Consider the following 56592-nt stretch of genomic DNA (forward strand, 5'->3'; position numbering starts at 1 on the left):
CCGGCCGCAACCGCAGCGACGTGCAATCGGCCCATTCGGTGCCGCTGACGCGTGGCGCGGCGGCCCGCCAGGGCGGCGACTTCCAGTTCGGCGCGCGGCGCTCCCGCATCGGCGTCGAGACCCGCACGGAGACCGCGCATGGCGTGGCGCGCAGCGTGCTGGAGATGGATTTCGCCGGATCGCAGAGCACCGCCAGCACCAGCAGCCAGGGCAACTGGATCCCGCGCCTGCGGCATGCCTATGTCGAGCTCGCCGGCTTCACCCTGGGCCAGACCACCTCGCTGTTCGGCGACACCGCCAATCCCGAGTTCCTCGATTCCTATACCTATCTGGGCCTGACCGGCTTCCGCCAGGCGCAGCTGCGCTACACCGCGGGCCTGGGCGGGGGCGCCAGCCTGTCGGTGGCGCTGGAGAATCCGGTCAGCGACTTCACCGCCGATGGCGGTTCCCGCGTGCCGGATTCCGAGAGCAGCAGCCCGGCGGTCGCCATCAACCGCATGCCCGACCTGACGCTGCGGCTGATGCAGACCGGCTCCTGGGGCAATGTCGCGCTGCAGGGCCTGGTCCGCCGCATCGACTACACCAACAAGGCGCCGCTCGATCCGGCGCAGCGCTTCGATGGCGAGCAGTGGGGCTATGGCCTGGCGCTCGGCGGCTCGGTGGCCACCTTCGGCAAGAGCCGCGCCTTCGGCCGCGTCGCCTATGGCGAGGGCATCGGCCGCTACCTCGAGGTGATCGGCTCGGGCGCCACCAGCAATGCCGGCCTGGCCGGGGTGACGGCGCGGAATGCCTCGCTCGACCTGGTGAAGACCTCGACGGTCGTGCTCGGCTACCAGCAGTGGTGGACCGACACCGTGCGCAGCACCGTCGCCGGCGCCCTCGCCCGCAACAGCTACTCGTCCTATGCGCGGGATTTCTCGGCCGCCACCCAGAACCAGCTGAACCGCACCACCGGGCAGTTCGTCGCCAACCTGGTCTGGTCGCCGATCCCCGACCTCGATGTCGGCGTCGAATACGACTATGCCGAGCGCGGGCTGCTGTCCCGCTCGACCGAAGGCGCCCGGCGCGGTGTCGGCCAGCGGCTGCTGACCACGGCGACCTACCGCTTCTGATCGCGGCGGCGGGCGACGGCATCGCTGCCCGCCCGCCGCCGGCGCCGGCTTCAGCCGACCGGCAGGCCGAGCTCGGACAGCACCGTCATCAGATGCTGCTGGGTATAGGGCTTGGCGACGAAGCGCAGCCTGGCGTCCTGCGCGAGGCGCGCCTGGACGACGTCGCTGACATAGCCGCTGGCGACGATGATGGGGAGCCGGGCATCCTGGTTGCGCCATTCCCGCGCCAGGACATCGCCCTTCTCGTCCGGCAGCCCGATATCGACGATCACCGCGTCGATCGGCTGCGCCGCCTCGCGGAAGGCGGTCCGCGCCGACCGGGCCGAGCCCGCCTCGACCACCTCGTAGCCGGCGGCGCTCAGCCCCATGGCGGACACCATGCGCACCAGCGGATCGTCCTCGACGACCAGGATCCGCGGCGTGCGGGCAGCCGCCTTGACGCCGCCGCCCAGCACGGCCCGCAGCCGGCGGCCGAGCACGGCGAAGGTATAGGGCTTGTTCAGCAGCTCCACGCCCGGCTCCAGCACGCCGTCGCGCAGCACCGCATCGGTGGCATAGGCGGTGGCATAGACCACCTTGAGATCGGGCCGGCGGCGCAGCGCCTCCTCGGCCAGCTGGCGGCCGTTCATGCCGTTCGGCAGGCCGAGATCGGTGAACAGCAGCTCGATGCCCGGCTCCTGCTCGAGGACGCGCAGCGCCTCGGGGCCGTCGCCCGCCTGCAGCGTGCGGTAGCCGAGCTCGGCCAGCAGGCCGAGGGCGTAGCGGCGGACATCCGGATTGTCCTCCACCACCAGCACCAGCTCGCCATTGCGGCTGACGAAATCCTCCGGCGCCGTGTCGTCGTCGCGGTGCCGGGCCGGCTCGGCCTCGGCGCGCGGCAGCAGCAGGACGACCGAGGTTCCCGCGCCGGGCCGCGAGCTGATGCGGACATGGCCGCGGCTCTGACGGCAGAAGCCATAGACCTGGCTCAGGCCGAGCCCGGTGCCATGCCCCTCGCCCTTGGTGGTGAAGAACGGCTCGAAGGCGCGCGACAGGGTCGCCTCGTCCATGCCGCTGCCGCTGTCGGAGACGCTGATCTCGATGAAGCGGCCGGGCGCCAGATCGCCCGCCTCGCGGCCGCCGGCTGCGTCCAGCGCGGCCTCGTCCAGCGTGACCTCGCGCGTGCGGATCGCCAGGCTGCCGCCCGCCGCCATGGCGTCGCGCGCATTGACCGCCAGGTTGAGGACCGCGCTCTCCAGCTGGTTGCGGTCGGTCAGGGCCAGGCAGGCCTTGGGCGCGCAGTCGACGCTGATGGCGATGCCCTCGCCGAGCGTGCGCTGCAGCAGGTCGGACAGGCCGAGCACCAGCTCGCCGACATCGACCGGCCGGAACTCGAGCGGCTGGCGGCGGGAATAGGCCAGCAGGCTCCGGGTCAGCCCGGCGGCGCGCTCGGCGCTGCGCAGGGCGCCGTCGAGCAGCTCGCGCTCCTCCTGCGGCCTGGCGCCGTCCTGGCGGCGCTGCAGCGTGTCGAGCGCGCCGATGATGACGGTCAGCAGGTTGTTGAAGTCATGCGCCACGCCGCCGGTGATCTGGCCGATCGATTCCATCTTCTGCACCTGGCGCAGCCGCTGTTCCAGCAGCTCGCGCTCAGTGAGGTCGCGCCCGGTGGCGTGGAACAGGCCCTCGGCCGTCGGCACCCAGGTCCAGAGGTAGAGGCGGTAGCCGCCCTCCCGGTGGCGCAGCCGGGCGGCGAAGTCGCGCACCACCTGGCCGCGCGCGATGGCGCCCAGGTGCTGATGCGCCGGCGCGACATCCTCGGGATGCAGGAAGGCATCCAGGCGCTGGCCCGGCAGCGCCTCGGGATCGTGCCCCAGAGCCTCCCGCCAGGCCGGGTTGGCATGCTGGCAGACACCGTCCGCGCCGCAGATCAGCAGCAGGTCATGGCTGATGGTCCAGACCAGGTCACGCTCCCGCGTGCGGGTCTCCACCATGCCTTCGAGGCGGGCGTTCAGCTCGCGCAGCCGCGCCTCCGCCTGGTGGCGGCCGCGCCGCTCCGCCGCCTCGCCGAAGGCCCGCTTGACGGCGCCGGGCAGCCGCTCCTTCATGACGAAGTCGGTGGCGCCGCGCTTCATCACCTCGACGGCGCGTTCCTCGCCCAGCGTCGCGGAGACGATGATCACCGGCAGCTCCGGCCGCCGCGCCATCACCAGGTCCAGCGCGCTCAGGCCATCGAATTCCGGCAGCTTGTAGTCGGCCAGGACGATATCGAAGGGCTGCGCCGCCAGGAGGGCCTCGAAATCCGCCCGGGTCCAGACCCGCTCCGCCACATGGGCCATGCCGCCGCGGTCCAGCGCCTCGCTGATCAGCTCGGCGTCGAGGGCGCTGTCTTCCAGGATCAGGACGCGCGCCGGATGTCCAGGCAGGGTCAAACCTCGGTCACCTTCATCGGCTGGGTCTGGCGGCGCGGCGGATGCGGCTCGTTCAGGATCGCCCAGAACATGCCGACGTCGCGGATGGCGGAGAAGAATTCCTTGAAATCCACCGGCTTGACGACGAAGGCATTGACGCCGAGGCGGTAGCTCTGGACCAGGTCGCTCTCCTCGCGCGAGCCGGTCAGCATGACCACCGGCACGTGCCGCAGCTCGTCGCTACGCTTGATCCGCTCCAGCACCTGCAGCCCGTCGACCTTCGGCAGCTTCAGGTCCAGCAGCACCACCGCCGGATCGCCGGAATCCCGGTTCTCGTGCTTGCCCTGGCAGAGCAGCCAGTCGAGCGCCTCCGCCCCGTCGCGCGCCGTCACCACCTCATTGGCCAGCTGGCTGCGCTCGAGGGCGGTCAGGGTCAGCTCGAGGTCCTTCGGATTGTCCTCGACCAGCAGGATCGGCTTCAGCGCGGCCATGGCTCAGTCCTCCATCCGGCGGGGGATCGCGACGGAGAAGGTCGCGCCCTGCCCGACGGCGCCCTCCGCCCAGGCGCGGCCGCCATGCCGCTCGGCGATGCGGCGCACATTGGCCAGCCCGATGCCCGAGCCCTCATAGTCCTCGACGCGATGCAGCCGCTGGAACACGCCGAAAAGCTTGCCCACATACTTCATGTCGAAGCCGACACCATTGTCCCGCACGAAATAGATCGTCTCCTGGCTGGTCTGTTCGCTGCCGACATGGATGCGCGCCGGCGAGCGGTCCCGGCTATACTTGATGGCGTTGGACAGCAAATTCTCAACCACCTGCCGCAGCATTCTCTGGTCGCCCCAGACCGGCGGCAGGCGCTCGACCTGCCATTCGACCTCCCGCCCGGCCAGGTCCAGGGTGAGCGAGCGGCGGACCTCCTCCACCACCCGGTTCATGTCGACCTTGCGCAGCGTCAGCGCCGAGCGGCCCATCTGCGAGAAGCCCAGCAGCTCATCCACCAGCTTCCCGGCCGAGGTGGCGGATTCGATGATCGTCTCGATGTAGCGCCGGCTGCGCGCGTCCAGGATCCCCTCGTTGCGGTCCTTCAGCAGCTCGGCATAGCCGACGATATGCCGGAACGGCGCGCGCAGGTCGTGGCTGATGGAATAGGAGAAGGCCTCCAGCTCCTTGTTGCTGCGCTTCAGCTCGCTGGTCAGCAGCGCCATCTCCTCGGCCTGGCGCATGACGATGGTGACGATGGCCCGGCGCAGCCCGACCACCGCGTCGATCTCGGCCGCCGACCAGGGGGTGGCGGTCTGGCGCACCGTCTGCTGCCAGGCGGCGAAGGATTTGCGCGGATGCAGCCGCTCGTCCTGCAGGCTCTTGCGCGGGTCGCCGCCCCAGCGGACGGTCCGCACCAGTTCGGCGCGGAACCACAGCACGTAGCTCGCATGCACCTGCGAGATCGAGATGGCCAGCAGCCCGCTCGCCCGCTCGGCGAGGCCCTCCGCCCCCGGCATGGCGGCGGCGAGGCATTCCGTGTGGAAGACCCCCTCCTGGACGATCGCCGTCGAGGGCAGCCAGGCCGCGATCGCCCTGGCCGCCGCCTCGCCCGGCGTCGCGGCGACCAGCCGCACCTCCTCGCCGACGATCACCGCCGCGCCATCGGCCTGGGCCAGCGCCAGCAGCTCCTCGGGGTGGTGCACCATGGCCTGGACGAAATTGTCCTCGCCCGCCATCAGCGCCAGCAGCCGGGTCTGGATGGCCTGCCGCGCCTCCCGCTGCCTGGCCTCCGAGGCGCGGGCCAGCGCGAAGATCTGCATGGCCAGCACCTGCCCCAGCAGGTCGCAGGCGGTGCGGACATGCACCGGGACGCGGCGGGGTGTCGCGTTGTGGCAGGAGATCAGGCCCCAGAGCTGGCCGTCCTCGACGATCGAGATCGACAGCGAGGCGGGGGTGCCCATGTTGCGCATGTATTCGACATGCACCGGCGAGACGCTGCGCAGCACGCAATGGGTGAGGTCGAGCGGCGGATGCCCGTCCTCCGCCGCCAGGATCGGCACCGGGCGATAGGCGGAATCGGGAATGATGCGGAGCCGGTTCAGCCGGTACAGCTCGCGCGCCTGGGCCGGGATGTCGGAGGCGGGGAAGCGCAGGTTCAGATAGGAGGGCAGCGCCTCGTTGCGGTCCTCGGCGACGACCATGCCGTTCCAGGCCGCGTCAAAGCGGTAGAGCAGCGTGCGGTCGAAGCCGGTGACCCGGCGGATCATGCCGGTGGCCGCGGCGATCAGCGTCGCCACATCGGGCAGCGCCTGCAGCTCGTCGATAAAGGCGCGCAGCTGGGGGTAGAGCGCATCGAGCGAGCCCTGCTCGCCGGGCCTGGCCTCCTCGAGCTCCAGCAGGATCGCGCCCTCGTGCCGGTGGGCGATCGCGTTATAGGCCTGCCCTGCCAGGGTGAGGGTGCGCAGATGCGCGATGCCCTGTTCCGGCACCCGCGTGAGCAGATCACCCGGCAGCGCCTCGCCGCCCGCGGCGAGCACCTCGGCCAGCGGCCGCCCCAGCGCGGCCGGCAGCGCGTCGCGCAGCACCGCCGCCGCATTGGCGCTGGCATGGCTGAGCTGCAGCTCGGGCCCCTGCAGGCGGAGGAACACCCCATGCGGCTGGATGCTGCCCGGGGTCCGGATCGGCTCCTGGGCGCACAGCGCGAATTCGGTGATCTGCAGGTCCGGCGCGTGCGGCTCCATGTCGGTGCATCCCCCTGGGGCAGGCGCGCAAGCCCCAATCCATCGGCCGGGCTGGAGCAGGCCAGGCGACAGCCTGGGCGCAAGCCCCTCCTCCGCGCGGCGAAACTCCCGTCAACCCCATGCCCTGTCAACTGGCGGGCCCTTCGCCGCACCGCGCGGGCTGAGCAATTTCCCTGGAGCCGTGCGGGTCGCTTGCTCCGGCGGCGCCGCACCGAGGGCTGCCCGCGAAGTCGTGTGATTAATCGCAGCGATGTGCAGCGCCGCGGGGCTGCCCATCGGCGCGGCTTCGGTCCAGATCTGCGGCCTCCCCATGATCCAGGAAGATGCGATGCTCAAAACGCTGATGGCCGCCACCGCGCTCCTCACCCTGCCGGCCCTGCTGGCGCCGGCTGCGGCGCAGACCGCGCCCAGCCTGCGGCCGACCCGCGACGTTGCCGTCACCTACAAGATGGTCGGCGGCCCGGCGGTGCCCGGCGCCCCGGCGGGCCAGGAAATTCGCATGGCCTGGAGCGCCGCCACCGGCAAGCAGCGCGTCGATCCGCCGGGCGGCATGGGCTGGATGCTGATCGACCGCCAGGCGAACACCGCGGTCATGGTGATGGAGCAGCAGCGCTCGATCATGACCATGCCGCCCGCGACCGTGGCGCAGATGACGCAGGAGATGCCGGCCGATGCCCGCTTCACCCGCAAGGGCAGCGCCACGGTCGCCGGCACCGCCTGCACCGAATGGGACGTGGTCACGTCGCAGGTGAACACCACGCTCTGCGTCACCGATGACGGGGTGATGCTGCGCGCCGTCGGCCAGGCGCCGAATGGCGGCGGGCCGCGCGGCATGGAGGCGACCGAGGTGCGCTACGCCCCGCAGGAGGCGGCGCGTTTCACCGTGCCGGCCGACTACAAGCCGCTGCAGCTCGGCCAGATGCCGGGCGCGACGCCTGCTCCCGGCGCTGCCCCGGCGCGCTGAGGCAAGGCGCGAGGCCGTGGCCTGAAGCCTCTGCCCGCGGCAGGCGGAATTCCGCTTGCCGCGGGCGCGGGCTTGCGCCGCAATCCTCCCAAGGGCCGGGCAAACGGCCCGGATGGGAGGAAGACCATGACCTGCAAGGACGCCCCCTTCGGCCGGCGCCTGCCGCGCCGCAGCCTGCTCGCCGGACTGGCCGCGCTGGCCGCGCCGCCGGTTCTCGCGGCCCCCGGCGAATGGCCGGCCCGGCCGGTGCGGCTGATCTGCCCCTTCCCGGCCGGCGGCACCACCGACCTCTGCGCCCGCATCGCCGCCGAGATCCTGGCCGGCGCCCTGGGCCAGCCCTTCGTGGTCGACAACCGCTCGGGCGCCGGCGGCAATATCGGCGCGGCCCAGGCGGGCCGGGCCGAGCCGGACGGCTACACCCTGCTGCTGAGCTCGCCGGGGCCGCTGTCGATCAATGCGCATCTCTACCGGGAGATGGGCTTCGACGGGCTGCGCGACTTCGCGCCCATCAGCCAGGTGGCCGAGCTGCCCAACCTGATCGCCGCGCATCCAAGCCTCGGCGTCCGCGATGCCGCCGGGCTGATCGCCCTGGCGAAGACCCGGCGCCTGACCTATGGCGAGACCAGCATCGGCGGCAGCACCCACCTGGCCGCCGAGCTGTTCCGCCTGCAGGCCGGCATCGAGGCCGAGCATATCTCCTAACGGGGCTCGGCGGACATGATGCCGGATCTGCTGGCCGGGCGGATCGACTATGGCGCCGACAACCTGCCCTCCATGATGCCGCATGTGCGTTCGGGCGCGCTGGTCGGCATCGGCGCCACCAGCGCCACCCGCTGGAGCGGCGCACCCGGCCTCCCCGCCATCGCCGAGACCCTGCCGGGCTACGAGGTCACCGCCTGGTTCGGCGTGGTCGCGCCGCGCGCCACGCCACCGGCGATCCTGCAGAAGGCGCAGGCCGCGCTGGCCGCCGGGCTGCGCCAGCCCGCGGTGGTCAGCCGGCTGACTGAGCTCGGCGCCATCCCGCTCGGCGACAGCGCGGAGAACTTCGCCGCGCGGATCCGCTCGGAACACGAGAAATGGGGCGGGGTGATCCGCCAGGCCGGCATCCGGCTGCAGTGATCATTCTGCCGCCCTGGCCCGGGCATAGGCGCCCGGCGGCAGGCCGACATGGCGGGCGAAGGCGGTGCTGAAGGTGCTGGCCGAGCTGTAGCCGACCTGCCCCGCCACCTCGGCGAGGCCGGCGACGCCGCGCCGCAGCAGGTCCTTGGCCAGCGCCATCCGCCAGTGCAGCAGGTAGTCCATCGGCGTGACGCCGACGACGCGGCGGAAGCGGTCGAAGAAGGCCGAGCGCGACAACGCCGCGGCACGGGCCAGCTGCGCCACCGTCCAGGGCGCTGTCGGGCTGTCATGCATCCGCCTGAGCGCCACGGCGACCCGGTCGTCGGCCAGGCCGCGCAGCAGGCCGGAGGGGGCAGCGGGCCCGGCGGTCGCGCGCAGCGCCTCGATCAGCAGCACCTCCAGCAGGCGCTGCAGCACCACCTCGCGCCCCGGCCGCGCGGCGCGCGATTCGTCGTCGACCAGCTGCACCAGGGTCAGCAGGCGGCCCTGGCCGCGGACATGCAGCAATCGGGGCAGCAGCGACAGCAGCAGCGCCGCGTCAGGCGAGGCGAAGCGGCAATAGCCGACCATGCTGCGGCTGCTGGGGGGGCCGTCGGGATCGCCCAGGCGATAGACCCCCGGACGCAGCACGGTGGGCAGGCTGTCCGGCAGGCTTGGCCCGGCGGAAAGGCTGGCCATGGAAAAATCATGCGCCGCGGGGACGAGGACGAAGTCGCCGGCCTGCAGCAGCACCGGCGCCTCCATGCCGAGGGTCAGGCGGGCGCTGCCCTCCAGCACCGCGCAATAGAAGGGCCGCCCTGCCTCGGCGCGGCTGACGCGCCAGGCGCCGGCGCCCTCGACCAGCTTGGAGAAGCCGGCGCTGGGCTGCAGCAGCCCCACGACCTGGGTCAGGGGGTCGGCCATATCCGGACTCCTGCGAATGTTTCCCGGATTATCGATTGTAGGACGTCTGGCGCGTCCCGCCTATCTGTGGCCTCGCTGACAGAAGGAAAGCTCCATGCCCAGCATCCTGATCACCGGCTGCTCCTCCGGCTTCGGCCTGGAGACAGCGCGCCTCTTTCTCGACCGCGGCTGGCAGGTCACCGCCACCATGCGTTCGCCGCGCGACGATCTCCTCCCGGCCTCCGACCGGCTGCGGATCGTGGCGCTGGACGTCACCGATGCCGCCAGCATCAAAGCCGCCATCGAAGCAGCCAATGGCGCCTTCGGCCCGATCGACGTGGTGGTGAACAATGCCGGCCTCGGCCAGCTCAATGCGCTGGAGGGCGTCTCCCTCGCCGCCATCCGCGAGATCTTCGAGACCAACACCTTCGGCACCATGGCGGTGACCCAGGCGGTGCTGCCGCAGTTCCGGGCGCGCGGGTCGGGCGTGGTGGTCAATGTCACCTCCACCGTGACCCTGCGGCCGCTGCACCTGCTGTCGGTCTATACGGCCAGCAAGGCGGCGGTGAATGCCTTCACCGAATCCCTGGCCCTCGAGCTGGCGCCCTTCGGCATCCGCGCCCGCCTGGTGCTGCCGGGCCGGGCGCCGGCCACCCGCTTCAGCGACAATGCCCGCGCCCGCATGGCCGACGCCATTCCCGAAGCCTATGGCCCGCTGGCGCAGCAGGTCTTCTCGGCCTGGCAGCAGGAGGATGGGCCGGTGACGACCGCCCGGGACGTGGCCGAGGCGGTCTGGCGCGCGGCCACCGACCCGGCCTGCCCGATGAAGCTGCCGGCCGGCGCCGATGCGATGATCCTGGCGGCCGAGGCGGCGGCGGCGGGCTGAAGGCGGGCTGCCAGCCCTCGCCGCAGGCGGCGAGGGTCAGGCGCAGCGCGGCAGCAGCATGACTGCCGCGCCGTCTCAGCCCCGGTCGTTCAGGAAGGGGTTGCTGCGGCGTTCCTCACCGAAGCTGGAGCCCGGACCATGGCCGCAGAGGAAGCGGATGTCGTCGCCGAGCGGCAGCAGCTTCTCCTTGATCGCGCGGATCAGGGCCTCGTGGTCGCCATAGGGAAAATCGGTGCGGCCGACCGAGCCGCGGAACAGCACGTCGCCGACAATGGCGAAATCCAGCGCCGGCGAGACGAAGGCCAGATGCCCCGGCGTGTGCCCCGGGCAGTGGAACGTCAGGAAGTCCTGGCCGGCGATGGCGATGGTCTCGCCCTCTTCCAGCCAGCGGTCGGGGGTAACGCTTTCGATGCCCTCGATGCCGAAGCGCTCGCCCTGCTCGGCCAGGCCCTCCAGCAGCGGCGCGTCGCGGCGGTCCGGGCCCTCGACCGGGACGGGCGCGCCCTGGCGGGCTTCCAGCTCCCGCTTCAGCGCCGCGGCGCCGCCGGCATGGTCGAGATGGCCATGCGTCAGCAGGATCCGCTCGACGGTGAAGCCGGCCTTGTCCAGGCCAGCCAGGATGCGCGGCACGTCGCCGCCGGGGTCGATCACCGTGCCGCGGCGCGTCTCCGCATCCCAGATCAGGGCGCAGTTCTGCTGGAAGGGCGTGACGGGGATCTGGGCGACATGGAGCTGGGGCATGCGGCCTGCGTGCCATGCCAACGGCCGGCGATCAACCGCGGGCGATCAACCCGCGGCGAGCCCCCTGCCCGCCGCTCCGTCGCCCCCCCATCTCTCAGGCATGGCCCGACGTGGAAAGAAGATGACGCCGCCGGTGTGGCTCGCGGAAGCGGGCTTCGTCTTCCTGGCGCATAGCGCGCAGCTCTGGGCCAATCCGGCCCGGGCGGCAGCCCGGCTGACGCAGCTGGCGGCCGAGAAGCAGAAGGCCTTTGCCGAGGGCGCGGTGAAGGCCGGGCTGGCGGCGGCCAAAGGCGCCTCGCCGGCGGCCGTTGCCGAGGCGGCGATGGCCCCGGCGCGCCGCCGCGTCCGCGCCAATGCGCGGAAGCTGACCAAGGGCTAGCCAGCCTGCCAGGCCGGAACCGGGAAGGCCCGGTCATAGGCCAGGTTGAACAGGAAGGCATAGGCCAGGTAGAAGCCGGCGATCGCCAGGTCCATGACGAAGGCCTGCATCAGGGTGATGCCCAGATACCAGGCGATCGGCGGCAGCAGCACCAGCAGCAGCCCGGCCTCGAAGAGGAAGGCATGCAGCACGCGCAGCGCCAGGCCCTTCCGCGTATGCCCGGCCCAGCGCTGCATCACCCGGTCGAAGCCGATATTGTAGAAGAAATTCCAGACGGTGGCGGCGAGCGCGCTGCCGACGCCGATGACGCCCATGTGCTGGGCCGGCAGCCCGAAGGCCAGGCTGCCCAGCGGGATGATCAGGGCAAGGCCGACAGCCTCGAAGAGGATGGCGTGGCGGATACGGTCGCGGGTGGTGCGCATGGCGGTTCGACTCACGGAAAAACTCGAAGAGCCGCCGTTTCTATCTAGAATGCCGCCTGGACCAAGTTAGAAGCCAACTGGAAATTAGATAGATGACCGTGTCGATGGAGCAGCTGCAGGCCTTCGTCGCCGCCGCCGAGACGGGCTCCTTCTCCGCCGCCGGGCGAAGGCTGCGGAAGGCGCAATCGGCGGTCAGCACCCAGGTCGCCAATCTGGAGACCGATCTGGGCCTCGAGCTGTTCAGCCGCGCCGGCCGCAACCCGGCCCTTACCCCGGCCGGGCAGCGGCTGCTGGAGGAAGCGCGGGTGGTGCTCGACCGGCGCGAGCACCTGATCGGCGTGGCCAGCAGCCTGGAGCGCAAGGTCGAGAACCGGCTGGTGGTCGCCATCGACGAGCTCTATCCCGAGCATGCGCTGGGCGCCCTCTTCGCCGATTTCGCCCGCGAATTCCCCTATGTCGAGCTCGAGCTGCTGTTCCCGCTGATGGAGGATGTCAGCCGGCTGGTGCTGGCGGGGTCAGCCGATCTCGGCGTGATGTGGCGGCAGGAGGCGCTGCCGGTCGAGCTGGGCTTCCAGACCATCGGCTGGGTGCCGCTGAAGCTGGTCTGCGGCCGCACCCATCCGCTGGCCAAGGCGCGGGTGGAATGGGAGGAGCTGAAGCGGCACCGCCAGATCCTGGTCGCCGCCCGCAGCGACGGGCCGGAGAAGCGGCGGCTGCGCGTCGCCGCCGAGGTCTGGTGGGTGGAAAGCCACTGGGTGATCCTGGAGATGGTCAAGCACGGGATCGGCTGGGCCTTCGTCTCCGACCACGTGATCGCCGCCTCGCCCGCCGCCCCGGACCTGGTCACCCCCGATCTGCAGTTCGACGATGGCGACTGGCCGGTGGCGCTGGAGCTGGTCTGGCACAAGCAGCGCCCGCACGGCCCCGCCGCCGCCTGGCTGCGGCAACGCTTCGCCGCAGCCCGGATCGGAGAGTGAGCCGCCCCTATTCCTTCCGGATGTTGTGGAAGATCGGGAAGCCTTCGAGCATGCCGGTGATGTTGCTGCGGAAGGCGGTCGGCTGGGTCAGCGCGCCGGTCGGCAGATAGGGAATATCCTCGAAGGCCTGGCGCTGCATGGCCTCGGCGATGCTCTTCTGCTCGGCGAAATCCTCGGCCTCCATGAAGCGGTCGCGCAGCGCCTCGATCTTCGGCAGGTCGGGCCAGCCAAAGGTGCCGGCCTTGCCGGGGCCGCGGAGGTAGGATTGCGTCGCCGGGTTCAGCGCGATGACGCCGGGGATGGTGTTGCACCAGACGCTCCAGCCGCCCTGGTCCAGCCCGCCGCGGTTGCTCAGCCGCGCGGCCACCGTGCCCCAGTCGCTGACCTGGTAGTCCAGGTTCATCCCCACCCGGCGCAGCATGTCGCCGGCCACCTCGCTCATCGCGTTCAGCCGGTGGTTGTCGGCCGGCACGACGAAGACCACGCGCTCGCCCTTGTAGCCGGCGGCCTCCAGGTTGCGCTTGACCTTGTCGTAGTCGGGGGCGCCGTTCATCGTCTCCAGCCCGACCTCGCTGGCCAGCGGGCTGCCGGGCAGGAAGAAGCCGCAGCGGTCGTTCCACAGGCTGCGGTCATCGCCCAGGATCGCCGTCATGTAGTCGGCCTGGCGGATACCGGGCAGCAGGGCGCGGCGGATCGCCGGATTGTCGAAGGGCGCGACCAGATGGTTCAGCCGGATCATGCAGAGCGAGCCGGTGCGGTCCTTCACCTCCAGCTTGATGTTGCGGTTGCGGCGCAGCAGCGGCAGCAGGTCGGGCGAAGGCTGCTCCCACCAGTCGACCTCGCCCTGCTGCATGGCGGCCGCCGCCGTCGCCGCATCCGGCAGGGTGTGCCATTCGACGCGGTCGACCAGGGCGCGCTTGCCGCCTGCCAGGAAGCTCGGCGCCTCCTGCCGGGGGACGTATCCTTCGAACCTGGTATAGACGGCGCGGACACCCGCCAGCCGCTCCGACGCCACCCAGCGGAACGGCCCGCTGCCGACGATCTCGGTGATCTGCGTCGACGGCGACTGCCTGGCGAACCGCTCCTGCATCACCGGACAGAAGGACGAGGGCTTGGCCAGCGCCTCCGCCAGCAGCGGAAATGGTTTTTTCAATCGGATGGTGAAGACACGGTCGGAGACGACAGCCATCTCCTCGGTGATGGCGCGGATGTTCTGGCCGAGCACATCGGCCTGGCACCAGCGACCGATGCTGGCCACCGCATCGGCGGCGCGGATCGGCGTGCCGTCATGGAAGACCGGGCCCTGGCGCAGGGTGATGCGCCAGGTCTTGCCGCCATCCTCGATGACATGGCCCTCGACCAGCTGCGGCTGCACCTTGAAGCTGCCGTCCAGCGCATAGAGCTGGTCATAGACCATCATGGCATGGTTGCGGGTGACCAGCGCCGTGTTGAACACCGGGTCAAGCAGCGCCAGGTCGGATTGCGGCACGAATTTCAGCGTGCTGCGGGCGCCGGTCGTGCCCTGCGCCCGGACGACGCTGGGCGCCGCCAGGGCGGTTGCGGAGAAAGCCAGGAAGCCACGGCGGTTCATCGACAGAAATCCTCCCCAAGCTGTCCGGGCTTTCCCCGGTCGGAATGTCAGGCGTCGAGCCAGGATGGCAGGCGGCCGAGCCAGGGGCAGGCCGCCTCGTAGCGGGCCGCCACCTGCAGCACGCGCAGATCGCCGCGCGGCGGCCCGATGATCTGCAGCCCCATCGGCAGCCCGTCCTCGCTGAAGCCGGCGGGCACGCTGATCGAGGGGCAGCCGGCCATGGTGGCGCCGACCACCACCTCCATCCAGCGGTGGTAGCTGTCCATCGCGCGGCCGGCGATCTGCTGCGGCCAATGCGTCCCGCCATCGAAGGGGAAGACCTGGGCGGCCGGGATCAGCAGCACGTCGAACTCGGCGAACAGCCGGGTCAGCGCCTTGTACCAGGCGCCGCGATCGATGCCGGCCTTGTAGGCGTCGAGCGCCGAGAGCTTGTGGCTGCCCTCGATCTCCCAGATCGCTTCCGGCTTCAGCAGCGCCCTCTTGGCCGGGTCGCGGTAGACCTCGTCATGCTTGCCGCCGATGCTCTGCTGGCGCAGCGTGACGAAGGCGCGCCACAGCCGCTCCGGGTCGAAATCCACCTTCGCCGCGTCGACGGCGCCACCGGCGTCGCGGAACACGCCCAGCGCCTGGGTGCAGAGCTCCAGCACGCCGGGCTCGAAAGGCAGATGGCCGCCGAGAGCGCCGAGCCAGCCGGCGCGGAAGCCGCCGCTCGCCCCTTCGGCCAACCGGTCCTCGAAGCGGAAGCCGGGGGCGGCCAGCGACAGCGGCGCCCGCATGTCATAGCCGGCCTGGACCGAGAGCAGCATGGCGACATCGGCGATGGTCCGCCCCATCGGCCCGTCGGTCGACATCTGGCCATAGAAGGGATCGGGGTTGTCGGCCGGCACCCTTCCCTGCGACGGGCGGAAGCCGAAGACATTGTTGAAGGCCGCCGGGTTGCGCAGCGAGCCGCCCATGTCGCTGCCATCCGCCACCGGCAGCATGCGGGTGGCCAGCGCCACGCCGGCGCCGCCGCTGGAGCCGCCACCGACCCGCGACGGGACATAGGCGTTGCGGGTCAGGCCGAAGACCGGGTTGTAGCTGTTCGAGCCATAGCCGAATTCCGGCACATTGGTCTTGCCGATGATGATGGCCCCGGCCGCGCGCATCCGCTCGACGAAGATGGCGTCCTGGGTCGGCACCTGGTCGGCGAACAGCGGCGACCCCATGGTGGTGCGCAGCCCCTTGGTGGCGGCCAGGTCCTTGATCGCCTGGGGGATGCCCTGCAGCGGGCCGACCGCCTCGCCGCGCGCCACGGCCGCATCGGCCTGGTCGGCCTCGGCCAGCACCGCCTCGCGCGGGCGGAGGGAAACAATGGCGTTGACCGTCGGGTTCGCCGCCTCGATGTGGTCCAGATAGGTCGCCATCACCTCCCGCGCCGAGACCTGGCGGGCGCGGATCATGGCGGCGAGTTCCACCGCGCCGGGGCGGCAGAGCTCGGGGATGGCGAGCTGAGGGAGGGGCTTGGTCATCGCGATAGGGTCTCCTGGCCGGGCGGTCCCGGGCGCCGCTCAGGCCGGGACGGCCTCGAGCGCGCGGGGATCATGCACCGGCGTCGGGATTCCCTCCATCCGTGCCTTGAGCTGGATCGCCAGCAGGCGGGAGTAGAAGCGTGCCTGGGCCAGGTTGCCGCCCTGGATCCACAAGCCTTCCTGCCGCGTCGGCTTCCACATGTTGCGCAGCTCCCCGGCCCAGGGACCGGGGTCGCGCCGGGTGCCGGAGCCGAGGCCCCAGACCGGCCCCAGCCGCCGCGCCGCCTCGGGCGAGACCAGCTGCTCGACCCAGGTCTCCATCGCCTCGAAGCCGGTGGCATAGACGATCAGGTCGGCGGGCAGCACGGTGCCGTCCTCGAGCTCCACCGCCTCGGGCAGGATGCGGGCGGGCCGGGTGTCGCTGCGGAGCTTCACCGCGCCGTCGATGATCAGCTGCGAGGCGCCGACATCGATGTAGTAGCCCGAGCCGCGGCGCAGATACTTGAGGGAATGGCCGCTCTCATCCTCGCCGAAGTCGAGCATGAAGCCGACCTTCTCCAGCGCGGCGTAGAAATCCGCGTCATGCGCCCGGATCTCGGCATAGATCGCCCGGTGCATCGGCGGCAGGATGGCATAGGGGCGCGAGGCGGCGATGAAATCGGCCTGCTCGGTGGTGATGCCGGCGGCGACCGCCTCTTCCGAATAGAGCTTGCTGGAGAGGAAGCGGTAGGAGGACTCCGCCCGGATCACCAGGGTGGAGGAGCGCTGCACCATGGTGACCTCGGCGCCCTGCTCCCAGAGGTCGGCGCAGATGTCATGAGCGGAATTGTTCGACCCCACCACGACGCAGCGCTTGCCGCGCCATTCGGCGCCCTGGCGGTACTGGCTGGAATGCATCTGGGTGCCGCGGAAGCCCTCGGCCCCCGGATAGCGCGGGGTGGCGGGGGCGCCGGACAGGCCGGTGGCGATGACCAGCTGCTTCGGCCGCAGCGTCACCGCGCGGCCCTGCCGCGTCACCTGCACCCGCCATTCGCCGCGCGCCGGGTCATGCTCCGCGCCCTGGGCGGTGGTGCCGCTCCAGATGTCGAGGTCCATGGTCCGGGCATAGCTGTCCAGCCAGTCGCCCATCCGGTCCTTCGGGATGAAGGTTGGGAAGCCCGGCGGGAAGGGCAGATAGGGCAGATGGTTGGCCCAGACCGTGTCGTGCAGGCAGAGCGAATCATAGCGCCGGCGCCAGGCATCGCCGGGGCGGTCATGGCTGTCGACCACCAGGGTCGGCACGTCCAGCATGGAAAGGCGCGCGGCCAGGCTCAGCCCGTTCTGGCCGCCACCGATGATCAGGCAATAGGGCTGCTCGGTCGTGCCCAGCGCGGCCTGGCGCTGGCGGCGGCGCTCTGGCCAGCTCGGCCGGCCGGGAGAGGCGCCATGCACGGTGCCGGGCTCGCGCCGGGTGCCGATCCGTTCCGGATGCGCCTTCAGCGACAGCGCCGCGGTCATCAGCGTCCAGGCGCGGCCGTCCTTCAGGCGGAACTGGCCGCGGCAGAGGGCGGCCTCGGTCTCGAAGCGGAACCAGGCCTCGGTGATGCCGTCCGCCGTCTTCTCGCTGCCCTCTTCCAGCGCGAAGCCGCGCGGCCGGGCGGCGGGCAGGACAGCGGTGAGCATGGCGCCAATCTCGGCCGGGCCGTCGAAGGTGGCGATCGACCAGGTCAGCGGCAGCAGGTCGCGCCAATGGCTTTCTGGCTGGAACAGGCTGGCGGCCGCCGCGGCGTCGCCCGCCTCCAGATGGCCCGCCAGGCGCGCCAGAAAATCGGCCGCCGGGCTCATCGGCGATCCCCGGCCATGGCCGCGACGGTGGCGGCGATCTGCGACGGCGGGCCCTGCAGCCCGGGTGCGGCGCGGCGCAGCTCGGCGAAGGCCAGGTCGGTCTTCTCCAGCGTCTCGCGCACATCGGCGTCGGTCAGCGCGGCGCAGATGAACATGTTGTGGAAGGGATGCAGATAGATGCCGCGCTTCAGCGCGCCTTCCACCCAGGCATAGCCGAGGCGGAAATCCTCATCCTCCTCGAAGAATATCTGCGGCATCTGCACCGGGCCGGTCTGCCGCAGGGTGAAGCCATGGCTGGCCGCCTGCTGCTGCAGCCCGTCGCGCAGCGCGGTGCCGGTGCGGAGCGTGCGCTCCAGATAGTCGCTCTCGCGGATTTCCTTCAGCGTCGCGACGGCAGCGGCCATGGGGACGGCGGAGAACCAGAAGGAGCCGGTCAGATAGGGTTTCTGCGCCGCCTCGCGTGCCCGCTCGGAGCCCAGCAGCGCCGAGAGCGGATGGCCATTGGCGATGGCCTTACCCCAGCAGCTCAGGTCGGGCTCGACGCCCAGCTCGTGCCAGCTGCAGTCGCGGGCCAGGCGGAAGCCGGCGCGCACCTCGTCCAGGATCAGCAGCGCGTCGTGCCGGTCGCAGAGCTCGCGCGCCAGCCGGGCGAATTCCAGCTCGGGCAGGTGCTGGTGGCGGAAGGTCTCGTGGCGGAAGGGGGTGACGCAGATGCCGGCCAGGTCGTCGCCGGCCTCGCGCACCGCGTCCTCCAGGCTCTGCGCATCGTTGTAGCGGCAGTAGATCAGATGGGCGCGGTCCTCGGGCAGCACGCCGCCGGGGCGCGGCGTGCTCCAGGCGGCGGCGCCGTGATAGGTGTCGCGCGCCAGCACGATCTTGCGGCGGTCGCGATGCGCGCGCGCCACCAGCAGCGCCATCGAGGTGGCGTCGGTGCCGTTCTTGCAGAACATCGCCCAGTCGGCATGGGTGACGGTGTCGACCATGGCCTCGGCCAGCTCGACCATCACCGGGCCCGGCCCGGTCATGCTGTCGCCGAGCGCACGCTGAGCATCGGCCGCCGCCTCGACCTTGGCAAAGCCGTAACCGAAAAGATTCGGCCCGTAGCCGCACATATAGTCGATGAATTCGCGGCCATCGGCGTCCCACAGGCGGGTGCCCTCGGCGCGCGAGAAGAATTGCGGGAAGCTGACTGGCAGGCGCGCGGTGGACTGATGGCCATACATGCCGCCGGGGATCACCCGGCGCGCGCGCTCCATCAGATCGGCATGGCGAGACATGTCCCCAGGCATCGACGCAATCCCCGTCTAATCGAATTTTATCGATTAGGTGGCAGGGCCCGGCGCTTGTCAAACGCTTTTCCGCAGTCCATCTCCGCAGCACGCAGCAGGAGCCGCCAATGGCCGGCAAGGACGCCGCCGAGGAGCCGAGGGCCGAGACGCCGCGCCAGCCGCAGCGCGCCCGCGGCCATGCCCGCTTCGAGACGCTGCTGAACGCCGCCGACCAGCTGCTGCGCGAGCAGCCGGCGGCGACCATCAGCCTGCAGGACGTTGCCCGGCTGGCCGAGGCGCCGCTGGCCTCGGTCTATCACTACTTTCCCAATCCGACGGCGCTGTTCCTCGGCCTGGCGCAGCGCTACGTGCTGGCCTTCGACACGCTCTATGCCAGCCCGGTGGAGCGCATTCCCGACAACTGGCCGGCGCTCTGCCGCATCCTCTGGAGCCGCGCGCGGCAGTTCTACGAGGAGAACCCGGCGGCGATGCGCCTGTTCCTCGGCCCCGATGTCGGGCTGAAGATCCGCGAGGCCGACCTAGAATCGAACAACCGCCTCGGCCGCCGCCAGCACGACCTGGTGCAGCGCCACTTCCACATCCCCGACGATCCCGAGCTGCTGCGGCGCTTCGCGCTGTCGATCACCATCTCCGATTCGATCTGGTCGCTCTCCTATATCCGCCATGGCGGCATCACCGACGCCATGGCGCGCGAGGCGGCCGATGCGCGGGAGGCCTATCTGGCGCTCTACATCCCGCTGCGCGCCGCCCGCCGGCGCTGAGGGCCGGCCGGGCCGGGCTGGAAGGGGCGGCGAGAAGCAAGGAGAGCGGATGGCACCGGCCCCGCCATTTCGCAAACTGACGGGAGCGCGTCATCTGCGTTAAGAGTGTTCCTCGCCTCCTCTCCTTCCCGCAAAGCGCCATGGCCTGCCCCGATCCGATGACCGCCGTGCCCCCTGCCCGCCACCCTTGCCTGCTGCGGGCCGCGCGCCGGCGGGGGCGCTGACCGCCATGCCGACAGCGGAGCCGACGCCCGGCTGGGACGAAGCGGAGCGGCTGGCCGCCCTTGATCGCTACGCCATCCTCGACACCCCGACGGAGCCGGACTTCGACGACCTGGTGCAGATGACCGCCGGGCTGCTCGAGGTGCCGATGGCCGCGGTCAACCTGATCGGCGCCAGCCGGCAATGGTTCAAGGCCGAGATCGGCCTGGGCCTGCGCGAGATGCCGCTGGACAATGCCATCTGCGCCCGGCTGCTGCTGGAGGAGGGCGAGCTGGTCATTCCCGACCTCCGCCAGGACCTGCGCTTCGCCTGCAACCCGCTGGTCACCGCCGAGGCCGGCCTGCGCTTCTATGCCGGGGAGCTGCTGCGCACGCCGGAGGGGCTGCCGCTCGGCACGCTCTGCGTGCTCGACACCGCGCCCCGGCCCCAGGGTCTGAGCCCGCGGCAGCGCCTGGGCCTGCGCACGCTGGCGCGGCAGGTGATGACGCTGCTGGAGCTGCGCCGGGCGCTGGCCGACCGCGACCGGGCGCTGGCGGCACAGCGCCGCGAGGCGGCGCTGAACCGGCAGATCATCGACAGCGCCGGCGATTTCGCCATCATCGCCACCGACCTCGAAGGCCACGTCACCCGCTGGAGCCGCGGCGCCGAGCAGATGCTCGGCTGGCGCGAGGCGGAAATGCTGGGCCACTCCGCCGCCGGCATCCTCACCCCCGAGGACCAGGCCACCGGCCAGTTCGCGCTGGCAAGGCAGCAGGCGCTCGACACCGGCCGCGGCGAGCACGAGCGCTGGTACCAGCGCCGTGGCGGCGAGCGGTTCTGGGCCAGCAGCAGCATGACGCCGCTGCGCGACGAGCAGCAGGCGGCGATCGGCTTCGTCAAGCTGCTGCGCGACCGTACCGAGCAGCATGCGGTGGCGGCCTCGCTGGAGGCGGTGACCGAGCGCTATCGCCTCGCCTCGCGCGCCACCAACGACGCCATCTGGGACTGGGATCTGCGGCGCAACAGCGTGCTGTGGAACGAGGCGCTGGAGACCGCCTATGGCCATGATCCGGCCCGGGTGGCGCCGACCGGCGACTGGTGGATCGCCCAGATCCACCCCGAGGATCGCTCCCGCATCGATCGCAGCATCCATGCGGTGATCGAGGGCGGCGACACCAGCTGGAGCGAGGAATACCGTTTCCGCCGCGCCGATGGCAGCTATGCCGAGGTGCTCGACCGCGGCTACGTCATCCGCGACGCTGCCGGCCAGCCGCTGCGCATGATCGGCGCCATGCTGGACCAGAGCGCCCGGCGCCAGGCCGATGCGGCGCTGCGCGAGCAGGCCGACCGGCTGCGGCTGGCGACGACCGGGGCCCGCATCGGCACCTTCGACTATCGCGTTGGCAGCGACACCCTGATCTGGGACGACCGCTGCCGCGCGCTGTTCGGCCTGCCGCCGGGGGTGCCGGTCAGCTATGACGGCACCTTCCTGGCCGGGCTGCATCCGGAGGACCGCGAGCGTGCCGATGCTGCCGTGCGCCGCTCCATGGATCCCGCCGGCTCTGGCAGCTTTGCCGCCGAGTACCGCACCATCGGACTGGTCGACGGCATCGAGCGCTGGGTCGCGGCGCATGGCGAGACGCATTTCGCCGAGGGCCGGCCGCAGCGCCTGATCGGCACCGTGCTCGACATCACCGACCGCAAGCGGGCCGAAGAGGCCCTGCGCCAGAGCGAAGGCCGCTACCGCGCCCTGTTCGACACCATGGATGAGGGCTTCTGCGTCATCGAGTTCTTCGACGGCCCGCATGGTCCCCTCAGCGACTATGTGCATGTCGAGGCCAATCCCGGCTACGAGCGCCATACCGGCATCCCCGATATCGTCGGCCGCACCCTGCGCGAGCTGGCGCCGGACGAGGCGGAGGGCTGGCTCGAGCTCTATGGCGGCGTGCTGCGGACCGGCCGGCCGATCCGCTTCGAGCGCTATTTCGCCAAGGCCGGGCGCTTCATCGAGGTCTCCTCGGCCCGGCTCGAATATGCCGAGCGCCAGGTCTCGGTGCTGTTCCGCGACGTCACCGCGCGCAAGCAGGCCGAGGCGGCGCTGCGCGCCAGCGAGGCGCTGGCGCGGCAGAACATCCAGCGGGTGCAGCTGGCGCTGGCCGCCGGCGCCATCATCGGCACCTGGTTCTGGGACCTGCCGACCGACCGCTTCACGGTGGATGCCGCCTTCGCCGAGACCTTCGGCCTGGACCCGGCGCTGGGCCGCACCGGGCTCAGCCTGGCGCAGGTGATCGCGACGGTGCATCCGGAGGACAAGGCCGGGCTCTCCGCCGCGATCGAGGCGGCGATCGCCCGCGGCGGCGCCTTCGCCCACCAGTACCGGGTGCGGCGCGCCGATGGCCGCTACTACTGGATCGAGGCCAATGGCCGGGTCGACCACGCGCCCGACGGCGCGCCGCTGAGCTTCCCCGGCGTGCTGATCGATGTCGAGGAGCGGCGCGCCGTCGAGGCCGAGCGCGACCGCGCCGCCGCGGCGCTGCGCGCCCTGAACGAGACGCTGGAGCAGCGCGTCGCCCTGCGCACCGCCGAGCTGCTGCGCGCCGAGGAGCAGCTCCGCCAGAGCCAGAAGATGGAGGCGGTGGGGCAGCTCACCGGCGGGCTGGCGCATGACTTCAACAACCTGCTGGCGGGCATCAGCGGTGCGCTGGAACTGCTGACCGCGCGCCTGGCGCAGGGCCGCACCAAGGATCTCGAGCGCTATGTGGCGGTGGCCGAGGGTGCGGCCCGCCGCGCGGCCGCCCTGACCCACCGGCTGCTGGCCTTCTCGCGGCGGCAGACGCTCGACCCGCGACCGACCGATGTGAACCGGCTGATGGCCGGCATGGAGGAACTGATCCGCCGCACCACCGGCCCTTCCATCGCGCTGGAAGTGGTCGCCGCCGGCGGGCTCTGGCCGACCCTGGTCGATCCCAACCAGCTCGAGAACGTGCTGCTCAACCTCTGCATCAATGCCCGCGACGCCATGCCGCAGGGCGGCCGGCTGACCATCGAGACCGCCAATGCCTGGCTCGACGAGCGCGCGGCGCGCGAGCGGGACGCCGAGCCCGGGCAATACGTCGCCATCAGCGTCACCGACAGCGGCACCGGCATGGCGCCGGAGGTGATCGCCCGCGCCTTCGATCCCTTCTTCACCACCAAGCCGCTGGGCCAGGGCACCGGGCTCGGCCTGTCGATGACCTATGGCTTCGCCAAGCAGTCGGGCGGGCAGGTGCAGATCTATTCCGAGCTCGGCCAAGGGACGACGATGCGGGTCTACCTGCCGCGCTACCTGGGCGATGCCGAGAGCGCGGAGGAAACGCCCGCCGCCCTCGCCGCGCCGCGCGCCGCGGCCGGCCAGACGGTGCTGGTGGTGGATGACGAGCCCACCGTGCGGATGCTGGTGGTCGAGGTGCTGGAGGAGCTCGGCTATGCCGCGCGGGAGGCCGCCGACAGCGCCACCGGCCTGGCCATCCTGCGCAGCGAGGCGCGGATCGACCTGCTGGTCACCGATGTCGGCCTGCCCGGCGGCATGAACGGCCGGCAGATGGCCGATGCCGGCCGCCTCAGCCGGCCCGAGCTGAAGGTGCTGTTCATCACCGGCTATGCCGAGAATGCCGTGCTGGGCAATGGCCAGCTCGGCGCCGGCATGCATGTCATGACCAAGCCCTTCGCGATGGACGCCCTGGCCGGCCGCATCAAGGCGCTGATCAGCGCCTGATCAGCCGCCTGACCGGGACGCCGGGCGGGCCGCTTCCCCCGCCGGCTGTTGCCTCGCCACGGCGCGATCGGCTACAGCCGGCAGGCCCTCCAGGAGTTCAGCCATGGCAGAAATGGTCCATCCGCAGGACGATCCCTTCTATGGGGAGCTGCGGGCCTTCGCCAATCGCGATGGCTTTGTCGTCATCGAGATGAAGGAGGAGGCCGAGGCCCCCTTCCTGGTGCTCAGCCCGCTCGAGGCGGCGCGGCTGATGGCGGCCATGCGCGCCGCCATCACCGTGATCGACTCCGACGTGCAGAAGGCGATGCCGCCGGAGGAGTGACGCCTCAGCCGGGTTCCGCTGCCAGGGCGCAGATCCGCGCCGCGACGCGGTAGGAATCCACGAAGGCGCTGACCGGCAGGAACTCGAAGCGCGAGTGGAAGTTCAGCGCGCCGGTGAAGAAGTTCGGCGTTGGGATGCCGCGCGCCGAGAGCGCCGAGCCGTCGGTGCCACCGCGCATCGGGATCACCTTGGGCGTGATGCCGAGATCGCCCAGTGCCTGCAGGATCAGCTCCACCGGGCGGCGGTCATTGCCCAGGCTCTCGGCGATGTTGCGGTAGCTGTCCTCGATGCGGCAGTCGATGCGGGCGCGCGGGAAGCGTTCGCGGATCTCGGCCACCGCCTGATCGACGAAGGCCTTGCGCTGGTCGAAGCGGGTGCCATCGAAGTCGCGGATCGACATGGCCAGGCGCACGCTGCTCTGGTCGCCGGTGATGCCGTTGAACCACCAGTAGCCGTGGCGGCCATCGGTGTGCTCCGGCGTCTGCAACGGGTCGAACAGCTCCATCAGCGCGCGCGCCACCAGGATCGGATTGACCAGCACCCCCTTGGCCGACATCGGATGCGCGGTGACGCCGGTGATCTCGATGGCGACGCTGGCGGCATTGAAGGTCTCATAGACCACCTCGCCGCGCTCGCAGCAGTCGATCGTATAGGCGAAGGCCGCCGGGAAGCGGTCGAGCTGCAGCACCTTGGCGCCGCGCAGCCCGATCTCCTCGTCGGGCACGAAGGCGATGGCGATGTCGCCATGCGGCGGCCGCTCCCGCTTCAGCGTCGCCAGCAGCGTCATCACCACGGCGACCGCCGCCTTGTTGTCGGCGCCGAGCACGCTGGTGCCGTCGCTGAAGATGATGTCCTCCCCGGCATAGGGCCGGATCTCGGGGTGCTCATCGACGCGCAGCCAGATGTCCTGCTGGGCGTTCAGCAGCAGGTCCTTGCCGTCGAAGCGCAGGCGCTGCGGATGGATCTCCGGCGACAGGCCGACATCCACCGTGTCGAGATGGGTGACGAAGCCGATGCAGGGCGCGCCGGGCAGCGTGCCGCGCAGCATCGCGGTCAGGTTGCCGTTCTCGTCCAGATGGATGTCGTCCAGCCCCAGCGCCTGCAACTCCGCCTGCAGCAGTTCGGCCAGCACCCGCTGGCCCGGCGTGCTGGGCAGCATCTTGGCGCGGGCATCGCTCTGGCTGGTCACCGCCAGGTAGCGCGTGAAGCGCTCGATCAGTTCCTCTTCGACCGGCATCGCCATCCCTCAGCCTCTTCTCCGATGTGCCGTCCAGGATACCGCCGCCAGCCACGCGGCGCGAGAGTGGCCGTCCCGACGCTGGGTTCGGATTGCGAACTTATGTTGTCGTCCATAGAAGTCGGACGGCAGCCCTCGGGAAGGAAAGAACTCCATGGAAACGACGCGCCATGCCGTGGTCACCGGCGCCAGCTCCGGCATCGGCGAGGCCATTGGCCGCCGCCTGCTCGCCGATGGCTGGCAGGTCACCGGCCTCAGCCGCAGCGCCCCCGCCATCGCTGACCCGAACTTCGCCCATCGCGCCGCCGACCTGGCCGATCCGGCCAGCCTGGAGGCGGCGCTGGACGGGCTCCAGGCCACCGCCCTGGTGCATGCCGCCGGGCTGATGGGGGCGCAGCCGCTGGGCAGCCTGGACCATGTCCGGGGTGCGACCATGTGGCAGGTGCATGTCCAGGCCGCCGCCCTGCTGGCCGACCGGCTGGTGCCCGCCATGCCGGAGGGGGGCCGCATCGTCCTGCTGGGCAGCCGCACCGCCCAGGGTGCCGCCGGGCGCAGCCTCTATGCCGCCAGCAAATCGGCGCTGACCGGGCTGTCGCGCTCCTGGGCGGCCGAGCTGGCACCGCGCGGCATCACCGTGAACCTGGTCTCGCCCGCGGCGACCGACACGCCGATGCTGCGCGACCCGGCGCGGGCGCAGTCGCAGCCGAAGCTGCCGCCGATCGGCCGGCTGATCCGCCCCGAGGAGGTGGCGGCCACCGTCGCCTTCCTGCTGGCACCCGAGGCCGCGGCCATCACCGGCCAGAACATCGTCATCTGCGGCGGCAGCTCGCTGTGACGTCGTGCGAAGCGATTGACAGGAGGCGGGCGGAAGCATGATGATCGACTACAACGAACAAGTGTTCGGATTCCGAACATGACAGAGGAAACCGTGACCCCCGTCCAGGCCGCCGCCGCGCCCCGCAAGGGGGCCGGCAATCCGAAGAACACCGTCCAGTCCGCAGCCAAGGTCTTCGCGGTGCTGAAGGCCTTCGGCCCCGACATGCCCGAGCTGACGCTGGCCGAGATCGCGGCGCGGGCCGAGCTCGACCGCGGCACCGCCTTCCGGCTGATCCACACGCTGGAGGAGCTCGGCTACCTGCGCGCCGTCCCGGCCAGCCGCCGCTTCCGCCTGACCCTGAAATGCCTAGAGCTCGGCTTCTCGGCGCTGGCCGCGCGCGGCCTGCCGGACCATGCCCGCCCGCTGCTGCGCGAGCTGGTACCGGCGCTCGGCGACGCCGCCTCGCTCGGCGCGCTGGAGGGCGGCGAGGTGATCTACCTGGCCCGCGTGCAGCAGGGGCTGGAGCGGCATGGCGTGCAGCGCCCGGCCGGCGCCCGCGTCGGCGCCTATGCCACCGCGCTCGGCCACGCGATCCTCGCCTTCCTGCCCCGAGACCAGCAGGTTTCACACCTCGAGCAGCGCGCCCGGGTGAAGCTTTCCGAGCGGACATTGACAGAAATGGACGCGCTGCTGGCCCGGCTCGATGCGGTGCGGGCGCAGGGCTATGCCATTTCCGACGGCGAGAACGCCTATGGGCTGCGCACCGTCGCCGCCCCGATCCTCGACGCCGAGGGCCAGCCCTGCGCCGGCGTCAGCCTGACCATCGAGGCCAGCCGCGCGCCGCTGGAAAGCTTCGTCGCCGCCGGCCTGCCGCGGCTGCAGGCCGTGGTGGCCGAGCTGTCGGAAGCCGCCCGCCTGTCGCTCGGCGCCATCGCCCTGCCCCCTCGCCCGTGACCTTCCCTTCCGTGGAGCCCGCCATGACCGGCCTGACCACCCCGATCGAGATCGCCCGCCCCGCCATCATCGAATTCGGCAGCGGGCTGGTGGCGAAAGCCGGCCACTGGGCGCGCGCGCGGGGCTATAGCCGTATCCTGGTGGTGGCCGATGCCTTCAATGCCGGGCGCGTCGGCCTGCTCGACCTGCCGGGCGAGGTCACCGTCTTCGGCGAGGTGAAGCCCGAGCCCGACCTGCCCAACCTGGAGAAGGTCCTGGCCCTTGCCGGGCAGGCGAAGCCGGACCTCGTCATCGGCTTCGGCGGCGGCAGCGCCATGGACCTGGCCAAGCTGGTCGCGGTCCTGCCGGGCAGCGGCCAGTCCTTCGCCGAGGTCGTCGGGCCAGAGAAGGTGAAGGGCCGCAGCGTCGGGCTGTTCCAGGTGCCGACCACCGCCGGCACCGGCAGCGAGGGCGGCACCCGCTCGCTGGTCACCGATCCGGCGACGCAGAACAAGGCGGCGGTGCAGAGCCGCCACATGCTGGCCGACATCGCCATCGTCGATCCCGACCTGACGCTGACCGTGCCGGCCGCCGTGACCGCGGCCACCGGCGTGGACGCCATGGCGCATTGCGTCGAGGCCTTCACCAGCCGGAAGGCGCATCCGCTGATCGACCTCTATGCGCTGGAGGGCATCCGCCTGGTCGGCCGCTTCCTGAAGCGGGCCGTGGCGGATGGCAGTGACAAGGAAGCCCGCGCCGGCCTGGCGCTGGCCTCGATGTATGGCGGCTTCTGCCTGGGCCCGGTGAACACCACCGCCGGCCATGCGGTGGCCTATCCGCTGGGCACCCGGCACCACATCCCGCATGGCCTGGCCTGCGCCCTGGTCTTCCCGCACACCCTGGCCTTCAACGCGCCGGTGGTGCCGGAGAAGACGGCGCTGGTGCTCGAGGCGCTGGGCCTGCCGGCGTCGTCCGACGAGGCGACGGTGCGCGCCGCGACGCACCGCTTCTGCGCCGATCTCGGCATCGAGATGAAGCTCTCGGTGCTGGGCGTGCCGCGGGAGGACCTCGAGGCCATGGCGACCGAGGCGCATGCCATCCGCCGGCTGCTCGACAACAATCCGCGCGAGATGAGCCGGGAGCAGATCCTGGCCCTCTACGACGCCGCCTTCTGAAAGGTTCCAGGCGGATGATCCAGACCGATCCCACCGGCAAGCTGGCGCTCGGCGAGGCCGGCCATGTGCGGCCCGCTGCCGACGATGCCGGGCGCCGCGAATGCTACCTGCCGCCGGCGACGGTGCAGAGCCATGCCGCCAACCTGACGCCGCTGCCGGACGGCTCGCTCGGCCTGGTCTGGTTCGGCGGCACCCAGGAAGGCGTGCCCGATATCTCCGCCTATTTCTCCCGGCTGGAGGGCGACCGTTGGTCGGCGCCGGTGCGGCTGTCGGACGACCCGACCCGCTCGGAGCAGAACCCGCTGCTCTTCCCGGCGCCGAATGGCGAGCTCTGGCTGATCTGGACGGCGCAGATCTCCGGCAACCAGGACACCGCCATCGTCCGCCGCCGCATCTCCACCGACCAGGGCCGCAGCTGGGGCCCGATCGGCACCCTGTTCGGCGAGCGGCCGGGCGGCGGCACCTTCATGCGCCAGCCGGTCACCGTGCTGTCCAACGGCGACTGGCTGCTGCCGATCTGGATCTGCGCCAGCACCCCGGGCCGCAAATGGGTGGGCGACGAGGATACCAGCGCGGTCATGATCTCCTCCGACCAGGGGCGGTCCTGGCAGGAGGTGGCGGTGCCCGGCAGCCTGGGCTGCGTGCACATGAACATCCTGGACCTGCAGGATGGCACGCTGGCGGCCTTCTACCGCAGCCGCTGGGCGGACAATGTCTATGTCTCCCGCTCGAACGATCTTGGCCGCAGCTGGAGCGCGCCGCAGCCCACCGAGCTGCCGAACAACAACTCCTCCATCCAGGTGGCGCGGCTGGCCAATGGCCATCTGGCGATGGTGTTCAACGAGAGCAGCGCGGCGGATGCCACCGAGCGGCGCCTGTCGCTCTATGACGACATCGAGGATGACAGCGACGACGGCAAGGTGGTGGCCGCCATCGACACCAGCCGCCGCAGCACCTTCTGGGGCGTGCCGCGCGCGCCGATGACGCTGGCGATCTCCGAGGATGGCGGCCGCAGCTGGCCGCATCGGCGCAATCTGGAGACCGGCGACGGCTACTGCATGACCAACAATTCGCGCGAGGGGCTGAACCGCGAATTCTCCTACCCCTCGATCACGCAGACGCCGGATGGCCGGCTGCACATCGCCTACACCGTCTATCGCCAGGCCATCAAATACGTCTCGGTGGACGAGGCCTGGGTCAAGGAGACCGCCGCATGACCACCCCTGCCCTGCGTGGCCCGAGCGGCGTCTTCAGCGCCGCCCTCACCCCGCTCGACGCCGATCTGAACCCCGACCACGCCGCCTTCGCCGATCATGCCAAGTGGCTGCTGGCCGAAGGCTGCGACGGCATCGCCATGCTCGGCACCACCGGCGAGGCCAATTCCTTTTCGGTCGCCGAGCGCCAGGCGCTTCTCGAAGCCACTGTCGCCGCGGGCGTGGCCCCGGAAAGGCTGCTGCCGGGGACGGGCGTCGCCGCCTTCACCGAGACGGTGGCGCTGACGAAGCATGCGCTGTCCTGCGGCGTCACCACCGTCGTCATGCTGCCGCCCTTCTACTACAAGGGTGTCTCCGATGATGGCGTCTTCGCCGCCTATTCGGAGATCCTGCAGCGCATCGGCGACAGCCGGCTGCGCGTGGTGCTCTACCACATCCCGCAGATGTCGGCGGTGCCGATCAGCCACGCGGTGATTGAGCGCCTGCTGGCCGCCTTCCCGGAGACCGTGGTCGGCATCAAGGATTCCGCCGGCGAGCTCGCCAACATGGAAGCCATGGTGGAGAAGTTCCCGGGCTTCTCGGTGCTGGCGGGGGCCGATCCGCTGCTGCTGCCGCTGCGCCGCAAGGGTGGTGCCGGCTGCATCACCGCGACCTCCAACCTGGTCGCCCGCGACCTGGCCTTCGTCTACGCCCATGCGAATGACGCGGACAGAACGGCCGAGGTCGATGCCGCCCAGGCCCGCATCGTCGCCGCCCGCAACAAGGCGTCCAAGTATCCGCAGATGGCCTCGCTGAAGGCGATGACCGCGCATCGCACCGGCCAGGCCGGCTGGATGCGGCTGCGCCCGCCGCTGCTGCCGCTGACCGAGGCCCAGGCGAGCGAGCTCGCCCAGGCCTGACCTTTCGCGACGCCGGCCAGCCCGGCGCCGCCGACCGCAACGTCCAAGCCAAGAACCATCGGAAAAGAAGCCATGAACAGGCGTTCTCTGCTGCTCGGCACGGGTGCCGCCGCTGCAACCCTGATCGCCGCCCCGGCCCTCCAGGCCCAGGAATCCTGGCCGCGCGGCAAGCAGATCCGGGTCATCATTCCCTGGCCGCCGGGTGCGGCCAACGACACGCTCGGCCGGCTGCTGGCGCAGCGCCTGACCGAGAAGCTGGGCGCCACCGCGATCGCCGAGAACCGCACCGGCGGCGCCGGGCTGATCGGCACCAATGCGGTGCTGACGGCGCCGAATGACGGCTACACGATCCTGGCCTCGGCCTTCAACACGGCGGTCATGCCACTGGTGCTGAAGGGCGCCACCTTCGATCCGCAGAAGGATCTGGAGGTGATGGCGCGCACCGCCAAGGCACCCCTCGTGATGGTCTCCTCCGGCACCCGCCCGCAGAAGACCCTCCCGGAGATCATCGCGGCAGCGAAGGCCAAGCCGCGCGAGTGGAACATCGCCATCTCCTCGCTAGGCTCGGCCGGGCACCTGGCGACCATCGAGTTCCTGCGCCGCACCGGGCTCGACCTCGACATGGTCACCTATCGCGGCACCCAGCCGGCGCTGACCGACCTGATGGGCGGCAGCGTGCAGCTGCTGATCGACCCCTGCTTCGCCCTGCTGCCGGCGCGCGGCGACGGCAAGATCAATGCGGTGGGCATCGCGACGGCAGAGCGCTCGGCCCTGGCCTCCGACGTGCCGACCATGGCCGAGGGCGGCCTGCCCGGCTACGAGTTCCAGTCCTGGTACGGCGTCTGGGCGCCCAAGGGCACCCCGCGCGAGATCTGCGAGCGGGTCAATGCGCTGATGCAGGAGACCATGCGCGAGCCCGCTATGGTCGAGCGCCTGACCCGCCAGGTGCTGGAGCCGGTGACCGAGAGCATCGAGCAGACCAGGCAGTTCATCGCCACCGAGATCAACCGCGCCGGCGAGCTGCTGCGCAGCGTCAACTACCAGCCGGAGTGATCCGCCAAGGCTGGAGGCGGGGCGTGGAAGCCTGTATGCCGCAGGCATGTCCACGCCCCGCCCGCAGCAACGCTTCCTCCAAGGCCCGGCCGGCCAGATCCAGCTGACCGTCACGGAGCCGGCCGGCGCGCCGCGCGGCCTGGTGCTGATCAGCCACCCGCAGCCGCTGCTGGGCGGCTCGCCCCGCCATATCGTGCCGCACAGCATCGCGCGGCGGCTGAGCGATGCCGGCTGGATCGCGGTGCGGCCGAGCTTCCGCGGCGTCGATGGGTCGGAAGGCGCCTATGCCGAAGGGGTCGGCGAGGCGGAAGATGCTTTTCTCATTGCCCAGACCCTGCGGGCCGAGCATCCGGGCCTGCCCTTGGCCCTGGTCGGCTTCTCCTTCGGTGCGCATGTCTATGCCCGCCTCGCCTGCGCGCTTGAGGACGAGGCACCGGCGGCGGCGATCGTGCTGATGGGCCTGCCGGTCGGGCTGGTGCCGGGCGGGCGCGACTACGCGGCGCTGCCGATCCCGCGGCGGACGCTGCTGCTGCATGGCCAGGACGATGCCATGGCGCCGCTGGCCTCGCTGCTCGACTGGGGCCGGGCCAGCCAGCACCCGGTCACCGTCTTCCCCGGCGCCGACCATTTCTTCAAGGGCTGCCTGGCCCAGGCGCTGGACCAGGTGGTGGCGCATCTCGCCGCCCTGCCGGACGGCGCGAGCGATCGCATCCCGGCATAGGAAGCAGAGCGAGATTATAATTCTGCTCAGGCCCGATCCGTGGCTAGCTCCCCGGCAAAGAGGGGGGAGACAGAAGCGGATGGTGTCTGACAGCGAGCCGGACTGGCAGCGCGAGGTCTTCGACGTCCTGAAGGCGGCCGGCGTGCGCCATGTCTGCTACGTGCCCGATGCCGGCCATGCCGCCGCCATCCGCCTGGCCGAGGCCGATCCCGGGATCGAGGCCGTGGTGCTGACCACCGAGGAGGAAGGCATCGGCTATCTCGCCGGCGCCTGGCTGGGCGGCGAGCGCGGCGCGCTGCTGATGCAGTCGAGCGGCGTCGGCAATTGCATCAACACCCTCGCCCTGCAGCCCTGTATCCGCTTCCCGCTGCTGATGGTGGTGACCATGCGCGGCGACTGGGCCGAGTTCAACCATTGGCAGAACCCGATGGGCCAGGCCACCGAGCCAGTGCTGAAGCAGATGGGCGTCATGACCTGGCGCGCCGATGCGCCGGCCGAGGTTTCCCCCCTGCTGCGCGGCGCGGCGACCATGGCCTTCGAGGGCGATTCCGCCTGCGCGCTGCTGCTCGGCCAGCGGCTGATCGGCGAGAAGGAGTGGGTGAAGTGACAGCGGGCGGAACCCTCGACCGGCGCGCCGTCGTCGCCGGGCTGGTGCAGGAACGCGGCGATCTGCTGGTGGTCTCGGCGCTCGGCTCGCCCTCCTACGACCTGATGGCGGCCGGCGACCACGACCGCAATTTCTACCTCTGGGCGGCAATGGGCAGCGCCGCCATGGTCGGCTTCGGCCTGGCCCGGGCGCAGCCGGAGAAGCCGGTGCTGGTGCTGACCGGCGATGGCGAGCAGCTGATGGGCCTGGGCGCGCTCGCCACCATCGCGCTGCGCCGCCCGCCCAACCTGACCATCGTCGTGCTGGACAACGGCCATTACGGCGAGACCGGCATGCAGCCGAGCCATGCCGGCCGCGGCGTCGAGCTGGCGCGGCTGGCCGAGGCGCTGGATTTCCCCTCCGCCGAGACCATCACCGAGCTGCAGGGCGTCGAGCCGCTGCGCCGCCGCCTGCATGCCCGCGCCGGGCTGCATCTCGCCGTCGTCAAGATCGAGCCGCGCAACTGGCCGCGCGCCCTGCCGCCGCGCGACGGCGTCTTCGTCAAGAACCGTTTCCGCCAAGCCCTGGGACACCACCCCTCATGAGCAGCACCGACACCCCGAAGCGCCAGGCCGACGAGTTCCACAACCTCGATGACGGCCAGGGCGGCATCTTCCGCGAGCTGGCCCCGGGCCTGACCACGCGCATCTTCGCCGGCGAGCAGGCCATGCTCTCCATCGTCAGCATCGCCCCCAATGCCGAGGGCAAGCTGCATGCCCATCCCGAGGAGCAATGGGGCGTGCTGCTCGACGGCAGCGCGGTGCGCATCCAGGGCGGCGAGGAGATCGCGGTGAAGAAGGGCGATTTCTGGCGCACCCCCGGCGGCGTGCCGCACACCATGCGCGCCGGGCCCGAGGGCGCGCGGGTGCTCGACATCTTCAGCCCGCCGCGGCCGGAGTATCGCGTCGCCGGTTCCGGCTTCGGCACGGCATGACCATCATTGGCGCCGGTGATTGGGATGCCGGCGCCGCTCGCCGCATATAGGCGGTCGACCAGACCTATTCCGGCGGGGCGCCTGTCCCCGCCGCGCAGGGATATCGACCGCCATGAAGAAGATCGGCTTTCTCTCTTTCGGCCATTGGACGCCCTCGCCGCATTCGGCGACGCGCTCGGCCGCCGAGGTGCTGACCCAGTCCATCGAGCTCGCCGTCGCGGCGGAGGAGCTCGGCGCCGACGGCGCCTATGTCCGCGTGCATCACTTCGCCCGCCAGCTGGCCTCGCCCTTCCCGCTGCTGGCGGCGATGGGCGCGCGCACCAGGTCGATCGAGCTGGGCACCGCGGTCATCGACATGCGCTATGAGAACCCCTTCTACATGGCCGAGGATGCGGGCGCCGCCGACCTGATCAGCGGCGGCCGGCTGCAGCTCGGCCTCAGCCGCGGCTCGCCGGAGCAGGTGATCGACGGCTGGCGCCATTTCGGCCATGAGCCCATCGCGGGCGAGACCGATGCCGAGATGGGCCGCCGCCACGCCCAGGTCTTTCATCAGTTGCTGAAAGGTGAAGGCTTCGCGCAGCCCAATCCGCGACCGATGTTCCCCAATCCGCCGGGGTTGCTGCGGCTCGAGCCGCATTCGGAAGGCCTGCGCGACCGCATCTGGTGGGGCGCCGGCTCGAACGCGACCGCGGTCTGGGCAGCGCAGCAGGGGATGAACCTGCAGAGCTCGACCCTGAAGGATGACGAGACCGGCGAGGCCTTCCACATCCAGCAGGCCAAGCAGATCCGCGCCTATCGCGCGGCCTGGAAGGAGGCGGGCCACACGCGGGAGCCCCGCGTCTCGGTCAGCCGCAGCATCTTCCCGCTGCTCGACGATCGCGACCGCGACTATTTCGGCCGCGGCGGCCGGGAGCAGGACCAGGTCGGCTTCATCGACGAGCGCACGCGCGCCATCTTCGGCCGCGGCTATACCGGCGAGCCGGAGACGCTGATCGAGCAGCTGCGCGGCGACGAGGGTATCGCCGAGGCCGACACGCTGCTGCTGACCATCCCCAACCAGCTGGGCGTCGACTACTGCGCCCATGTGATCGAGGGGGTGCTGAAGCACGTCGCGCCGGCGCTGGGCTGGCGCTGAACCTGCGGCGGGCGGGACGATCGCATCCCGCCCGTCCCTGCGGCCCCGACCAGGGCGGAAGCCGTTCCTGCCCGCCATGGACGCGCGCCTCGGATGACGGTCCCTGGCCATCGCCTGACCGAAAGCTGACCTGACTTTCGTTGCGCCCCTGACCTAGTCTGCTCCCAGCCCGGACGGCGCCAGCCGGATCGGGACAAGAACAACGGGGAGCAAGACAGATCCATGAACAAGCGGACGAGGATCGGCGCGGCCATGCTCGGCCTGGCCCTGGCGCTGCCGATGGGCGCGCGGGCGCAGAACGTCACCACCATGATCGTCAACTACTCGGCCGGCGGCTCGACCGACCTGATGGCCCGCATCATGCAGCCGGAGCTGGCGGCGGCGCTGGGGCAGCAGGTGGTGATCAAGAACACCTCCGGCGCCAATGGCACCGTCGGCGCGCTGGAGCTGACGCGGGCACCGCGGGACGGCAGCACCCTGCTGATGACGCCCGGCGGCTCGCTGGTGCTGACGCCGCACACCCGCGGCGCGCCATTCCGCAACGCCGACTTCGCGCCGGTCTGCCAGGTGGTCTCGGCGCCGATCATCATGATGACGTCGCAGGGCTCGGGCTTCCGCAGCCTGGCCGATGTGCTGCGCGCCGCGCGCGAGGCGCCGGGGGCGCTGGCCATCGCCAATACCGGCCCGGGCAGCACGCCGCATATCAGCTCGATCTCGCTGGAGCGGCTGACCGGGGTGGAGTTCAACCACATCCCCTTCCGCGGCTCGGGCGACGTGGTGCAGGCGATGGCGGCCAAGCAGATCACCGTCTTCACCGACCAGACGCCGCTGGTGCGGCAATACGGCTACCATCCGCTCGCCGTCTATGCCGCCGAGCGGATGCCGGAATTCCCCGAGACGCCGACCTTCCGCGAGCTCGGCTTCGACCTGACCTTCGCCATCTGGTCGGGTTTCTACGCCCCTGCCGGCACGCCCGAGCCGGTGCTGGACCGGCTGGACGCCGCCTGCAAGCGGATGGTGGAAAGCCGCGCCGTGGTGGAGGGCATGAAGACCATGAACATGCCGATCCAGTATCGCAGCCGTGCCGATTTCGCCGCCTTCCACCAGGCCGAATACGACCGCTACCAGCAGCTGGTGAAGCGGTTCAACCTGACGGTGAACTGACCTCCTTCGCGGAACCGGGCGTCTGACCGGGCGCGGGGAGAGGCGCGGCCTCCGCCCTCCCCGCGAACCACGTGTAGAAGAGCGGGATCAGGAAGACCGCCAGGAAGGTCGCGGCCAGCATGCCGCCGACCACCGCCGTGCCGATCGCCAGCCGGCTGCCGGAGCCGGCGCCACTGCTCAGCGCCAGCGGCAGGCAGCCCAGGATGAAGGCCAGCGAGGTCATGACGATCGGCCGGAAGCGCAGCCGCGCCGCCGCCAGCGCCGCCTCCTTCGCCGACTTCCCGGCACGCCGCTCGAGCACGGCGAACTCGACAATCAGGATGGCGTTCTTCGCTGCCAGCCCGACCAGGGTGATCAGCCCGACCTGGAAGTAGATGTCGTTGTTCATACCGCGCAGCCAGACCGCCAGCAGCGCGCCGAACAGGCCGAAGGGCACCGCCAGCAGGACCGCGACCGGCAGCGACCAGCGGCCATACTGTGCCGCCAGGATCAGGAAGACCATGACGATGCCGAAGCCGAGCGCCAGCGCCGCGGCATTGCCGCCGGCCAGCTCCTGGTAGGCGGCGCCGGTCCAGGCGATGCCGAAGCCGGGCGGCAGCACCTCGGCCGCCACCTGCTGCATCGCCCGCAGCGCCTGGCCCGACGAATAGCCGGGCGCCGCCGCACCGTTGATGGTCGCCGCCGGATAGACGTTGAACCGCTCCGCCATGTCGCTGCCGACGACTCGGGTCAGGCGCAGCATGGCGCTGGCCGGCACCAGCTCGCCGCCGGCGGCGCGGACGAAGACCCGGCTGAGATCCTCGGGCGCGCGGCGGTACTCGGCCTCGGATTGCAGGTTGACCCGGTAATTGCGGCCCATCAGCGAGAAGTCGTTGACGTAGAGGCTGCTGAAGGTGCTCTGCACCGTCTCGAACAGCGCGGCCAGCGTCACGCCCCGCGCCCGCGCCGCGTCGCGGTCGATGTCGAGCCGGTAGCGCGGCACATTGCCCTGCAGCGTGGTGCTGAGCCCGGCGAGCTCGGGCCGCGCGCCGGCCGCCTGCAGCAGCGTCTGCACGGCCTGCGCCATGGCCTCGCGCCCGGCGCCGCCGCGGTCCAGCAGCTTCATCTCGAAGCCGCCGACCGAGCCCATGCCGTCGATCGCCGGCGGGTTGAAGGCCAGGGCGAAGGCATCGCGCACCTGCGACAGCGCGCCGAAATACTGGCCGGCGAGCTGGCGGGCGTCCTGCTCCGGCGCGCGGCGCGCGGACCAGTCCTGCAGCTCGACGAAGGCAGCGCCGGCGCTGGTCGAGGCCGCATTGGACAGCAGGTTGAAGCCGGCGAAGGCGGTCACCGAGCGGACATTCGGATCGGCGCGCAGGATCGCCTCGATCTCGGCGCCGGAGCTGGCGGTGCGGTCCACGGCGGTCGCCGGCGGCATCGACCAGGCGACCAGCAGGATGCCCTGGTCCTCCTCCGGCACCAGCCCGCCGGGGATGCTGCGGAACAGGCCGAAGGTCAGGCCGCAGACGATGGCGAAGCAGGCCAGGCCGAGCAGGCCGCGGCGCAGGAAGAAGCGCACCCCTGCGGTATAGCCGCCGGTGACGCGCTCGAAGCCGCGGTTGAACAGGCGGAAGGGCAGCAGCGGCCGGCCATGCCCGGGCTTCAGCATCACCGCGCAGAGCGCCGGGGTCAGCGTCAGCGCCACCACGCCCGAGAGGATCACCGAGACCGAGATGGTGATGGCGAACTGCTTGTAGAGCTCCCCTGAAAGGCCGCCCAGGAAGCCCACCGGGATGAAGACCGCGCAGAGCACCAGCACGATGGCGATGACCGGGCCGGTCACCTCCTCCATCGCCTTGATGGCGGCGGCGCGCGGGGGCAGGCCTTCCTCGGCCATCAGCCGCTCGACATTCTCGACCACGACGATGGCGTCGTCGACGACGATGCCGATCGCCAGGATCATGCCGAACAGCGTCAGCATGTTGATGCTGAAGCCCAGCGCATACATGCCGGCGAAGGTGCCGATGATCGAGACCGGGATGGCGATCAGCGGGATCACCGTCGCGCGCCAGCTCTGCAGGAACAGGAAGACCACGACGACGACCAGCGCCACCGCCTCCAGGAAGGTGGCGATCACCTGCTGGATCGAGACCTTGACGAAGGTCGTGGTATTGTAGGGGATGGAATATTCCATCCCCTGCGGCATGGCCTGCGCCAGCTCGTCGAGACGCGCGGTGACGGCGGCGATGGTCTGCAGCGCATTCGCGCCCGGCTGCAGGTAGATGCCGAAGGGCGCGCTCGGCCGGCCGTTCATGGTGCCGACGAAGTCGTATTGCTGGGCGCCCAGCTCCACCCGCGCGACGTCGCGCAGCCGCAGGGTCGAGCCATCGGGGCGCGCCTGCAGGATGATGTTGCCGAAGGCCTCGGCATCCGGCAGCCGGCCCTCGGCGGTCATGGCATAGGTATAGGCGCCGCCGGCGCTGGGCGCGGCATTGATCTGGCCGGCGGCGAATTGCTGGTTCTGCTCGCGGATGGCCGCCGAGACGTCGGAGGCGGTCAGCGAGAACTGCGCCAGCTTCTCCGGCTGCAGCCAGACCCGCATGGCGTATTCCTTCTGCCCGAACAGCGCCGCATTGCCGACGCCGCGGATCCGCTTGATCTCGTCGATCACGTTGCGCAGCGCGTAGTTGCTCAGGAAGATCTCGTCGAAGCGGTCATCCGTCGCGGTCAGCGAGACCACCGCCAGGAAGGCGCTGGACTGCTTGCTGACGGTGACGCCGACGCGCTGCACCTCGGCGGGCAGGGTCGCCAGCACGCTCTGCACCCGGTTGCTGACATTGATCGTCGCCTGGTCGGGATCGGTGCCGATCTCGAAGCTGACGCTGAGCGACATGCTGCCATCGGTGTTGACCGACTGCATGTAGATCAGCCCGTCGACGCCGTTGATGGCGCGTTCCAGCGGCGCCGCCACGGTCTGCGCCACGGTATCGGCATCGGCGCCGGAATAGCTGGTGGAGACCTGTACCTGCGGCGGCACGATCTGCGGGTATTGCGCGATCGGCAGCGCGGGCAGCGCCACCAGCCCGGCCAGCACGATCAGGATGGACAGCACGCCGGCCAGGACCGGCCGCTCGATGAAGAAGCGGGCGCTCACGGCCGGGCCTCCACCGCCTCGACCACGGCGCCTTCGGTGACCTTGATCAGGCCCTCGGCGATGACGCGGTCACCGGGCTGCAGCCCTGCCTCGATGATCCAGTCGCGCGCCAGCATGCGGCCCAGGCGGATGGCGCGGCGCTCGGCCTTGCTGTCGGGCCCGACGACATAGGCGAAGGCGCCCTGGACGTCCTGCTGCACGGCGGCCTGCGGGATGCGGATCGCCGGCCGCGCCGGGCCGGAGACGCGCAGCCGCACGAACTGCCCGGGGATCAGCCGGCGGTCGGGATTGGCGAAGGTGGCGCGGCCGCGCACCGTGCCGGTGGTCGGATCGACCGTCGCCTCGGTGAAGCTGACGCGGCCCTGCGGCGCCGTGGCGCCCTCCAGCAGCACCTCGGCCGGCAGCTCCGCCGCCCCTCCCCCCAGCGCCGCCAGGTCGGGGGCGTTGAAGGCAAAGCTGACATGCACCGGATCGAGCTGGGTGATGCGGGTCAGCAGGGAATTGTCGCCGGTGCCGATCAGGCTGCCTTCCGGCACCGCCTCCAGGCTGGTGATGCCGGAGATCGGCGCGGTGACCGTGGTGTAGCTCAGCTCCAGCCGGGCGCTGGCCAGGCGGGCGCGGGCGGCGGCCAGCTGCGCCTCGGCCTGGGCCAGTGCCGAGACCGCGTCGTCGCGGTCGCGCCGGGTGCCGACGGCGGCCTGCGCCAGGGCGGCGGTGCGGGCCTGGTCGCGGCGGGCGCGCTGCAGCCCGGCTTCGGCCTCCTGCAGCTGCGCCGCCGCCAGATCGACCGCCGCCTGGTAGGTCGCCGGATCGAGGCGGAACAGCACATCGCCTTCCCGCACCGCCGCGCCCTCCGCATAGGCGCGCTGCAGCAGGATGCCGCCGACGCGGGCGCGCACCTCGGTCTGGCGGACAGCGGTGACGCGGCCACCGTAATCGAGCACGAGTGGCGTCGGCTGCGGCTGCACGGCCACCACCCCGACCTGGGGCGGCGGCATGACCGCCTCGGGGGGCGCCGCCGTCTCGCCGCAGGCGGCGAGCAGCAGGAGCAGGGACAAGGAGCGGCGGCGTGGCATGATGGTCACCGGAGTTCGGGGCGCGACGGCCCGGCAGCGCTTGCCAGGCCGGAACGACCTGGTATATAAATCCATACGGACGTATTTGAACTAGGTCAAGGAGGCTGCATGGGCCGACCGCCATCGATCGACCGCGACAGGGTGCTGGACATCGTCGAGGCCATCCTGCTGAAGGAGGGCACCGCCGGGCTGACGATCGATGCGGTGGCCAAGGCCGCCGGCATCTCCAAGGGCGGGGTGCAGTCGCGCTTCGGCACCAAGGGCGACCTGATCCGCATGCTGGAGGCGCGCTGGTCGCGCGAATACGACGCGGAGATCGCGGCGATCGCCGGCCCCTCGCCCAGCCCGATCGAGGCGGTGCGGGCGCATATCGACGTCTCGCTCGACCTGGACGAGGCCGATCAGGCGCGGGCCGCCGGCATGGTGGCGGCGCTGATCGAGGCGCGCGACCACATCACCAATGCCAAGGCCTGGTATCAGCAGCGCTTCGGCGGGCTGGACCGGCAGACGCCGGAAGGCCGGCGCGCCTGGCTGGTGCTGATGGCCACCGAAGGCGCCTTCATGCTGCGCGCCTTCGGCTGCATCGAGCCGTCGGAGCCGGAGATGCGCGACCTGATCGCCGACCTGCATGCGCTGCTCGAGGGCCGGCTGTAGCGCGGCCGCCGCGCCGCGCTGCGTGACTGGACGCCAGCCCGGGGTGGTGGCTACAGCCGGCGACACCCCACGCGAAAGGATCCGACGATGCAGGCGCTTTCTTCCGGCAATCTGGCGGTGGTGACCGGCGCCGCGGGCGGCATCGGCCTGGCGGTCGCGCAGCGGCTGGCGGCGCGCGGCCTGCGGCTCGCCCTGATCGATCGCTCACCGCAGATCGACGGGATCGCCCGCAGCCTGGGTGTCGAGGCCGCCGGCTGGAGCCTGGACGTCGCCGACCGCGCGGCCATGGAACGCGCCGCCGCCGAGATCCATGCCCGCTTCGGCCCGGTCAGCCTGCTGATGAACAATGCGGCGATCCATGGCGGGGCGGACGCCCTCGCCTCGCCGGCGATCTGGGACGATGTCATCGGCATCAACCTGATGGGCGTGCTGCACGGGGTGCAGGCCTTCGTGCCCGCCATGCTGGACAGCGGGCGGCCCGGGCTGGTGATCAACACCGGCTCGAAGCAGGGCATCACCCAGCCGCCGGGCAACACCGCCTACAACGTCGCCAAGGCCGGGGTGAAGGCACTGACCGAGGGGCTGGCGCACAGCCTGCGCGAGGCGGCGGGCAGCCGCATCACCGCGCATCTGCTGATCCCGGGCTTCACCCATACCGGCATGACCGGCGTCGCCGAGAAGCCGGCGGGCGCCTGGACCGCGGGCCAGGTCGCCGACTTCATGCTCGAGCGGATCGCGGCCGGCGACTTCTACATCCTCTGCCCCGACAACGACGTGACGCGGGCGATGGACGAGAAGCGCATGGCCTGGGCGATGGGCGACATCATCGAGAACCGCCCTGCCCTGTCGCGCTGGCATCCCGACTACAAGGACGCTTTTGCTGCCTTCATGAAGGGCTGATGTCGGCGCAGCCCGCCATCGCCGCTGCAATCTCGGCCGGGGACAAGCGGCCGAGCTCGGCAATGAAGACGATGCGGGCGCGCGGCAGATCAGGCTTCCGCTGGTGGTCGACCGGCGCCAGCGTCGCCCGGCCGCCGGCCAGCTGGAACAGGAAGACCTTTCCCGGCTGCCCGGCAGGTTCGAAAAAACCCTTGGCGCGGGCGAGGCGCGGGGCGAGCCGGCCGATCGCCGCCTGCAGCTTCGGCAGCGACAGCGGTGCTTCGGCGGTCCAGCTCAGCGTCTCGAAGCGGTCGGCATGCGGGCGGCGGCGGCCGGGGTCGCGCGGCGCCGGGGGCCGCGTCGGGTCCTCGGGCAGCACCAGCGACAGCGGCACGGCGCCGCCGGGCGCCTCGACCTGCAGCGCGGCCGGACGCAGCGCCTTCACCGCTTCCTTGAAGGCGTCCAGCGTGCCGGGCGCGGCCAGGTCGGTCTTGCTCAGCGCCACCACATCGGCCATGCGCAGCTGGGCGCGCAGCAAGGGGTCTTCCAGCGAGGAAAGCGGCGCCGCGGCATCGACGACGCAGAGCACCGTCTCCAAGGGCGCCGCTCGCCAGATCACCGGGTCCATGAGGTTGCGGACGATGTCGCCGGGCTCGGCGACGCCGCTGGTCTCGATGACGATGGCCTCCGGCCGGGGCTCGCGGCGCAGCAGCGTCGCGATGGTGCGCAGCAGGTCGCCTTCCAGCGTGCAGCAGATGCAGCCATTGGCCAGGCTGACCACGCCGTCCTCGGCGCCGGCGATCAGCTCGGCATCGATGTTGATCGCACCGAAATCGTTGACCACGGCGGCGATCCGGCGGCCCTCGGCATGCGCCAGGACATGGTTCACCACCGTGGTCTTGCCCGCCCCCAGGAACCCGGTGACGAGCAGGACCGGAACCGGGGTCATGCTCAGGCGATCGAGGGCCGGCGCACGGCCTTGCCCGGGCGGGCGTCGACATCCATGACGCCCTCGGCGATCACCGGCGTGCCGCTGACGATCAGATGGCGCACGCCTTCCGAGGGGCGGTTCATCGCGGTGAACTCGGCGCGGTCGGTCAGGGTCTCGTAGTCGAAGGCGACGATGTCGGCATCGGCGCCCACCGCCAGCCGGCCCTTGCCCAGCATCGCCGGCGTGCTGGCCTCGAGGATCTGCGCCGGGATCAGCGAGCATTTGCGGATGCCCTCGGCCAGCGAGATCGCCTGCCGCTCGCGCACCCAGTGCCGGATGAAGCGGGTGAAGCAGCCGGCCGAGCGCGGATGCGAGGTGGCCTCGGCCGGCAGCGGCCAGGCATCGCCGGTATAGGTGCTGCCATCCGGCATGCTCCAGGGCATGGCGTCGGAGGCAATGGCGCCGTCCGGATAGAGCACGGCCATGTCCAGCAGCTCGCGGTGCCGGGCGTTGTTGTCGGTGTCCAGCACATGTCAGAGCACCAGCTGCGACGGGTCCTCCGCCTGGGCCGAGAGCAGCTCGGCGCGGTCGCGGAAGCGGTGGCCGTCGGTGACGCGCTGCACCGAATCATAGCCCAGCCCGTTGCGATCCTCGAAGTTGGGATCGCTGAAGAAGGCCGCCGCCAGCACGGTCGAGCCGGTGCCGTAGGGATAGGCCTCGACGGTGATGTTCAGCCCCTTCAGCTGCGCATTGCGCACCAACTCGTAGCAGCGCGCGATGTCGGTCTTGCTGGAGCTGTTGAAGTGGCAGATGTGCATATGCGCGCCGGTCGCGGCGGCATAGCCGATCAGGCGGATATAGGCCTCGGCCGCGCTCTGCGGGTCGATCTTCGCCATGTAGGCAACATGGGTGAAGGTGGGGACGTTGCGCGCGGCGGCCAGCTTGCAGACCTCGATCAGCTCCTGCACGCCGGCGCCGGGGGCATAGGCATTGAGGATGCCGATACCGATGCCGCCCTCGTTCAGCCCCTGGGCCAGGCGGTCGATGATGCCGGCCTGCTCGGCATCCGTGGCGATATTGTCCATCCAGCGCTTGTCGCGCATGGCGCGGCCGAAGGCCTCCAGCGAGGATTCCTCGTTGGTGCCGACCATGGCGCCGATGCGGGCGAAGGCCCAGTTGGTGGCGGCGCCGTAGTTCAGGATGCGGCCCTGCTCCGCCTGGCGGCGATACCAGGAGCCGACCGGCAGCACACCGGCCTCGAGGTCGAGGGTGGTGGTGATGCCGTCGAAGGCCTGCATGCGGTCGGCCGGGATCGACTGGCCATGCGCGTGCAGATCGATGAAGCCGGGGGCGACGACCAGGCCGGAGGCGTCGATCACGCGCTCCGCCTCGCCGAGGTTGGTGCCGATGGCGGCGATGCGCCCGTCCTGGACGACGATGTCGGCGACGGCATCCGTCCCGCTCGCCGGATCCACCACGCGGCCGCCGCTGATCAACAAGGCACCCATACTGTCCGCACTCCCCCTGCCAGGACATCTCGGCCTTCCGGGCGGGACGCCCCGGCCGCCGAGCGGCGCAGTAGAGGCGCATTCGCCGGCGGCCGCAATGCCGCCGCCTATCGGCCGCCCGGCATATGGCGGGCCAGCAGCACTTCACCCGACTGCCGCAACTGCTGCCAGGCGGCCGCCGCATCGGGCGCGCGCGGCGGGATCTCGGCCGCGGCGCCCGGCGGGCAGATCGCCGGCAGGCTCGGCCCCAGCACCCGGCAGATGCCGGTCGCGCGCAGCCCGGCACTCAGATCCGGCCGCGCCGGGGTGCTGCCCCAGGCCCAGGACAGCATGACCGCCACCACCAAGGGCTCGAAGGCAGAGCCGGTGCGGCAGATCGGCAGGGCATAGGTACCGCGCAGCGGCCAGGCCAGGCGCAGCCCGCCCGGGGTGACCAGATCGGCCGCCAGATGCGACAGATAGCCCACCACCAGCGGCGCGCTGATCGCCAGCGGCACCTCCTGGCGCAGCATCAGCACGATGCAGGCGGCGACCGCCAGCAGCGAATGGGTCATGCCGCGATGGCCGAAGACCGCGCCCAGCAGGGTGGAGACCGGCCGCAGCCGCTTGCCCATCCAGGATTTCGGATGGTCGATGTCGGGCAGCAGGGCGCCGCAGACCGCCAGGCCCAGCATGGCGGGGTCGAGGGCCGGCAGGCCCAGCCGCGGCGCGGCGGCAAACCAGGCCGCCGCGCCCAGCGCGATATGCGAGCCGGCCATCATCGCGGGGCGGCAGACCTTTCCGTTAGGCAGATTCCTTTCAATTAGGAGTCAAGAACACTTCCTACAAGCCTGATTCGACACGATTCACCGGGGACACCCTCAGAAAGATCGCCAAGGGCTGCGGCCGGACGGCTTCTGCCCTATGCTGAGCAGCGTGAATCTGATCTCGCCGCCCCGCCCGCATCTGGAGATCGAAGTGGTCTTCGATCTGGTCTGCCCCTGGTGCTTCCTCGGCACGAGGCGGCTGCGGCGTGCCCTGGCACGGCGGCCGGAGCTGCTGGCGGACCTGCGCTGGCGGCCCTTCCTGCTCAATCCCGACCTCGGCGCCGGCGGCGTGCATCGCCAGGACTACATGGCCCGCAAGTTCGGCGGCGAGGAACGGGCGCGGCGGCTGCATGCCACCATGACCGAGCTGGGCCTGGCCGAGGATATTTCTTTCAGATTTGATCGGATCCAGCGCATCCCCGCCTCGATCGATGCGCACCGGCTGGTGCGGCATGCGGCACAGCATGGCGTGGCCGATGGCCTGGTCGACGCGCTGTTCGTCGCGCATTTCTGCGAGGGTGCCGATATCGGCAGCCACGACACCCTGGCGATGCTGGCTGGCGACTTCGGGCTGGAGCGCCGTGCCACCTTGCGCTTCCTGGCCAGCGGGCTGGAGAACGACGCGGTGCATGCCGAGAACCTGCGGGCGCACCGCCTGGGCATCAACGGCGTGCCCTGCTTCGTGATGGCCGGGCCGCATGGCCAGACCTCGGGCCATGCCATCGCCGGCGCGCAGGAGCCCGAGGTGCTGGAACGGCTGATCGACGTGGCGATCGCCGATGCGACCGAGTTCTAGAGCGGGTTGCCTGCGGAAGGACGCCGGCAACCCGCTCCAGCTGCTTGTCTGATCGCGTGATTGAGGCTTTTCGGCGATTCCGCCTCAAGCCATCCCGCTCCAGGACCCGGTCACCCCTTCTTCGCCTTCGTCGCCAGCTTGGCCAGCGAGGCCAGCATGTCCTTGGCGGCGCGCACGCGGACCGGCAGGTCCATCTCCCGCACCATGGCCAGCTTGTGGTCGGGGCGCAGCTTCACCAGCCCCTTCTGCGCGCTGACCCAGGTGACCAGCCCTTCGGCATTGTCGAAGCGGTTCTGCCGGAAGCCGACGACGATGCCCTTCGGCCCGGCATCCAGCTTCTCGACGCCGGCCTGGCGGCAGAGATGCTTGATCGAGACCACCTGCAGCAGGTTCTCGACCTCCGCCGGCAGCGGGCCGAAGCGGTCGGCGAGCTCGGCCGCCATGGCCTCCACCTCCGCCTCGCCGACCAGCCCGCCGATGCGGCGGTAGAGGCCGAGGCGCACCGGCAGGTCGGTGACATAGTTCTCCGGGATCAGCACCGGCAGGCCGAGATTGATCTGCGGTGTCCAGTCGCGATCGGAGCCAGCGTCGCGCTTGCCCTGCCCGGCCTTGATGTTGGCCACCGCCTCTTCCAGCATCTGCTGGTAGAGCTCGATGCCGACCTCGCGGATATGGCCGGACTGCTCATCGCCCAGCAGGTTGCCGGCGCCGCGGATGTCGAGGTCGTGGCTGGCCAGGGTGAAGCCGGCGCCGAGGTTGTCCAGCGTCTGCATCACCGCCAGCCGCTTCTCGGCCGAGGCCGAGAGGCGCTGCGTCGCCGGCCAGGTCAGATAGGCATAGCCGCGCTGCTTGCCGCGGCCGACGCGGCCGCGCAGCTGGTAGAGCTGGGCCAGGCCGAACATGTCGGCGCGGTAGATGATCAGCGTGTTGACCGCCGGCATGTCGAGGCCGCTCTCGACGATGTTGGTGGCCAGCAGGATGTCGTGCTTGCCGTCGCCGAACTCGGTCATGACGCGCTCGAGCTCGACCGGCGTCAGCCGGCCATGCGCCTGGACGATGCGCGCCTCGGGCACGATCTCGGCCAGCCGCGTGGTCATCTTCGGCAGGTCTTCCAGCCGTGGGCAGACGCAGAAGATCTGGCCGCCGCGGAAGCGCTCGCGCTGGATCGCCTCGCGGATCACCACCGCGTCGAAGGGCATGATGAAGGTGCGCACCGCCAGCCGGTCGACCGGCGGCGTCGCGATCACGCTCATCTCGCGCACGCCGGTCAGCGCCAGCTGCAGGGTGCGCGGGATCGGCGTCGCGGTCAGCGTCAGCACATGGACATCGGCCTTCAGCGACTTCAGGCGTTCCTTGTGGGCGACGCCGAAATGCTGCTCCTCATCGACGATGACCAGGCCGAGATCGGCGAATTCGATGCCCTTGGCCAGCACCGCATGCGTGCCGACGACGATGTTGATGGTGCCGTCGGCCAGCCCCGCCTTGACCTGCGCGGCCTCCTTCGGGGTGACCATGCGGGAGAGCTGCGCGACCTTGACCGGCAGCCCCTCGAAGCGCGCCGAGAAGGTCCGGAAATGCTGGCGGGAGAGCAGCGTGGTCGGCACCACCACGGCGACCTGGGCGCCCGACATGGCGACGACGAAGGCGGCGCGCAGCGCGATCTCGGTCTTGCCGAAACCGACATCGCCGCAGATCAGCCGGTCCATCGGCCGGCCGGCGGCCAGGTCCTCCAGCGTGTCGGCGATGGCGCGCTGCTGGTCGTCGGTCTCGGCGAAGGGGAAGCGGGCGCAGAACTCGTCCCAGGCGCCTTCCGGCGGGGTGACCAGCGGCGCCTCCTTGACCCGGCGCTCGGCGGCGATGCGGATCAGCTGGCCCGCCATGTCGGCGATGCGCTGCTTGGCCTTGGCCTTGCGGCTCTGCCAGGCGGTGCCGCCCAGCTTGTCGAGGGTGGCACCGGCGCTCTCGCTGCCGAAGCGCGACAGCAGCTCGATATTCTCGACCGGCAGGAACAGCTTGTCGCCGCCGTCATAGATCAGCCGCAGGCAGTCATGCGGCGCGCCATTGACCTCGATGGTCTCCAGCCGGTCGTAGCGGCCGATGCCATGGTCCTGGTGCACCACCAGGTCGCCCTCGGCGATCTCGGTGGCATCGGCGATGAACTGGTCGGCGCGCTTGCGGCGGCGCGGCGGGCGGGCGATGCGCTCGCCCAGCAGGTCCTGCTCGCTGGTCAGCGCGATGGCGGCGCTGCCCTTCAGCCCGCTTTCCGCCGCCGGGCCGGTGAAGCCGCGCTCGACACCATAGATCGCCAGCGCCACCGTGCCGGCCGGCAGCTTGCGGGCGCCGGCCCAGTCGTCCACCGCCTGGGCGGGGACGCCGTTCTCGCGCAGCAGGTTGCCCAGCCGCTCGCGCGAGCCGCGGGTCCAGGCGGCGACCACCGGCCGCAGCCCGGCCTTGGCCTGCACCTCGGCCTGCTCGCGATAGGCGGCGAAGACGTTCTGCCCGGCAGTGCGCACCTCGTTGTAGAGGCGCCCCGGCCGGCCGCCGGCCTCGATCCCCTCGGCGCCCTCCGGCTTCGGGAAGGGGCTGAAGGCCAGCAGCGGCCCGCCTTGCAGCATGGCGGCCCAGTCGCGGCCGTTCAGGTAGAGCCGGCCGGGCGGCACCGGGCGATAGGGCACCTCGCCCTCCCGCGCCACGCCGCGGCGGGCCTGGTAGTGGTCCTCGATCATCTCGAGGCGGGCCTGCAGCGCGTCATCCACCTGGTGGTCCAGGCTGACCGAGGCGCTGTTCAGATAGTCCAGCAGCGTCGCCATGCCGTCATGGAACAGCGCGGCATAGTGCTCCATGCCCGGATGCCGGCGGCCGGCGGAGACCGAGACATAGAGCGGGTCCTCGGCCGCGGCATTGCCGAACAGGTCGCGATAGCCGCTGCGGAAGCGGGCGATCGAGGGCTCGTCCAGGAAGATCTCGCCGACCGGCCGCAGCCAGAGTTCCTTCAGCGCCTCGCCGCTGCGCTGGCTCTCGGTGGAGAAGCGGCGCAGGCTCTCGATCTCGTCGCCGAAGAAATCGAGCCGCACCGGCTCGGCCTCGCCCGAGGGGTAGAGGTCGACGATGCCGCCGCGCAGCGAATACTCGCCGGGCTCCATCACGGTGGCCACCCGGTTGTAGCCATTGGCGTCGAGGAAGGCCGCCAGCTTCTCGGTGCCGATGCGGCCGCCGCGCTTCAGCGTCAGGCTGGCGCCCTGGAACACCTCGGGCTTCGGCACCCGCTGCACCAGGGCATTGACCGTGGTCAGCAGGATGCGCGGCCGGTCGCCCTTCTCCAGCAGCCGGGTCAGGGTGGCGACGCGCTCGGCCACCAGCTCGGCATGCGGCGAGACCCGGTCATAGGGCAGGCAGTCCCAGGCCGGGAAGCGCAGCACCTCCATCTCCGGCGCGAAGAAGGCCAGCCCCTCCTGCATGCGGGCCATGCGCGCATCGTCGCGGCAGACATGCAGGACGGTGTCCTTCGATTCGGCCCGGCGCCGCGTCAGCAGCAGCGCGTCGAAGCCCTCGGGCGCGCCGTGGACGGTGAGCTGCGTCATGCGCGCCGCGCCGCCTCCGGCACGCCGGCGCCCAATTGCGAGCATTTCTCGGCCATGCGGGCCAGCATCGGCGTCGCCACCTCGGCCGGGATCGGCCGGCGGCCGGACAGCCAGTCGGCCAGGTCGACGTCCAGCAGCTCCAGCACCGCCTCCAGCTCGTCCAGCTCGGCCTCGCTGAAGACGGCGATATGCCGGGCCACGAAGCCGCCGACCATCAGGTCGGTCTCCTTGGTGCCGCGGTGGTGCGCGCGGTACAGCAGCCGGCGGCGGCGGGGGGACAGCTCGGTGGCGTTATGGTCGGGTTCGGACATGTGCGGCGCCTCTTGCGGCTGGCATATAGAGGTGGATGGAAATCGTGTCAGCCCGAGAGGCCGAAATGGCAGATGAGGCGGCGCCGCTCTTCGCGCCGCTCGACAGCCTGAGCCTGGCCGAGGAGAAGCGGAAGCGCCTGGTCCAGGCGGTCGAGGGCGGCCGGGTGATCGACCTGCTCTTCCACCTGCCGGAGCGCTACCAGGATCGCAGCAATGCGACGCCGCGGGAAGGCGAGGTCGCCACCCTGCCCGTCCGCGTGCTCTCGGTCGTGCCGCCACGCTCGCCCACCCAGCCCTGGGCGGTGCAGTGCGACTCTGCCGAGGGGCCGGTCGACCTGATCTATTTCGGCCGCCGCTCCTGGCTGGGCGCCTGGCTGGGCCGCACCTATCCGGAGGGCGAGACGCGCCGCGTCTCGGGGAAGATGAAGCGCTTCCGCGAGCTCTGGCAGATGGATGCGCCGGATTTCGTCGAGCCGCCGGATGCCATCCCCACCCTGCAGCCGATCTGGCCGCTGGTGAAGGGGCTGGGCCAGCGCGATGTCGGCCGCGCCATGGCCGAGGCCCTCGACCGCCTGCCCCGCCTGCCGGAATGGCAGGATGCCACCCTGCTGGCCCGCCGCCGCTGGCGCGGCTTCGGCGAGTCGCTGAAGATGATCCAGGCGCCCGAGGTCTTCCCCGACGACACCGCCCGCGACCGGCTGGCCTATGACGAGCTGCTGGCCGGGCAGCTGGCGGTCGGACTGGTGCGGCGGACGGTGATGGAGCGCCCCGGCCGCGCGCTGCTCGGCGACGGGCGGCTGCGGCAGGCGGCGCTGGCGGCCTTCGGCCATCCGCCGACCTCGGCCCAGGCCAAGGCGCTGGCCGAGATCGACCACGACCTGGCCGCGCCGCGGCGGATGCTGCGGCTGCTGCAGGGCGATGTCGGCGCCGGCAAGACGCTGGTCGCGGTGCTGGCCATGCTGCGCGCCGTCGAGGGCGGCGCCCAGGCCGCCATCATGGCGCCGACCGAGCTGCTGGCCCGCCAGCACCTGCGCACCTTCGAGAAGCTCTGCGGCGCGGCCGGGGTGCCCTGCGCCCTGCTGGCCGGCTCGGTGAAGGGCAAGGAGCGCAAGCGGGTGCTGGCCGGGCTGGCCGACGGGTCCATCCCCATCGTCATCGGCACCCATGCGCTGATCGAGGAGGGCGTCGCCTTCCGCGACCTCGGCCTCGCCGTGGTGGACGAGCAGCACCGCTTCGGCGTGGCGCAGCGCCTGGCGCTGACCGAGAAGGGCACCACCGACGTGCTGGTGATGACGGCGACGCCGATCCCGCGCACCCTGCTGCTGACGCAATGGGGCGAGATGGCGGTCAGCCGGCTGGAGGGGCGCCCCGCCGGCCGCCAGCCGATCGTCACCCGCATCGTCTCGCGCGAGCGGCGCGACGAGCTGGCAGCCCGGCTGCGCGCCGCCTTCGCCGAGGGGCACCGCGCCTACTGGGTGGTGCGCGCCGTCGAGGAAGGCGAGCGGCACGACAATGTCGCGGCCGAGACCACCTATGCCGAGCTCGCCGCCCTCTTCGGCGACAAGGTCCGCCTCGCCCATGGCGCCCAGAAGCTCGATGTGCGGGAGGCGGCGCTGCAGGACTTCGCCGCCGGAAGGGCGCAGCTGCTGGTCGCCACCACCGTGGTCGAGGTCGGCGTCGACGTGCCCGAGGCCACCATCATGATCATCGAGCAGGCCGAGCGCTTCGGCCTCGCCGCCCTGCACCAGCTGCGCGGCCGGGTCGGGCGCGGCCACGCCCAGTCCTTCTGCCTGCTGCTGCCCTCGGCCGAGCTGAACGAGTCGGAGCAGCGGCGGCTGGCCGTGCTGCGCGAGACCCAGGACGGCTTCGTCATCGCCGACGCCGACCTCGACTATCGCGGCGGCGGCGATGCGCTGGGGCTGCGCCAGGCCGGGCGGCTGGGCCGGCGGCTGGCCGATCCGCAGCGCCATGCCGGGCTGATCCGCATGGCGCACCAGGATTCCTCCCTGCTGCTGGAGAAGGACCCGGATCTGAATGCCACGCCGCGCGGACGGGCAGCGCGGCTGCTGCTGGCCCTCTTCGGCCATGACCTGTCCCTCGCTCCGCTGGCGGCCGGCTGAACCGCCACCTAAGCAACCGTCCATAACAGCGGTGCGGCCGCTTCCCTGCGGGGACAGGGCGGCGGCGGCACCCCGCGCAAAAGGCCGAAACAGCGCCGGGGGTTGCAATGGCCGGGGTCGCGTATAAACCCGGAGCCCGTCCGAAGCCTGCAGGGAGTGACCGGTTGTCCGCACTGATCGAGATCGACCGCCTGACCAAGCGTTTCGGCGGCTTCACCGCAGTTGACGACGTGTCCTTCAGTGTCGCGCGCGGCGAGGTGCTGGGCTTCCTCGGCCCGAACGGCGCCGGCAAGTCGACGACCATGAAGATGCTGGCGGGCTTCGTGACGCCCTCGGCCGGCACCGCGCGGATCTGCGGCCAGGACGTGGTCGACCGGCCGGTCGCCGCCAAGCGCCAGCTCGGCTACCTGCCGGAAGGCGCGCCGACCTATCCCGAGATGACGGTCGCGGGCTTCCTGGGCTTCGTCGCCCGGGTGCGCGGCTTCCGCGGCAGCGAGGCCGCCGACCGGGTGGCGCGGGCCATGCAGCTGACCACGCTGGAAGGCGTCCGCCTGCAGCCGATCGAGACCCTGTCAAAGGGCTTCAAGCGCCGCGTCGGCCTCGCCCAGTCGCTGCTGCACGATCCGCCGGTGCTGGTGCTGGACGAGCCGACCGACGGCCTCGATCCCAACCAGAAGCACGAGGTGCGACGGCTGATCGAGCAGATGGCGCCGACCAAGGCCATCATCATCTCCACCCATATCCTGGAGGAGGTCTCGGCCATCTGCACGCGGGCCATCATCATCGCCCGCGGCAAGGTGCTGGCCGATGCGACGCCCTCCGAGCTGTCGCGGCGCGGCCCCTCGCTCGACCAGGTGTTCCGCGACCTGACCCTGCCGAAGGACGCCGCCTGATGCGCGCAGCCCTGACCGTCGCGCGGCGCGAGCTGGCCGGCTATTTCGCCACCCCCGTCGCCTATGTCTTCATCGTCATCTTCCTGGTGATGTCGGGGGCGCTGACCTTCACGCTGGGCAATTTCTTCGGCCGCGGCACCGCCGACCTGCAGCCCTTCTTCGGCTTCGTGCCCTGGCTGTTCCTGTTCCTGGTCCCTGCCCTGACCATGCGGCTCTGGGCGGAGGAACGGCGCCTTGGCACCATCGAGCTGCTGCTGACCCTGCCGATCACCCAGGCCCAGGCGGTGCTGGGCAAGTTCCTGGCGGCCTGGGCCTTCTGTGCGATTGCCCTCGCCCTCACCTTCCCGCTGGTCATCACGGTCAACCTGCTGGGCAGGCCGGACAATGGCGTGATCGCCGCCGGCTATGCCGGCTGCCTGCTGACGGCGGGCGCCTATCTGGCGGTGGGCGCCGCCATCTCGGCGCTGACCAAGAACCAGGTGATCGCCTTCGTCCTGGCGGTCGCGGTCTGCTTCCTCTTCGCCGCCGCCGGCAGCCCGGTGGTGACCGAGTTCCTCTCGGTGCGGGTGCCGGTGCTGGCGGAGCTCGCCCGCGGCATCTCCCTCAACGACCGGCTGGGCAATTTCGCCCGCGGCGTGCTGACGCTGCGCGACCTGATCTATTTCGCCAGCTTCATCGGCTTCTGGCTTTTCGCCAATGCCGTGGCCGTCGACCACCGCAAGGCGGATTGAGCCATGAGCCCTTCAGCGACCCCTCGCCGCGCCTCGAACCGGCTGCTCTATTCCATCGGCGGCCTCGGTGCCGCGCTGGTGCTGGCCGTCTCCGCCAATCTGCTGGCCGACCGGCTGCTGCCGCGGGTGCGCATCGACCTGACCGAGCAGCGCCTCTACACCCTGTCCGACGGCACCCGGCAGGTGCTCTCCGGCCTGCAGGACCCGATCACCCTGCGGCTGTTCTATTCCAGCCGCCTGGGCAGCAGCGTCCCGGTCTATGGCGCCTATGCCGACCGGGTGAAGGAGATGCTGCAGGAATATGCAGCCATGTCGGACGGCAAGCTGCGGCTGGAATATCTCGACCCCGAGCCGTTCAGCGAGACCGAGGACCGCGCCATGGCGCTGGGCATCCAGGGGGTGCCGGTCGACCAGTCGGGCGAGCAGGTCTATTTCGGCCTGGCCGGCAGCAACCTGCTGGATGACGAGCGGGTGTTGCCCTTCTTCCAGCCGGACCGCGAGCGCTTCCTCGAATACGACCTGACGCGGCTGGTCTACGAGCTGTCCAACCCGCGCCGGCCGGTGGTCGGCATGCTCAGTGCCCTGCCGATCAATGGCGACCCGCGCGCCATGATGATGCGCGTGCCCGGCGCCGGGCAGCCCTTCGTCATCGCCAACCAGCTGCGGCAGTTCTTCACCCTGCGCGACGTGGCGGCCGATGCCCAGGTGATCCCGCCGGAGATGCAGGTGCTGATCGTGGCGCAGCCGCAGGGCCTGCCCGACAGCACCCTCTATGCCATCGACCAGTTCGTCATGCGGGGCGGCAAGCTCTTCGTCATGACCGACCCGCACAGCGAGAGCCAGGCCAGCCGCCCCGGCCCGACCGGCCAGCCGCCGGCGGAGACCTCCTCCAATCTCGACCGGCTGCTGAATGCCTGGGGCATCGAGACGCCGACCGACAAGGTGGTGCTGGACCAGCGCGGCGCCTGGCGGGTGCGCGCCAATCCGCAGGACCGGCTGCAGGCGGTCGACTATCTCGCCTGGTTCAACGCCAACGATGATTCGCTGGCGCGCGGCGACGTGGCGACGGCCGATCTGCAGCAGGTCACCTTCGCCTCGGCCGGCCAGGTGCGGCTGCGCGAGGGCGCTGGCATCGAATTCACGCCGCTGATCACCAGCAGCGACCATGCGATGCTGATCGACGCGGCCAAGGTGCGGCAGAACCCGAACCCGGCGCAGATCCTGGCCGGCTTCCGCGGCGACGGGAACCGCTACGTGCTGATGGCGCGCGCCCGCGGCATCCTGAAATCCGCCTTCCCCGAGGGACCGCCCGCCCTGCCCGCCGGCACCGAGCGCCCGGCCGACTTCCCGGCGCATCGCGCGCAGAGCGACGGCCCGGCCAATCTGGTCGTGGCCAATGACAGCGACATCCTGGAGGATCGCTTCTGGGTCCGGGTGCAGGATTTCTTCGGCCAGCAAGTGGCGACGCCGCTCAGCGACAATGGCGCGCTGGTGGCCAACCTGACCGACACCCTGGCCGGCGGCGATGCGCTGATCGGGCTGCGCTCGCGCGGTGAATCGCTGCGGCCCTTCGGCCTGGTCGAGGACATGCGGCGCGACGCCGAGGCGCAATACCGCCAGACCGAGCAGGCGCTGACCCAGCGGCTGGAAGCCACCGAGCGGCGGCTGCGCGAGCTGCGGCAGGGTACGTCGGCGGGCACCGCCACCCCCGGCGAGCGCAACCAGGGCCAGACCGTCATCACGCCGGAACAGCGCGCCGAGATCGACAAGGCACGGGCCGAGATCGTCGCCACCCGCGGCCAGCTGCGCGGCGTGCAGCTGGAGCTGCGGCGCGACATCGAGGCGCTGGAGCGCGCCTTGCGCATCCTGAACATCGCCGCAGTGCCGGCGCTGCTGACGCTCTTCGCGCTGGGCCTGGCGGTGGTGCGCAACCGCCGCCGCGCCGCGGCGCGCGCCTGAGGACAGGGGCAAGACGATGGAACGCCGTACCCTCCTGATCCTTGGCGGCAGCGCCGCCGTCGCCGCCGGCGCCGTGGTAGTGCTGGGCCCGGGCGGGCCGAAGCCGGCCGATACCGGCTCGGCCCCGCTGATGTTCCAGAACCTGGCCGCCCGGCTGGCCGGCGCCATGCGGATCGAGGTGAAGCGCCACGACGCCAGCCTGGCGGTTGCCCGCAGCCAGGGCGATGTCTGGGTGCTGCCGGAGACCGCCAACTATCCGGTCCGCGCCGAGAAGGTCCGGGAGCTGCTGGTCGGGCTGACCGAGCTGCGCCTGGTCGAGCCGCGCACCGCCAATCCCGAGCTGCTGGAGCGGCTCGGGCTGCAGGACCCGGAGAAGCCCGGCTCCACCGCCTCGCTGCTGCGGGTGCTGGACGGCACCGGCGCGCCGATCGCCGAGCTGGTGGTCGGCCGGCGCCGCGTCCGCACCCAGGGCAACCTGCCGGAGAGCGTCTATGTCCGCCGCCCCGGCGAGACCCAGTCCTGGCTGGCCGAGGGCCGCCTGCCACTGGATGCCGATGCGCAGCTCTGGATCGACCGCGACATCGCCAACCTGCCGCGCGAGCGGGTGCTCAATGTCGCCATCCGCCGGACCGGCGAGGCGCCGCTGGCGCTGACCCGCAGCGACGGGCCCGATGGCCGGCTGCAGATGACCCAGCCGGCCGAGCATCCGCTGCTGGAGCAGGCGGCGCTCGACGCCATCGCCGGCGCCTTCGAGTTCCTGACGCTGACCGACGTGCAGCGCGAGGCCGACATGCCCGGCGAGGCGCTGGGCGAGGCGCGCTTCACCCTGACCGACAAGCTGGCCATCACCGTCCAGGTGACGCGGCATGAGGAAGCGGTCTGGCTGAAGCTGGTCGCCGAGGGCGATGCCGAGGCGGAGCGCTTCAACGCCCGCTGGCGCGGCTGGGCCTATCAGGTCGGCGCCTGGAAGCAGAAGGCCTTCGTCCCCACCCTGGCCGAGCTGCGCATGGCGGAGGCCCCGGCTGCCGCGCCCGCGGTCCCGGCGCCCGAGACCCCTGCCCCTGCCGTTCCCGCCAGCCCGTGAGCAGCGGAAGAGAATATCCGGACCGGCCCTGGGTCGGCATTGGCGTCGTCGCCCTGCGCGGCGACGACGTGCTGCTGGTGAAACGCGGCCGCCCGCCGCGGCAGGGCGAATGGTCGATCCCCGGCGGCGCCCAGCAGCTGGGCGAGACCGCCGAGGCAGCCGCCCGCCGCGAGCTGCGCGAGGAGGCCGGCATCGAGGTCGGGCCGCTCGCGCTGGCCGTGGTGGTGGATGCGCTGAACCGGGACGAGGCCGGGCAGCTCCGCTTCCACTACACCATCATCGACTTTGCGGGCGAATGGCTGTCCGGCGCGCCGGTCGCGGGCGACGATGTCGACGACGCCCGCTGGTTCTCGC

Annotated in this window: 48 protein-coding genes and 1 pseudogene (2 of these 49 cut by a window edge); 30 read left to right on the forward strand and 19 right to left on the reverse strand. The window is 71.2% G+C overall.

Annotated features, from left to right (window positions below):
- Window positions 1-1112 carry the 3' portion of a DcaP family trimeric outer membrane transporter gene (locus WFI16_RS06925; RefSeq protein ID WP_419897045.1) on the forward strand. The gene continues 349 nt to the left of window position 1, outside the view, so the window shows 1112 of its 1461 coding nt (coding positions 350-1461); its start codon lies beyond the left edge, outside the window; its stop codon occupies window positions 1110-1112.
- Between the two features lie 50 nt (window positions 1113-1162).
- Here WFI16_RS06925 and WFI16_RS06930 read toward each other — a convergent pair whose 3' ends face one another.
- Genes WFI16_RS06930 through WFI16_RS06940 form a run of 3 tightly spaced genes read right to left on the reverse strand, consistent with a single transcriptional unit; the run spans window position 1163 to window position 6225 of the window.
- Window positions 1163-3520, reverse strand: a complete 2358-nt coding sequence (locus WFI16_RS06930) for a response regulator (protein WP_419897046.1) — start codon at window positions 3518-3520, stop codon at window positions 1163-1165.
- A complete protein-coding gene (locus WFI16_RS06935) occupies window positions 3517-3990 on the reverse strand; it encodes a response regulator (RefSeq protein WP_419897047.1) in 474 nt (157 codons plus the stop codon). The genes WFI16_RS06930 and WFI16_RS06935 overlap by 4 nt, the downstream gene beginning before the upstream one ends.
- A 3-nt stretch (window positions 3991-3993) precedes the next feature.
- Entirely contained in the window at window positions 3994-6225 is a 2232-nt protein-coding gene (locus WFI16_RS06940) for an ATP-binding protein (RefSeq protein ID WP_419897048.1), read from the reverse strand.
- A gap of 328 nt (window positions 6226-6553) precedes the next feature.
- On the opposite strand from WFI16_RS06940, the gene WFI16_RS06945 reads away from it, so the two are divergent.
- Together WFI16_RS06945 and WFI16_RS06950 are read left to right on the forward strand one after the other, a co-directional pair.
- The gene (locus WFI16_RS06945) at window positions 6554-7189 is read left to right on the forward strand and encodes a DUF4412 domain-containing protein (protein WP_419897049.1); all 636 of its coding nucleotides are present in this window, start codon (window positions 6554-6556) and stop codon (window positions 7187-7189) included.
- Window positions 7190-7315: 126 nt separating this feature from the next.
- Window positions 7316-8308: pseudogene (locus WFI16_RS06950) on the forward strand (Bug family tripartite tricarboxylate transporter substrate binding protein).
- Here WFI16_RS06950 and WFI16_RS06955 read toward each other — a convergent pair.
- Entirely contained in the window at window positions 8309-9211 is a 903-nt protein-coding gene (locus WFI16_RS06955) for an AraC family transcriptional regulator (protein WP_419897050.1), read from the reverse strand.
- Window positions 9212-9305: 94 nt separating this feature from the next.
- Here WFI16_RS06955 and WFI16_RS06960 point away from each other — a divergent pair, with 94 nt between their 5' ends.
- Window positions 9306-10076, forward strand: coding sequence for an SDR family oxidoreductase (locus tag WFI16_RS06960; RefSeq protein ID WP_419897051.1), 771 nt, complete (start codon window positions 9306-9308; stop codon window positions 10074-10076).
- A gap of 75 nt (window positions 10077-10151) precedes the next feature.
- Here WFI16_RS06960 and WFI16_RS06965 read toward each other — a convergent pair whose 3' ends face one another.
- Complete coding sequence (locus tag WFI16_RS06965; RefSeq protein ID WP_419897052.1) at window positions 10152-10817, reverse strand: MBL fold metallo-hydrolase; 666 nt, start codon at window positions 10815-10817, stop codon at window positions 10152-10154.
- 121 nt (window positions 10818-10938) lie between these two features.
- On the opposite strand from WFI16_RS06965, the gene WFI16_RS06970 reads away from it, so the two are divergent.
- Window positions 10939-11196, forward strand: coding sequence for a hypothetical protein (locus tag WFI16_RS06970; RefSeq protein ID WP_419897053.1), 258 nt, complete (start codon window positions 10939-10941; stop codon window positions 11194-11196).
- On the opposite strand, the gene WFI16_RS06975 is transcribed toward WFI16_RS06970, so the two are convergent.
- Complete coding sequence (locus WFI16_RS06975; RefSeq protein ID WP_419897054.1) at window positions 11193-11618, reverse strand: PACE efflux transporter; 426 nt, start codon at window positions 11616-11618, stop codon at window positions 11193-11195. The genes WFI16_RS06970 and WFI16_RS06975 overlap by 4 nt on opposite strands.
- Window positions 11619-11710: 92 nt before the next feature.
- Between WFI16_RS06975 and WFI16_RS06980 the strand changes: the two genes are divergently transcribed.
- A complete protein-coding gene (locus tag WFI16_RS06980) occupies window positions 11711-12595 on the forward strand; it encodes a LysR family transcriptional regulator (protein WP_419897055.1) in 885 nt (294 codons plus the stop codon).
- Window positions 12596-12602: 7 nt separating this feature from the next.
- On the opposite strand, the gene WFI16_RS06985 is transcribed toward WFI16_RS06980, so the two are convergent.
- From WFI16_RS06985 to WFI16_RS07000, 4 genes are read right to left on the reverse strand one after another with little or no spacing between them, the layout of a single operon-like run.
- The gene (locus WFI16_RS06985) at window positions 12603-14186 is read right to left on the reverse strand and encodes an ABC transporter substrate-binding protein (RefSeq protein ID WP_419897056.1); all 1584 of its coding nucleotides are present in this window, start codon (window positions 14184-14186) and stop codon (window positions 12603-12605) included.
- 47 nt (window positions 14187-14233) lie between these two features.
- Window positions 14234-15697 (reverse strand): amidase, encoded by a 1464-nt coding sequence (locus WFI16_RS06990; RefSeq protein ID WP_419897057.1) that lies wholly within the window; start codon window positions 15695-15697, stop codon window positions 14234-14236.
- A gap of 39 nt (window positions 15698-15736) precedes the next feature.
- Window positions 15737-17521: a flavin-containing monooxygenase gene (locus WFI16_RS06995; RefSeq protein ID WP_419897058.1), complete on the reverse strand. Its 1785-nt coding sequence runs from the start codon at window positions 17519-17521 to the stop codon at window positions 15737-15739.
- Window positions 17518-18798, reverse strand: coding sequence for an aminotransferase class III-fold pyridoxal phosphate-dependent enzyme (locus WFI16_RS07000; protein WP_419897059.1), 1281 nt, complete (start codon window positions 18796-18798; stop codon window positions 17518-17520). Before WFI16_RS07000 ends, WFI16_RS06995 begins: the two co-directional genes overlap by 4 nt.
- Window positions 18799-18917: 119 nt before the next feature.
- Here WFI16_RS07000 and WFI16_RS07005 point away from each other — a divergent pair, with 119 nt between their 5' ends.
- From WFI16_RS07005 to WFI16_RS07015, 3 genes are all read left to right on the forward strand, one after another.
- The gene (locus tag WFI16_RS07005; protein WP_419897060.1) at window positions 18918-19571 is read left to right on the forward strand and encodes a TetR/AcrR family transcriptional regulator; all 654 of its coding nucleotides are present in this window, start codon (window positions 18918-18920) and stop codon (window positions 19569-19571) included.
- Window positions 19572-19800: 229 nt separating this feature from the next.
- On the forward strand, window positions 19801-23526 hold the full coding sequence (locus WFI16_RS07010) for a PAS domain-containing protein (RefSeq protein WP_419897061.1): 3726 nt from the start codon (window positions 19801-19803) through the stop codon (window positions 23524-23526).
- A 103-nt stretch (window positions 23527-23629) separates the two neighbouring features.
- Entirely contained in the window at window positions 23630-23848 is a 219-nt protein-coding gene (locus WFI16_RS07015) for a hypothetical protein (RefSeq protein ID WP_419897062.1), read from the forward strand.
- Window positions 23849-23852: 4 nt separating this feature from the next.
- On the opposite strand, the gene pepT is transcribed toward WFI16_RS07015, so the two are convergent.
- The gene (gene pepT / locus WFI16_RS07020; RefSeq protein ID WP_419897063.1) at window positions 23853-25091 is read right to left on the reverse strand and encodes a peptidase T; all 1239 of its coding nucleotides are present in this window, start codon (window positions 25089-25091) and stop codon (window positions 23853-23855) included.
- Between the two features lie 148 nt (window positions 25092-25239).
- On the opposite strand from pepT, the gene WFI16_RS07025 reads away from it, so the two are divergent.
- The 12 genes from WFI16_RS07025 to WFI16_RS07080 all read left to right on the forward strand — a co-directional run bounded on the left by WFI16_RS07025 (window position 25240) and on the right by WFI16_RS07080 (window position 35776).
- Window positions 25240-25920: an SDR family NAD(P)-dependent oxidoreductase gene (locus WFI16_RS07025; protein ID WP_419897064.1), complete on the forward strand. Its 681-nt coding sequence runs from the start codon at window positions 25240-25242 to the stop codon at window positions 25918-25920.
- A gap of 78 nt (window positions 25921-25998) precedes the next feature.
- Entirely contained in the window at window positions 25999-26856 is an 858-nt protein-coding gene (locus WFI16_RS07030) for an IclR family transcriptional regulator (RefSeq protein WP_419897065.1), read from the forward strand.
- Between the two features lie 23 nt (window positions 26857-26879).
- On the forward strand, window positions 26880-28010 hold the full coding sequence (locus tag WFI16_RS07035) for an iron-containing alcohol dehydrogenase (RefSeq protein ID WP_419897066.1): 1131 nt from the start codon (window positions 26880-26882) through the stop codon (window positions 28008-28010).
- A 14-nt stretch (window positions 28011-28024) separates the two neighbouring features.
- Window positions 28025-29227: a sialidase family protein gene (locus tag WFI16_RS07040; RefSeq protein WP_419897067.1), complete on the forward strand. Its 1203-nt coding sequence runs from the start codon at window positions 28025-28027 to the stop codon at window positions 29225-29227.
- Window positions 29224-30123: a dihydrodipicolinate synthase family protein gene (locus tag WFI16_RS07045; protein WP_419897068.1), complete on the forward strand. Its 900-nt coding sequence runs from the start codon at window positions 29224-29226 to the stop codon at window positions 30121-30123. The genes WFI16_RS07040 and WFI16_RS07045 overlap by 4 nt, the downstream gene beginning before the upstream one ends.
- Before the next feature lie 72 nt (window positions 30124-30195).
- Window positions 30196-31176, forward strand: coding sequence for a Bug family tripartite tricarboxylate transporter substrate binding protein (locus WFI16_RS07050; protein ID WP_419897069.1), 981 nt, complete (start codon window positions 30196-30198; stop codon window positions 31174-31176).
- A gap of 46 nt (window positions 31177-31222) precedes the next feature.
- On the forward strand, window positions 31223-31897 hold the full coding sequence (locus WFI16_RS07055; RefSeq protein ID WP_419897070.1) for an alpha/beta hydrolase: 675 nt from the start codon (window positions 31223-31225) through the stop codon (window positions 31895-31897).
- 79 nt (window positions 31898-31976) lie between these two features.
- A complete protein-coding gene (locus tag WFI16_RS07060) occupies window positions 31977-32504 on the forward strand; it encodes a thiamine pyrophosphate-binding protein (RefSeq protein WP_419897071.1) in 528 nt (175 codons plus the stop codon).
- Window positions 32501-33088, forward strand: coding sequence for a thiamine pyrophosphate-dependent enzyme (locus WFI16_RS07065; RefSeq protein ID WP_419897072.1), 588 nt, complete (start codon window positions 32501-32503; stop codon window positions 33086-33088). The genes WFI16_RS07060 and WFI16_RS07065 overlap by 4 nt, the downstream gene beginning before the upstream one ends.
- The gene (locus WFI16_RS07070) at window positions 33085-33477 is read left to right on the forward strand and encodes a cupin domain-containing protein (protein ID WP_419897073.1); all 393 of its coding nucleotides are present in this window, start codon (window positions 33085-33087) and stop codon (window positions 33475-33477) included. The genes WFI16_RS07065 and WFI16_RS07070 overlap by 4 nt, the downstream gene beginning before the upstream one ends.
- Window positions 33478-33589: 112 nt before the next feature.
- A complete protein-coding gene (locus tag WFI16_RS07075; protein WP_419897074.1) occupies window positions 33590-34612 on the forward strand; it encodes an LLM class flavin-dependent oxidoreductase in 1023 nt (340 codons plus the stop codon).
- Window positions 34613-34834: 222 nt separating this feature from the next.
- Entirely contained in the window at window positions 34835-35776 is a 942-nt protein-coding gene (locus tag WFI16_RS07080) for a tripartite tricarboxylate transporter substrate binding protein (protein WP_419897075.1), read from the forward strand.
- Here the strand turns inward: WFI16_RS07080 and WFI16_RS07085 are convergent.
- Both WFI16_RS07085 and WFI16_RS07090 read right to left on the reverse strand, forming a co-directional pair.
- Window positions 35757-38909 carry an efflux RND transporter permease subunit gene (locus WFI16_RS07085; RefSeq protein ID WP_419897076.1) on the reverse strand — a complete coding sequence of 1051 codons (3153 nt, stop codon included), beginning with the start codon at window positions 38907-38909 and terminating at the stop codon, window positions 35757-35759. The genes WFI16_RS07080 and WFI16_RS07085 overlap by 20 nt on opposite strands.
- Window positions 38906-39985, reverse strand: coding sequence for an efflux RND transporter periplasmic adaptor subunit (locus WFI16_RS07090; RefSeq protein WP_419897077.1), 1080 nt, complete (start codon window positions 39983-39985; stop codon window positions 38906-38908). The genes WFI16_RS07085 and WFI16_RS07090 overlap by 4 nt, the downstream gene beginning before the upstream one ends.
- Window positions 39986-40093: 108 nt before the next feature.
- Here WFI16_RS07090 and WFI16_RS07095 point away from each other — a divergent pair, with 108 nt between their 5' ends.
- Complete coding sequence (locus WFI16_RS07095) at window positions 40094-40639, forward strand: TetR/AcrR family transcriptional regulator (RefSeq protein ID WP_419897078.1); 546 nt, start codon at window positions 40094-40096, stop codon at window positions 40637-40639.
- Window positions 40640-40726: 87 nt separating this feature from the next.
- Window positions 40727-41539: an SDR family NAD(P)-dependent oxidoreductase gene (locus tag WFI16_RS07100; protein ID WP_419897079.1), complete on the forward strand. Its 813-nt coding sequence runs from the start codon at window positions 40727-40729 to the stop codon at window positions 41537-41539.
- On the opposite strand, the gene WFI16_RS07105 is transcribed toward WFI16_RS07100, so the two are convergent.
- The 4 genes from WFI16_RS07105 to WFI16_RS07120 all read right to left on the reverse strand — a co-directional run bounded on the left by WFI16_RS07105 (window position 41526) and on the right by WFI16_RS07120 (window position 44715).
- Entirely contained in the window at window positions 41526-42467 is a 942-nt protein-coding gene (locus tag WFI16_RS07105) for a CobW family GTP-binding protein (protein ID WP_419897080.1), read from the reverse strand. The two genes, WFI16_RS07100 and WFI16_RS07105, sit on opposite strands and share 14 nt — an antisense overlap.
- 2 nt (window positions 42468-42469) lie before the next feature.
- On the reverse strand, window positions 42470-42979 hold the full coding sequence (locus WFI16_RS07110; RefSeq protein ID WP_419897081.1) for an amidohydrolase family protein: 510 nt from the start codon (window positions 42977-42979) through the stop codon (window positions 42470-42472).
- Window positions 42980-42982: 3 nt separating this feature from the next.
- Entirely contained in the window at window positions 42983-43957 is a 975-nt protein-coding gene (locus WFI16_RS07115) for an amidohydrolase family protein (protein WP_419897082.1), read from the reverse strand.
- A 107-nt stretch (window positions 43958-44064) separates the two neighbouring features.
- Window positions 44065-44715: a metal-dependent hydrolase gene (locus tag WFI16_RS07120; RefSeq protein ID WP_419897083.1), complete on the reverse strand. Its 651-nt coding sequence runs from the start codon at window positions 44713-44715 to the stop codon at window positions 44065-44067.
- A gap of 145 nt (window positions 44716-44860) precedes the next feature.
- Between WFI16_RS07120 and WFI16_RS07125 the strand changes: the two genes are divergently transcribed.
- The gene (locus WFI16_RS07125; protein ID WP_419897084.1) at window positions 44861-45559 is read left to right on the forward strand and encodes a DsbA family oxidoreductase; all 699 of its coding nucleotides are present in this window, start codon (window positions 44861-44863) and stop codon (window positions 45557-45559) included.
- 110 nt (window positions 45560-45669) lie between these two features.
- Here WFI16_RS07125 and mfd read toward each other — a convergent pair whose 3' ends face one another.
- Complete coding sequence (mfd, locus tag WFI16_RS07130) at window positions 45670-49140, reverse strand: transcription-repair coupling factor (RefSeq protein WP_419897085.1); 3471 nt, start codon at window positions 49138-49140, stop codon at window positions 45670-45672.
- A complete protein-coding gene (locus WFI16_RS07135; RefSeq protein ID WP_419897086.1) occupies window positions 49137-49451 on the reverse strand; it encodes a succinate dehydrogenase assembly factor 2 in 315 nt (104 codons plus the stop codon). Before WFI16_RS07135 ends, mfd begins: the two co-directional genes overlap by 4 nt.
- Before the next feature lie 35 nt (window positions 49452-49486).
- Between WFI16_RS07135 and recG the strand changes: the two genes are divergently transcribed.
- The 6 genes from recG to WFI16_RS07165 all read left to right on the forward strand — a co-directional run.
- Window positions 49487-51571: an ATP-dependent DNA helicase RecG gene (gene recG, locus WFI16_RS07140; protein ID WP_442970647.1), complete on the forward strand. Its 2085-nt coding sequence runs from the start codon at window positions 49487-49489 to the stop codon at window positions 51569-51571.
- A gap of 164 nt (window positions 51572-51735) precedes the next feature.
- On the forward strand, window positions 51736-52464 hold the full coding sequence (locus WFI16_RS07145) for an ABC transporter ATP-binding protein (protein WP_419897088.1): 729 nt from the start codon (window positions 51736-51738) through the stop codon (window positions 52462-52464).
- Entirely contained in the window at window positions 52464-53195 is a 732-nt protein-coding gene (locus WFI16_RS07150) for an ABC transporter permease (protein ID WP_419897089.1), read from the forward strand. Before WFI16_RS07145 ends, WFI16_RS07150 begins: the two co-directional genes overlap by 1 nt.
- A gap of 3 nt (window positions 53196-53198) precedes the next feature.
- Window positions 53199-55154 (forward strand): GldG family protein, encoded by a 1956-nt coding sequence (locus WFI16_RS07155; RefSeq protein WP_419897090.1) that lies wholly within the window; start codon window positions 53199-53201, stop codon window positions 55152-55154.
- A 16-nt stretch (window positions 55155-55170) separates the two neighbouring features.
- A complete protein-coding gene (locus WFI16_RS07160; RefSeq protein ID WP_419897091.1) occupies window positions 55171-56238 on the forward strand; it encodes a DUF4340 domain-containing protein in 1068 nt (355 codons plus the stop codon).
- Window positions 56235-56592, forward strand: partial view of an NUDIX hydrolase gene (locus tag WFI16_RS07165; RefSeq protein ID WP_419897092.1) — the 5' portion only. Its footprint extends 89 nt past the window's final position; 358 of the gene's 447 nt are visible here — the first part of the coding sequence; the start codon lies at window positions 56235-56237; its stop codon lies beyond the right edge, outside the window. The genes WFI16_RS07160 and WFI16_RS07165 overlap by 4 nt, the downstream gene beginning before the upstream one ends.

This window comes from Roseomonas sp. USHLN139, from assembly GCF_037145735.1.
Taxonomy (GTDB): domain Bacteria; phylum Pseudomonadota; class Alphaproteobacteria; order Acetobacterales; family Acetobacteraceae; genus Pseudoroseomonas.

Coding starts and splice junctions, on each gene's coding strand:
- WFI16_RS06935 (WP_419897047.1), bottom strand. CDS start 3,990: ATGGCCGCGCTGAAGCCGATCCTGCTGGTCGAGGACAATCCGAAGGAC.
- WFI16_RS06940 (WP_419897048.1), bottom strand. CDS start 6,225: ATGGAGCCGCACGCGCCGGACCTGCAGATCACCGAATTCGCGCTGTGC.
- WFI16_RS06945 (WP_419897049.1), top strand. CDS start 6,554: ATGCTCAAAACGCTGATGGCCGCCACCGCGCTCCTCACCCTGCCGGCC.
- WFI16_RS06955 (WP_419897050.1), bottom strand. CDS start 9,211: ATGGCCGACCCCCTGACCCAGGTCGTGGGGCTGCTGCAGCCCAGCGCC.
- WFI16_RS06960 (WP_419897051.1), top strand. CDS start 9,306: ATGCCCAGCATCCTGATCACCGGCTGCTCCTCCGGCTTCGGCCTGGAG.
- WFI16_RS06965 (WP_419897052.1), bottom strand. CDS start 10,817: ATGCCCCAGCTCCATGTCGCCCAGATCCCCGTCACGCCCTTCCAGCAG.
- WFI16_RS06970 (WP_419897053.1), top strand. CDS start 10,939: ATGACGCCGCCGGTGTGGCTCGCGGAAGCGGGCTTCGTCTTCCTGGCG.
- WFI16_RS06975 (WP_419897054.1), bottom strand. CDS start 11,618: ATGCGCACCACCCGCGACCGTATCCGCCACGCCATCCTCTTCGAGGCT.
- WFI16_RS06980 (WP_419897055.1), top strand. CDS start 11,711: ATGACCGTGTCGATGGAGCAGCTGCAGGCCTTCGTCGCCGCCGCCGAG.
- WFI16_RS06985 (WP_419897056.1), bottom strand. CDS start 14,186: ATGAACCGCCGTGGCTTCCTGGCTTTCTCCGCAACCGCCCTGGCGGCG.
- WFI16_RS06990 (WP_419897057.1), bottom strand. CDS start 15,697: ATGACCAAGCCCCTCCCTCAGCTCGCCATCCCCGAGCTCTGCCGCCCC.
- WFI16_RS06995 (WP_419897058.1), bottom strand. CDS start 17,521: ATGAGCCCGGCGGCCGATTTTCTGGCGCGCCTGGCGGGCCATCTGGAG.
- WFI16_RS07000 (WP_419897059.1), bottom strand. CDS start 18,798: ATGTCTCGCCATGCCGATCTGATGGAGCGCGCGCGCCGGGTGATCCCC.
- WFI16_RS07005 (WP_419897060.1), top strand. CDS start 18,918: ATGGCCGGCAAGGACGCCGCCGAGGAGCCGAGGGCCGAGACGCCGCGC.
- WFI16_RS07010 (WP_419897061.1), top strand. CDS start 19,801: ATGCCGACAGCGGAGCCGACGCCCGGCTGGGACGAAGCGGAGCGGCTG.
- WFI16_RS07015 (WP_419897062.1), top strand. CDS start 23,630: ATGGCAGAAATGGTCCATCCGCAGGACGATCCCTTCTATGGGGAGCTG.
- pepT (WP_419897063.1), bottom strand. CDS start 25,091: ATGGCGATGCCGGTCGAAGAGGAACTGATCGAGCGCTTCACGCGCTAC.
- WFI16_RS07025 (WP_419897064.1), top strand. CDS start 25,240: ATGGAAACGACGCGCCATGCCGTGGTCACCGGCGCCAGCTCCGGCATC.
- WFI16_RS07030 (WP_419897065.1), top strand. CDS start 25,999: ATGACAGAGGAAACCGTGACCCCCGTCCAGGCCGCCGCCGCGCCCCGC.
- WFI16_RS07035 (WP_419897066.1), top strand. CDS start 26,880: ATGACCGGCCTGACCACCCCGATCGAGATCGCCCGCCCCGCCATCATC.
- WFI16_RS07040 (WP_419897067.1), top strand. CDS start 28,025: ATGATCCAGACCGATCCCACCGGCAAGCTGGCGCTCGGCGAGGCCGGC.
- WFI16_RS07045 (WP_419897068.1), top strand. CDS start 29,224: ATGACCACCCCTGCCCTGCGTGGCCCGAGCGGCGTCTTCAGCGCCGCC.
- WFI16_RS07050 (WP_419897069.1), top strand. CDS start 30,196: ATGAACAGGCGTTCTCTGCTGCTCGGCACGGGTGCCGCCGCTGCAACC.
- WFI16_RS07055 (WP_419897070.1), top strand. CDS start 31,223: ATGTCCACGCCCCGCCCGCAGCAACGCTTCCTCCAAGGCCCGGCCGGC.
- WFI16_RS07060 (WP_419897071.1), top strand. CDS start 31,977: ATGGTGTCTGACAGCGAGCCGGACTGGCAGCGCGAGGTCTTCGACGTC.
- WFI16_RS07070 (WP_419897073.1), top strand. CDS start 33,085: ATGAGCAGCACCGACACCCCGAAGCGCCAGGCCGACGAGTTCCACAAC.
- WFI16_RS07075 (WP_419897074.1), top strand. CDS start 33,590: ATGAAGAAGATCGGCTTTCTCTCTTTCGGCCATTGGACGCCCTCGCCG.
- WFI16_RS07080 (WP_419897075.1), top strand. CDS start 34,835: ATGAACAAGCGGACGAGGATCGGCGCGGCCATGCTCGGCCTGGCCCTG.
- WFI16_RS07090 (WP_419897077.1), bottom strand. CDS start 39,985: ATGCCACGCCGCCGCTCCTTGTCCCTGCTCCTGCTGCTCGCCGCCTGC.
- WFI16_RS07095 (WP_419897078.1), top strand. CDS start 40,094: ATGGGCCGACCGCCATCGATCGACCGCGACAGGGTGCTGGACATCGTC.
- WFI16_RS07100 (WP_419897079.1), top strand. CDS start 40,727: ATGCAGGCGCTTTCTTCCGGCAATCTGGCGGTGGTGACCGGCGCCGCG.
- WFI16_RS07105 (WP_419897080.1), bottom strand. CDS start 42,467: ATGACCCCGGTTCCGGTCCTGCTCGTCACCGGGTTCCTGGGGGCGGGC.
- WFI16_RS07115 (WP_419897082.1), bottom strand. CDS start 43,957: ATGGGTGCCTTGTTGATCAGCGGCGGCCGCGTGGTGGATCCGGCGAGC.
- WFI16_RS07120 (WP_419897083.1), bottom strand. CDS start 44,715: ATGGCCGGCTCGCATATCGCGCTGGGCGCGGCGGCCTGGTTTGCCGCC.
- WFI16_RS07125 (WP_419897084.1), top strand. CDS start 44,861: ATGCTGAGCAGCGTGAATCTGATCTCGCCGCCCCGCCCGCATCTGGAG.
- mfd (WP_419897085.1), bottom strand. CDS start 49,140: ATGACGCAGCTCACCGTCCACGGCGCGCCCGAGGGCTTCGACGCGCTG.
- WFI16_RS07135 (WP_419897086.1), bottom strand. CDS start 49,451: ATGTCCGAACCCGACCATAACGCCACCGAGCTGTCCCCCCGCCGCCGC.
- recG (WP_442970647.1), top strand. CDS start 49,487: ATGGAAATCGTGTCAGCCCGAGAGGCCGAAATGGCAGATGAGGCGGCG.
- WFI16_RS07150 (WP_419897089.1), top strand. CDS start 52,464: ATGCGCGCAGCCCTGACCGTCGCGCGGCGCGAGCTGGCCGGCTATTTC.
- WFI16_RS07155 (WP_419897090.1), top strand. CDS start 53,199: ATGAGCCCTTCAGCGACCCCTCGCCGCGCCTCGAACCGGCTGCTCTAT.
- WFI16_RS07160 (WP_419897091.1), top strand. CDS start 55,171: ATGGAACGCCGTACCCTCCTGATCCTTGGCGGCAGCGCCGCCGTCGCC.